Below are 57,671 nucleotides of genomic sequence, written 5' to 3' on the forward strand. Positions count from 1 at the left end.
AGCATTCCAAGACGAAGTGAAGTCTCGCGACATCATGGCAGTACCAAGCGTGTTTATTAACGGTGAGCTATTTGGTCAAGGCCGTATGTCACTGGCTGAAATCCTTAACAAAGTCGATTCAGGCGCAGCAGAAAAGAAAGCAGCAAACCTAAACCAACAAGCACCGTTTGATGTATTGGTTGTCGGTGGTGGCCCTGCGGGTTCTTCAGCCGCTATCTATGCGGCACGTAAAGGCATTCGTACCGGTGTGGTTGCCGACCGATTCGGTGGTCAAGTGATGGATACGATGGCGATTGAGAACTTTATCTCAGTGAAAGCGACAACTGGCCCTAAGTTAGTGGCAAGCCTTGAAGAGCACGTAAAAGAGTACGGTGTTGAAGTGATGACTGAGCAGCGCGCTGCAAACATCATTGCGGCAGAAAACGCTGAAGACGGTTACATCCACGTAGAGCTAGAGAGCGGCGCAACACTACGAGCTCGCACGGTTATCACAAGTACCGGTGCTCGCTGGCGTGAAATGAACGTTCCGGGTGAGCAAGAGTACCGCAATAAAGGTGTAGCTTACTGCCCACACTGTGACGGTCCTTTATTCAAAGGTAAGAAAACAGCGGTTATCGGTGGTGGTAACTCAGGCATCGAAGCGGCAATTGATTTAGCGGGTATCGTTGAACACGTAACCGTACTTGAATTTGCAGACACACTGCGTGCCGACCAAGTGCTTATCGACAAAGCGAACGCAACACCAAACATCGAAATCATCAAGATGGCGCAAACAACGCAAGTGATTGGTGATGGCAACCGCGTAACCGGTCTGGAATACAAAGACCGCAACACGGATGAACTTAAACAGATTGAACTAGCAGGTATCTTTGTTCAAATCGGCCTGATGCCAAACAGCGAATGGTTGAAGGGTTCGAAGGTAGAGCTTTCACCACGCGGTGAAATTGAAATTAACGCTCATGGCGCAACATCAATGAAAGGTGTATTCGCAGCGGGTGACGTAACAACCGTACCTTACAAACAGATCATCATTGCAATGGGTGAAGGTGCAAAAGCAAGCTTAGGTGCATTTGACCACCTAATCCGTAACTCAGCTCCAGTTAAAGAGGCTGAAACGGCTTAAGCTTCAAACTTAAAAGCTTCTAGGCTTAAAAGCTTTTAGCTCAAGTTCCTTAAATATTTGTTAACTTATTTCTTTACTGTTAACGACTTAGTCGACATTTAGACACCACTCCTATGGATTTAGGAGTGGTTTTTTTCTTTGTGATTTATGCCGGTTGATAAAGCATAAAGGCAACCACCATCGCTAAGCTTCCACCCAAGCAACGGTTCACAAACATCATCTGTTTTGGTGATTGCAGTAATTTTTTCAGCATGGTGCCGCAATACGCCCACACCAACATGCACGGCACACCGGTAATAACCATACCCGCGATAATAGTCACTACTTGGATCAAGTAATCTGCATTCGGGGTGATGAACTGCGAAAACACGGTTAATGAAGCAATCCAACCTTTAGGGTTCAACACCTGCACCAACACACCAGACATAAAACCTGAACGATTATCAGTCGTGCTTTCTTCGATTTGCATGTTCGCAATCGACCACGCCATAAACAGCAAGTAAGCCGCACCCGCGTATTTCAAAATGTTATAAAGATCTGGGTAAAGGGTAAATAGACTCACCAATCCGACACTGGATCCTGCCAGTACGATGATGATGCCAACAGCGTTCCCAGAGATAAAAGGTAAAGTCGCAGCAAATCCATAACGACTTGAAATCCCAAGTAATGCGATATTGCCTGCCCCAGGTGTAATTGCAATTGATGTTGAAAATAGCAAGAACGCCAGCATTAATTGAGAGCTCATTTCCTCTCACTCCTAATAAGTAAAGTATTTATACGGAGAGAGTTTACAGATTCGACTAGGAATTAAATTGCTATATAGGCTAATATTAATGCAAATTTGAGCAAGACTTTCCTAAAAACACCATGAAACAGAAAGAATCCACCAAAGAAGTGTTAGATGACACAGATATCGCCATCTTAGAACATATCCAACAAGACGGACGCATGAGCAACAGCAAGCTCGCAGAGAAAGTGAACCTCAGCGAAACCCCATGTTGGCGCCGTTGGAAACGCATGGAAGAGACGGGTTATATCGATGGTTACGCCGCGAAGCTAAACCGCAAAAAGCTTGGTTTTCATGTGGCTGGTTTTACTCTTGTGACCTTAGGTAACCATGAAGTAGAAAACACAGAACCGTTTGAAGAGTTTGTCGAAGTAACCGATTGGATTCCTATGTGTCACTGCATTGCAGGCGGCGCCGACTATATGATTCAAGTGCTAGCGAAAGATTTGGAAGAGTACTTTGAGCGTATTAGCTCGATCAGGCGAGTAAAAGGCGTGAGTGCGATTCAGTCGAATATCTCGGTTAAAGAGTTGAAAAACAGCTATAAGTTGCCTCTTGGGGATTAGCTTGAGGCTTCAAACGCTACTAGTATGATATTAACACTATTGATTATCTGATAGGCGTTCGTTGGACCAAGGAGCTCAACAAAAATTGGACTGCTCACTTTTAATCCGATTATCGTAACGTGTTAGAACCCTCGGCCAATCCAATGCCAACCCAACATTGGTCATTTGGATTTAATTTCAATTAAAACGTAAGCCTCGAATGATTCTTATCTCTGGTGATGACCTCCGTCGCCAGAGGTTTTTCTGCGTGAAACATGCACCGCCCTCCCTCATAGAAAACCCATTAAATCATAGACTAACTCTCGCACACCGCGCATTTGATCCATCTAAAAAATTGTAATTTTAGGTCATGGAAATACAGGCTTATGTTTTGAGATATTTAATCTTCATTTAATCTTACCACCGCCCATTCGAACAGTGTTTTTTATTTTGAAAATGCCGCTAAAATCCTCTCCCGAAATTTACAAACCAGAGTAAAAACAATGAAAAAATTAGTCTTAGCGGCTCTTACGATTGCCTCAGTTACGGGGATCGCATCAACTTCAGCTTTCGCATCAAACGAAATGTACACATTAGGTGGTGTAGGTATGGATAGCGGTGACGTTGGCGCTCAATTCACGTTAGGTAGCCAGATCGTTCAAAGCAATTGGTATATTGAATCGACGTTACTTGTTATCAGCACTGACGATAAGTCTACTAGCTATAATGGTGACAAGGTGCTTCAAACAGAGCAAGAGTTCGATTCTTTAATGCTTTCATTAACACCTATGTATAAGCACAGCTTCAGCGAAAACTTCGCTGTTTATGGTAAGGCGGGCGCGTTTTACGCACACTCAGATACCAAATTGGTGTTCCGATCTAGCGATAATAATGAAGTCCACAAAGGGTCCCATGGTGATTTTGGCTTAACTTACGGCATCGGCGCAGAATACAAGTCACTAAAACCAGTTTTCGGCCACTCCAAGTTTGTGACTCGAGCTGGATTTGATTGGTATGAGTTCGGCGGAAGTACTGGTTGGTATACCGCTGAGTCGGTACTGAGTATCCAAGCAGGCTTTACCTTTTAATTGAGTCGATAAAAAAGTAAGCCTCTTGTTGTGTGGGGCTTACTTTGTACATTTTTTGATTCAGACTACACACTCTTTCTTCATGATAGCAAGTCCTGTTTCCAAGGTATGTGCCCAAGCTTGTTCGATATTTTCATCATAAAGTGGATCGTATTTTTTAACCGTATTGAGCAAGGAATTAAACCACTCGTTGAGCTCTTGCTCAGAAATATCCATGCCTAAATCTTTATGTCGCTTCCCAAGCTTTCTCACCGAGTTTCGTACGCTCGGCAGACCTGCAGAGTTATAGATAAGGATGATTGAAGCTTTAAGCATCTTGGTTTGTTGCTCTAACCCTATGTTTTCAAATCGCTCTGAAAACCTAGGGTTGTGTTCGCAGAAGTCCGCCAAAAATGTTTCTAGAAATTCTTCATCGATCCTGCAACGCTCAAAGCTTTCATAAAACAGTTCATTAGGTGTCATTTTGTTGGTTCTTCGCATTCGCCAGCGATCCTTAACAGTCCATGTCATCTAAGTATAAGCCATTATGGTATAAGTATACGCCACTATGGCATAAAGTGAGTTGCACAGATCTTGTTTCCATCAGGATCTCGCAAATAAGCCATGTACAAGCGACGCTCGTCAGAACCTCTCGCTCCGGGGCCATTTTCAATACTGGTACCGCCATTTTCGACGCCAACACGATGCCACTCATCTACAACTTCTGGGGAGGATGCAAGAAAACCCACCGTCATACCGTTGCCGTGAGTCGCAGGCTGACCATCAATCGGCTTCGTTAAACCCAACACACCCGTTTGGCTAACGTAAACACAGCGCCCTTTGGGATCAACAGAACCTTCGCTATAACCAAGCACTTTCATGATTGGGTCATAAAAAGCCTTCGCGCGTTCAATATCTTTGGTACCGAGAAAAACATGGCTGAACATAACTAACCTCTTCTTTTATTGAAAGAACCACATAAACTAGACCTATAATTCGTGATTGTCTAGGCACGCTATTCGGCCACAACTGTTGCTTAACCCATTGAGTAAAAGCTAAAACTTAGCCCGTTGCTCCATGTCTTTCAGGAACTCAGTTAGTCTAATCAACAATGCGTTGTGCGCCCTGTCCTTGGTCATGCAGAATATCTTCAGGGTTCAACAATTGGCATTTCTGCATACTCAAACACCCGCAACCAATACAACCAGTTAGGTTTTCTTGTAGCGATTTAATCTGCGCCATTTTACTGTCGAGTTGCCCCTGCCACTTCTTAGCAACGCGCTCCCAATCTCGCTTAGTCGCGGTATGGTTCATCGGCAGTGTCGATAACTCTTCGGTGATCTCTTCTAGCGTGAAGCCTATCGACTGTGCGACTTGTATCAACGCAATTCGTCTCAACATCGCCGACTGATACCGGCGTTGATTTCCGTTAGTGCGAATCGAAGCAATCAACCCCTTGGTTTCGTAAAAACGTAAGGCCGAAGGAGCCACGCCACTGCGCTCTGCCAACTGGCCTATGGTGAGGTATACGATGTTTCTCATTGTTACACTATCCTTGAGATCATAAATATTTAAAGCTTACTTTAACTTTAGAATAACGACCTATTGTTACCTTAACCAGTTAATGTCCTTAAACTTTGACAACGGGCGCAATGAAAAGAAACCACGCAAATTGCTGCTTTGTTTTATTGTCGTGTTCTCGCTCTCTAAATCTGACTCATGATCGATTTCAAGTTCTCGGCCATCTCGGCATTGATGATCTCACCCGTTTCTACATTAAAGTTGTCGTAGAAACTTGGTACCGACATCGACCCCTTCACATCAGCATCAAAGTAAGGTGCCGAATTTACCGCAGACGACAACACAGAGCTTGCGCCACCGGGGCCTGGTGATGTGGAGAGCATCACAACAGGTTTGCCTTGGTACACTTTCATGTCGATTCGTGATGTCCAATCAAACACATTCTTAAAGGCTGCGGTGTATGAACCGTTATACTCTGCAAAAGAGATGACGATAGCATCTGCTTCGCCAATCTTGCTAAAAAAGCGCTGCGCGTGTTGATGAACGCCAGACTCTTTTTCTCTGTCTTCACTATAAATAGGCATCTCGAAATCATTAAGATCGAGCACCTCTACTTGTGCGCCCTCAACTAAGCTTGCGGTGTACGCTGCCAATTGTTGGTTAATCGATGCTTTACTGTTGGTCGCGCCAATCGCTAATACTTTCATTGTTGATCCTTGTTCATTTTTCTCACCTTTTTGCACTCATGACTTCAATTACGGAGCTCAAAGTTCATAACTGAAGATTCGTAACGTCTGTTTGATAACATCAAAACCTGCACTAGGCGACAAGGTGATAGATTGTGTTTTTGGATTGGAGAGGATGATAAAACCTCAAGTTAACTTGAGGTAAAGCGATATTTTCAAAAAATAGGAAATAATTTAAAAAATACTTATAAATCAGTTAATTACTAAAGGCTAACGTAGATTAGCATTACACAGACAAAAATAAGCACACCCAAAATACAGTGAGTGTGCTTTATCGAAATACTATTTACTTAAGTTGGTTTAATGGACTGACACCAGAGTAAGCGACTCCAGATAGCTCGGCCATTTCGCGATTCCATGTTGCTAGATCGTGAGGGTTAAACTGATTCAAATGGTCATGACCGCACGCTCTCGCCATCACTTGCATCAATTCAGTCGAGGCTTCGAAGAAGTTCTTCAATTGATTCGATGCCTTCTCGACATTTAACCGTTGGCGTAAATCGGCTTTTTGAGTCGCGATGCCCGCCGGGCAATTATTGGTATTACACATTCGGGCAGCAACACAACCTATCGACTGCATGGCACTGTTCGAGATAGCGACACCATCTGCACCAAGCGCCATCGCTTTTACGAAGTCCATCGGAACACGAAGCCCACCAGTAATGATTAAGGTGACTCTGTCACTTACGCCTTGTTTATCTAGATAGGCTCTGGCACGAGCAAGCGCTGGAATGGTTGGCACACTAATATGGTCACGGAACATTTCTGGCGCCGCCCCAGTACCACCGCCTCGACCATCCAAGATGATGTAATCGGCACTAGCATCAAGTGCGAACTGAATATCCTCTTCAATATGATTAGCACTCAATTTGAAGCCAATTGGGATCCCGCCAGTCACTTCTCGAACTCGGTCGGCGAACTTTTTGAAATCCTCGACGGTTTTTAGATCAACAAAGGTGGGTGGAGAAATCGCGGCTGTACCTGCTTCAATACCGCGCACCTCAGCTATCTTGCCAATGTTCTTCGCCCCAGGTAGGTGACCACCGGTTCCGGTTTTAGCCCCCTGCCCACCTTTAAAGTGAAAAGCTTGGACATTTTTGAGCTTAGATTCATCGTAACCAAATTGTGCGCTGGCTAATTCATAAAAGTAACGTGAGTTCGCGGCTTGCTCTTCGGGTAACATACCGCCCTCTCCAGAACAGATACCTGTCCCTGCGAGTTCCGCGCCTGTCGCCAACGAGACTTTTGCTTCTTCAGACAAAGAGCCAAAACTCATATCGGACACAAACAACGAGATATTCAATTTGAGCGGCTTTTTCGCTTTGGGCCCAATAATCAACTCAGTACCCACAGGCACATTTTCAAGCAGAGGTTTGGTCGCCATTTGAGCAACCATCACCTGAATGTCATCCCAATGAGGCAATAGATATCTTGGTACACCCATAGAGGTCATGGGCCCATGATGCCCAACCTTAGACAAGCCATCGCGCGCCAGTTGATGGATAAACTCGACGGTAGGTTCTTCTTTGGTTGCGCTCGCAGCAGGAGACAAGTCTGGCGCAGCCGCTTGGATGTGAACCTCTTGGCCTTCTTGCCCCACTTGTTCCGCCGTAAACTGTTTATGAGTGCCATCACAAAAAGGGAGGTTGTTTGAATATTTACAGCGGCATAGGTACGCGTCGCCGTTTTCTTCGGCCACAAAACTCTTAGGTTTAAAGCCAGTTCCGGCATGAGAACCATCACAAAACGGTTGGTTTTTCGATTTACCACAGGTACAGAAGTAATATTCTTCCCCTTCTGTTAGTTCCACTTTGATTGGCTTGTTATCCGCTATTACTGGATTATTCATAGTTCGTTCACCTTTTCTTTCTTATGATTTGATGACTGAAGCGATGACTTGCTCACAAGAGTAAAGTAAAGGTGAGATGCCTGGCGAATTCAATAAATGAGATAGATTGATAAGTTAGTGAACCGAATCAACACAAACAAAAATGGCCACCTAATCGGTAGCCATTGTGTTTTAAATATGAGTCTAAGCTAAACGTGAAAGGTTAATCGAATAACTCGATGACCAGCTTATTGTCTTTAATCACTAGATTGGGTTCCGATGATTTAATCAACGACTCTTGCACTTTATTGCTGTCGAGTTTGTAAACTGGCGACTGGGACAAAGCAAAACCAATCATAGAAACGGCAGGCTTAAGTAGTTTGGCAATCTCTGGCGAAAGCTGTTTATCTTTTTCTTCAAAGCGCTCTAAACGCAGTGATTTCAAATAAATCTCGCCGCTCTCTTTGTCGTATTCAGGAATCGCACTGAACTCGATATCCAAGTCCAACCCCATATTGGGCATGTTGAACACCTGAACTTTTGCATTGGTGTTCGCTAAAACAGACACACGCTCGATATCAGCTCTACCAATCTGCACCGCTAAATCATCAACAGCGACTTGCGCATACATAACGTTTTGCACACCGACTTCTTGTTCTAACATCACCGAATCTTGCAGGTAGTTCGTCATTTCTTGTTCAGTCACACTGTAGCTAACACAACCGCCGAGCATCAGCGCAGAAGCTGCTAAAATGAACTTTTTTGCTACGTTAATTATCATCAATATCAGCTCTTTATCGTTAGTGATTAGCGCGGGGTTTACTGTGTGTTCATCAGCAAACAAAAAGTAAAAACACGATATCCGTGAATATATTTACTAATAGCATGAATATCAGTAAGTAAAGCACCAGATTAACTTTCTCGCTTGAAAAAATGCCCACTTGTCAGCTAAACACCGTCAAATTTGTGTACTCGAATTAATTGAATTTACCTTCTAAGCTTATGGGATATTTAGGGGGCTTACTGAAGGTTTGACATGGAGTCGAAACATGAAGAGTGAGCACAATGCCATCAAAAATAGTATCACCTGAGCCTATAACTCGTTCCGTGATTTTGTTATGCAACACCGCGTGCCTGCACCATAGTCAGTGGGTAGAGGAACTGCGCCTCCATAACTGGGAAGCTCAAGTTGCAGAAACGACCAAACAGGCCATTCATCTACTCAACACCTGCAGTGACAGCTACGCACCCATTGTGGTTTCCTACCTAACATCCTCCTCAATCGACAAACAGTGTGAGCAAATTGCAACACTGAGGGAGCACTCTCCAAATTTAAAAGCGATCGCTATCTGCAACCAACCACCAAGCCGCAGCTTATCGCTCATTAAACAAACCTTTTGGGATTATTACCACCTCCCTATTGATACAGAATGGCTTTGTCGAAATTTAGGGCATGCATATGGCATGGTAGACACCAAGCAAAACAAACCTAAGCCTTCCTCGTGCCATGAATATCAATTGGTGGGGCAATCCAGCACCATCCAACAACTTAAAAAGAAGATAACTAAGATCGCTAACAACGATTTTCCAGTACTGATTCAAGGGGAAACAGGAACCGGGAAAAGCCTATGTGCGCGTTTAATACATGAAGCCTCAGCGCGTAGCCAGAAACCTTTTATCGCCGTAAATTGTGGCGCAATTCCACAATCCCTAATTCACTCCGAGTTATTTGGTTTTGAAAAAGGCTCATTCACGGGAGCAAACAAACGCTACGTCGGACATGTAGAAAGAGCGAATGGTGGCACACTATTTTTAGATGAGATCGGCGACCTTGAACTGTCGCTGCAAACTTATCTGCTCCACTTTCTTGAAAATAGCTCGATAGAGCGGCTCGGTAGTAACAGCCAATTACCCGTAGATTGCCGTGTAATTTTTGCCACCAACGTCAATATCGAACAAGCCGTTGCTGCGGGTAAATTTCGAAAGGATCTCTTTCATCGGATCAATGTACTTCCATTAGACCTAGTACCACTCAATGATCACAAAGAAGACATTGAAGATTTGGTTCGATTTGAACTGAAGCACAATTACGCATCCAAAATCAAACTGCCTAGTGACACCCTTGAGCAAATGAAACAGTACCACTGGCCGGGCAATGTCAGAGAGTTATTCAACTGCATAAAAAGAGCGATTGTTCTTTCTAATTCAAACGCTCTCTCTACTCGTCATATGGGGATTCAATTGAAAGACGCGTCTCCCGACACTGAGTGTGACACTCGACTTTCCTCAACAAATGTCCGGCGAGTAATTCAACAACACCACTACAATATTTCCCAATCCGCTAAAGCATTGTCTATTTCTCGGACAACCTTATATAAGCTCATTAAAAAACATCAGATAGCCATTTAAGTCGCCTAGTTAATTTATTACCTAATGAAAAAAGCAGCCTAACGAACTAGGCTGCTTTAGAAGTTAAGTGAGTACAATAAATGAAAGTACTTATGGCTCAGGTACAGTAAATGGGCAAACATCGCAGGTTGCAATATTCGATGTTTCCATAAATGCTTCTTGCAAGAACAGCGAGTCAAATGTTGCTGTCACTTGGTTCGATAGCATTCCGTCTACTCCAGAAGGCAACACATTTGGCGCATAAGTTTTGGTTACTTGTGTACACACTTGACCAATCGCATCACCAAAATTCGGTATCCACTCACCTTCACCCGTTTTACAAGCAAACAGTTCTGGATCAGCACTTAATGCACTACACATATTACCAACACCGCATGTAGTCACATCCTCAAGATCATCACACGGTAAAGCGAAGTCGAGGTAATAACTGCTGTTGACGACTTCGGTAGGTAAGTCAGAACGGCTCAAAGAGTCATCCTTAGAATCCACCAGCGATTCAATGGCCAGTGGAATATCACCGGTATTACATATTTCAACATCATAGGTTTTCTTAAGCACAACTTGACCGCTATCAACCTCTAAGAAGCTATTACATACCTTAGAAATATCAACCATCGGGCTCAAATCTATTGGTGGGCAATTGTAAGCCACAGGAGCTTGAGCATTCACGATAAGCCCGTCAAGATCCACTGAACCATCGATCACACCAACGGCACCATTATTTACAGACAGATAATTACCCATGAATGAGAATGACTCACCAACACTCCACACTTCATCGCCGTTACCAACCACTGGAAGCGCACCTAAGATTGGAGAATCCGATAAAAAGGCCACTTCGTAGTCACCATTGGTGCCTAACGAACCAGGACCAGTGTTGGTCACCGTCACGGTATAATCGATGTTGAACATGCCATCAACCGTAAAGCTGGTTGTATCACAGGTCGCCGCTATACTGATGCTACATAAACTGAATGAGCCGACAACGAAGTCAGCCAACGATGCATCAATCGAACGAGAAGCACGTGACTCCACTAGGAAGCTACTAAAACAAGGAATATCCTCAATACCAAACTCATCATTCAACAGCGCTGACAAATTCAATCGACCTTCCACAAAGCTCTCTGTTGGAATAGTGGTTGTTTCACCTGTTTTAGCTAAATAGTCCCAACCTTGTACATTGGGTAGATCAATTGCCCCGATAGAGTCATCATTTGAAATCGCACATATCTTCTCGACACCGACAGCACCACTGCCACATCTTGCACCAACGAAATCATTCGATTTGGGGTCACCGTCTGTTTGGAAAATTCTCGTCATATTGTTGGTGACATCACCATTATTTAAATCCCACTGCAACACTTCTATATAGGGATTTCCGCCACTCGCCTGAGGAAATGAAATCAGCACAAGGATATCGCCATTAACATGTTCCCCATCAAACGGGCCCTTAGTTGAACCTAAAGGAATGCCCACTTGGTCTTGTAAGAACCAGAAACCAATGTACATATCACCATTGTTGGCATATCGGTCTGCACCAAAGTAAATCAGCAAGTCACCTTCGCTTTCAAAAGCAGCGGCATACGCATTGGTAAAGTCATCTTTTGGTTGTGGTGACGCGGTACGAAATGCCCAATCTGTAATGTCGGAATCATCTTTTGATCCCCCCTTCCAAAAGATTTGGTCGATACCGTTACGGTCTTTTTGGAAAAATTCCGCAATCCCGACCATGCTGTTAGGGTCATTAACGTCGTCCCAATCAATACCACTATTATCACTGGTCGCGTTGCCATCGAGTTCCATCACATCAACGGTAGCCCACACCAACTGGGGGCTACTAAACAACAAAAGCACACTAAGTAAATAATTTATAACCTTCATGTTCTCTCTCCATTTGTCCATACTTATGCTTTTAAGGTTTTCTGCCATGCCCGAACTGGAGAAAACCTTTAGCAATTCGTAAGTTCGATAGAGCATATTCCAAGCCAAGTTCAACTAGCTGAATTGATTGATGTTTATATATTGAAGGCGCGCCTTTATTGGACGCTTTGTTATCATTTGTCCATAAACCAGAGATTTGACCAAACAATCAAGGACTTGGAAGGATGAACAAAGTGTCTAAGTCAGACACCTTTAGAGCTTTGATACGAGGAGAGTGATCTTTAAAAGGTACAATCACGTAGCCATTGCTAGATTATTGAATAACAAGCGATTGAATTGACGGGTGCCGACTTAACGGGTAACTGAAGGTTCAGGTCGTGAAATTATAGGTGAACAGACGATGACACAACTTACGATATTCTACGATGGGACATGCCCATTGTGCGCAAAGGAGATGGCGGCACTTGCAAAGCATGATGTCGAGAATAAGATTCAAACCATCGATATCTACAGTGAAGCCTTTTCAGACTACCCTCAAATTGATGCCGACGCAGCCAACACCGTTTTGCATGCACTGGATGAGAATGGAAAACTGCTGCTAGGTTTAGACGTGACCTACCAAGCGTGGCGCTTAGTAGGAAAAGGCTGGCTATACGCCCCATTGCGTTGGGCGATATTTAAGCCAATGGCAGACTGGTGTTATCTGCGGTTTGCCAAGAACCGATACAAAGTCTCTTTCTGGTTAACCGGAAAGTCGCGCTGCGATGGTAACAGCTGCTCAAAATAGTACTTGGCTAAGACATACCACTTGCGACTTTGTAATACACCACACCAAACAGCGCAGCAAAAACTAAAACGGTAACCGCGACTTTTAACCAAATAAACTTCATGTTTTGTCCTTTAAATTCTGTTTACTGTTTCGCGAGACAAGTTACCACAACAAAACATTCGGTTGGGTAATGATTTATAGAACTTTGTAGTGAGTCTTGATAACTAAGTGAGAACCTTTATGTCGGCAAAAGAAAGAAATCTACCTACCCATCGTATTTCAAGATTCAGTAAGTTCGCGTCTCTCGCCACTCGAGTAGCCGGAAGTGTCATCACTGAAGGCACGAAACAGCTCGCGCAGGGAAACAGACCCAAAGCAAAAGACTTGGTATTAACACCTCAAAACATTGCTCGGCTCACCGATCAACTGGCCCATTTACGCGGGGCGGCGATGAAGCTCGGTCAAATGCTATCAATGGATGCAGGCGATGTCTTAGAACCTGAATTAGCCGACATTCTTTCTCGCCTGCGTTCAGACGCTGACCCACTGCCAGCCAAACAGCTCAGCCAAGTGTTGGAAAATTCACTCGGAATCAACTGGAAGGCGGAGTTTATCTCCTTCAACTTTAAGCCCATCGCCAGTGCTTCCATCGGTCAGGTTCACCAAGCGTATAGCGACTCTGGAGACAAACTTGCCATAAAAGTCCAATACCCAGGCATTCGAAAAAGCATCGACAGTGATGTGGACAACGTTGGTACATTGCTCAATATTGTTGGGTTGATACCAAAGTCAGTCGATTACAAAGGCTTGTTAGAAGAGGCAAAAAAACAACTACATGATGAAGCCGACTATGCTCGCGAGGCTGACTATGCGACTCGTTATCACAATGCATTAAAAGAACATTCTCACTTCGTTGTACCTAAAATTCACCCTCAAATGTCTTCAGAATCAGTGCTCGCAATGGACTTCATTGAAGGCGTCTCGATAGAGCAAATAGAAGGTTACGATCAAAGCACTCGCGATTTTGTCATGCACAGCTTGCTCGAGCTTCTGTTCAGAGAGTTATTCGACTTCAAAATGGTGCAAACCGATCCCAACTTCGCCAACTATCTTTACGTTGAAAACACGCGACAGATTGGGCTGTTAGATTTTGGGGCAACCCGAGAATACAGCGGCCGCTTCAGTGATGGCTATCGTTTGGCCTTTACCTCTGTTGTTAATCACGATGAACAAGGACTCAACAAGGCGTTAGAGCAAATTGGATTCTTTAGCGAGACCATCCTCCCAGACCAGCGCCAAGCGATTCTCAACTTAGTGAAAATGGCCTGTGAACCTATGTTAGTCGACGAAGACTACGATTTTAAAGCCAGCGGACTCGCTCAACGACTTCGTGAAGCTGGTACCATCTTGAGCATGGAACAAGAGTATTGGCATACGCCACCAGCAGACGCTCTATTCCTCCACCGAAAGATTGGAGGCATGTACCTGCTGGCATCTCGCCTTGGAGCCAAGGTAAACATCAGGCGCTTGGTGGCGCCCTATTTGCTAAGCGACAATTGACACTTAAACGATAGCTGATACTTAAGCGATTCTGGTCTTTAAAGTGATCATTTCAAGTCGCTGAACAGTAATACAGTTATGCCAATTAAAATGAGTCAGACTTATGAAACATTCACTGCTGTGCTCCACCACCCTAATCGCGAGCCTAACAAGTTCATTCGCTTTTTCAGCAAGCTGCCCAGAGATACTCAAAGGCAAACAAAGAGTGTTAAATTCAAACGAAGAAATTGAGCTGTGTGAAGAGTTTCAAGGTAAGACTTTATTGATCGTAAATACGGCAAGCCAATGCGGTTTCACACCACAATTTAAACAACTAGAGCAATTGCATCAGACCTATAAAGATCAAGGTTTCACGGTTGTCGGCTTTCCAAGCAACGATTTTCGTCAAGACAGAGGAAGCGAGGAGCAATCCGCTAAAATCTGCTACCTAGATTATGGCGTCACCTTTCCAATGATGGCGCGCGCTTCACTCTCTGGGCCAGACGCAAACCCAGTCTTTGCCGAAATCCAACAACAAGCCGGTATCAAACCAAAATGGAATTTCTACAAGTTCTTGGTCAGCAAAGAAGGCAAAGTGATAGCAACCTTCCCGAGTTCTACATCGCCAACCAGTAGTACCCTCAAAAATGCGATTGAGCAACAGTTATGAGGTCGGGTTACATGGAGACAACTCAAACACGCAACACCATGGCCAAGCTCGGTTATATGGGTTTAATCCCCTTTTTATTCGGTCTACTATTATCACTCACCGACAGCCAAGTCTTTAGCTTGAGCGGAGAAACACTCTTCATCACCTACAGCGTGGTTATCTTGAGCTTTTTGTCGGGCATCTTGTGGGGCAATGGGATAGAGAACTTCGAAAGCCAATCCAGCAACAAGGCTCTGATTCTAAGCAATGTTATTGTGTTGGCAGCGTGGCTAGCCGTGCTGCTCGGTGAGCAACAAGAGTTCCTCACCACTCTGATTCTGATCTTAGGCTACATTGCGGTTTGGCGAGCGGAAAGGTCAATGAGAGAAGAAAACCAAAGTGAAGGCCCCGATGGCTATTTTGATATGCGAACCCGACTGACCTCTAGTGTCGTATTAATGCACGGTATCGTGATGTTGACCTAGGCGTACGTACGCCCATATTTAAACCGGCATCAAGAAGTGGGATCTAGATAGGCACTCTCTTCTTTAATGGCACCAAAACCATCGACAAATACAACTCACAAACCAGTCAATTTCTACTGACGGCTCACCAATAAATTCGCACCAGACAAGGCAAGAAACACAGAACATGCTTTGTTGAAACGCTTGGCCATCTGAGGTTTTGAAAACCAATGTCGTAGATATAAGCCAAAGGCGGCATAGATAGAAATTGCGAGCATTTCTAATACAAGAAACGTACTTCCCAAAACAAAGAATTGAGTATTTACGTTCGCAGAAACATCGACAAATTGAGGAAGGAATGCAGTGAAAATGAGTATCGCTTTTGGATTGCCCGCCGCGAGCGCGAACTCTTGTTTAACAAGACCAAACCAGTTCTTATTTCGCTCGATATCCGCGACCGGGCTGGCTTGAGATCGCCATAGGTTAAACGCGATCCACAACAGATACATCGCGCCAAATAGCTTAATAAGGAAAAACAAAGTTTCAGAGGTATAAAGCACGACAGCCAAGCCGGATGCAGCCAAAGCAATCATGCCAGAAAAAGCGAGGATTCGTCCTAGGCCTGCGACAAAGGCGGCCTGAAATCCGTAACAACGGGCGTTGTTCATTGATAACAAATTGTTTGGGCCCGGTGTCATGTTGAGCGCGAAACAAGCGGGGATGAATAGCATTAACTTCCAGATTTCCATTTTTCGTCCTTGTTAAAAACTTCGTAAATATTTAATCAATGAACGAACGCAGAAAGCTCTGTATTTCCGCTTCACATGCCGCCATTTTAATTAATCATTACTCGACAATATAATGCTCCTCGTCTGGTTCAATCAAATTGTCTGCAATACCAATTTCGCCCGCGATGAAAATCGCACTCGCTATCGTTTCTAATGTTTTATTCGGCTCTCGATCCGGTACTTCGCCCACTTCAGGAACGGGCTGCGATCGCGAGATTGAATTACAAACGACACTTTCACAAACGATATTGTTTTGTTCCTGTCGAGAAACCTCAGGCGGCTTGAAACCCGATGAATTGAAGTCGGGAGTATCAACACTCTCGGTTGCAAAATGAGAATCACTGTATGAGGCAGCTGAAAACAGAGAGAGGAGCAGCATCCACTTATTCATATATCTTTCCATAGTTAGCATTCACTAGATTTATAAATACTATCTAATTAAAATAATTATGAACAGTGTTTTATTATCATTAATTCATATTTCCCTAGACGCTTATCAGAATATCCGCGCTCTGGGTGAAATCGGTTCAACTTACGTGGGAATGTTTGCCTAACGTGAGCTTATCGAGCAACGCTTGTGGAACAGGAATAACAGAGTATCGAACAAAGACGACTAACGTCACTATTGCCACAAAACTGCCTAAAACAAAGTCATGAACATCGACCAGCACCCAACCAAGAAGCCGGTCACTGGTAATCGCAAGTATGGCGATACTCACCGCAGCCATCCATTTACGATGATCGTAAGGCAAGTACTCCATTTTTTGGCTCACAATATAAAGCAGTGACAGCCTCACGGCATAAGTACCACAAAGCACCACTACCACGGCCCACACGCCATAAATCGGTGTCACAACAAAATAGCCAATGGTTGCTAAGATCGCACAACCACCCTGTATCCACATTTGCGACTGACTTGAGTCACCGCTAAAACAACCGAGGTTAAGGTAATCTCCTGCATTCTTAATCACGCCAATGGCCAAGAGTGCTACAACAATCGTGCCTGCATATTGATAACTGCTTGGCAAAATCAAAGTAATAAAACCAGGTACAGTAAGGATCATCAAACAACCCAATACAATGGCCAGATTAACACCGACTAGCGCTCTGTCCGCACACTCTTTCTTACCATCAGGTTGTTGCAACATGGCCACTCGGTTTGGAAACCACCACAGAGCATAAGGCTGCAGTAGCAAACCAAGAAGCAACGCAAATTTGCCACTGACCGCATAAATCGCAAGTTCTTCAACACCAACAAAGCTTGCCATCACCCAGCGGTCTAGCCCTGTAATCATATATATTGAAGCGCCACCAACTAACGTGGGCAATCCAAATTTTAGGATCTTAGCGGAGTATTTGAGGCTGCCAAATGAGCCCATCTCCTGCCATTGATAACGCAGTAAACACAGCAACAACAACACACTCGAAACAGCGGAAGATATGAGTACACCATCAATACCATAACCCGCTTCAAGCAGTACAAACGTCATAACAGCTTGCACACTCGCCTTCATTACGTTGAGCATGCAAAAGCGCTTAGCCATCGCATTCATTCGCATCAGTGTTAGCGGGATAGAAATCGCACCATCTAACATGGTCGGTATTAACAGAAGTAGGATCTGATAGGGCTGGAACTCGACAGGAAGCATCAGTAAGAGTAGTGGCATACTAAGAGCAATTACGCTTCCCCCGAGCACACACACTAAAACACTCAGCGTGAAACAGTTCGAGACCAGCTTTCTCTTTTCTTCAGCCTCAGCGACACCCACATATCGATACATAGCTTCAACAATGCCGAAGCTAAACAGAATTGTACCGATGTCAGCCAACAAGACGATGGCTTCTAAAGAACCGTATTCAACCAACGTCATCTTATGGGTGATATAGGGGATCATCACGAGCGAGATCCCTTTCATCATCACGATGCCGATGGCGTAATAGGCCGACTGTTTTAATGAACCCATAGAAGTCACCTATTCCTTACAATGCAGGCATTAGGAAACTTTTACAGTCCCCAAGAAGATGTCGTAAGGTTCTTTTTTGAGGAGCCAACGCTAACGAGCGAATGCTATAAGAGATGGCTCGTCGGTTCTGTTGTAAGCCTCTGTAATAGTCGGCGTAACCTTCTAGTATTCTTGCCTTTGCAATTTTGAAACTGGACGTCGGTAGGTTCCATCGTTGATTGTCATTTTGGTAACGCAGGAGAATGGTCTCTATAGACTGCAAATTTCTCAATTTAAGACTTTCAGTTTGGGTAACAGAGCTCGCTCTCATCAAGTAACCAACCTGCACGGAATTCAACACACCAATCTGATGATTTTCACTCATTCGAAGCCACAGTTCCCAATCTTCTGCATATTTTATATCAGGATTAAAGCTGTCTGTTTGAGAAAACACATCCGCTTTCACCATCACCGTTGATGTTCCAATGACATTGTTTTCAATGATGAACTCTAATGGGTTTTCTATATTGATAAACGCTTCATCTTGGTCTTGAAACTGCGACCAATAACTAAAGCAATCGACTATCACTTGGTAATCTTCAGTAAGGTGCTCGTAGTTAGTAAAGCTCATCGCGAGATCTGGGTATCGTTGATGAAATTCGAGTTGGCGCTCGATTTTTTCTGGAAACCAGAAGTCGTCTGCGTCTAGAAAAGCGATGTATTCACCGGTCGCCTTTTCAATCCCTAGGTTTCTCGCTTGAGGCGCACCCACACCCAAAGTAGATAAGGTAATAATGCGTTCATCTTCTATCGAAGCGAGATACGTCGACGTTCCATCGTTGCTGTTATCGTCAATGACAATGAGCTCAACATCTTGATGAGTCTGCTTCAGTACGCTGCCAATTGCCTTCGGCAGGTAATCCAAACAATTGTAGGTAGGAATAACAACACTTACTTTAGCCATAATGACGCCCTCAGATTTATACGTTATATGGCTGACGTTGCATGTTCTATGCCGAGAGTGCCTTGCTATGAAATCACTTTTAGATCAGTCGCCTACACGCCTATTCTCAAAATGACGACCAAACACTGCCAGTCGAAAAACCTACTACTCCAATTTGATTATCAATTTGAGAAAACGAGCGACTTCTTAAGGGATAACCTTCGGAAAACCATCGAAAAGCCCTCCAAAGCTACGATTTTATCTTGGTTCGTATCTTGCTTTATTGGTTATTAACTTGGCTTGATAGCTTTAGTCATATGGATTTGAGGAGTAAGGAATGAAGAAAGTAGCATTTGTGGCACCAACCTACCCTGTACTCAGTGAGACCTTCATTCAAACAGAAGTCGACTCTGTGAAAGCGTGTGGGCACGATGTTTGTGTAATGACGTTCGAAATTGAAAACAGCGAAAAACAGTTCGACTACGACATTGTCGAAATAGGCAATAATGTTCGGATGGGTAAAGTCGCCAGCATTAATTGGATAGGTTTCATCAAGGCTATCTCATTTATTTCCAAGCAAACCAGTATGCCCAAAAAATCACTGTTCGCTTATGGATTCAAACTGGCGCTGCAACTCGCCGAGAACGACGTCGAACACGTTCATGCGCATTTCTGTCAGCACACTACAGCTCACGCCATCGTCGCGGCAAAGCTTCTGAACATAACCTGCTCGTTCGTTGCTCACGGTCATGATGTTTACGAGTTCGCTTATGATATTGAACAGAAGATTTCGTCGAGTGATTTTGTGGTCGCAGTGTGCAAAGACATGCTCACCGACTTCAATACCATGGCTAAAGGCAACATTAAACTCTTGCACTGTGGGGTAAATACCAAACAATTTCAACTACACCCAAAAACCGAAGCTAAGCAACTTCGTCTCGTTTTTCTTGGCCGATTAGTGGAGCAAAAAGGCATCCACCATCTTATTGATGCATTGGCACCGATTGCCGAACCTCTCGACATTCATCTCGATATCATCGGTACTGGCGATTTAGAGCAACAATTAAAATTGCAGGTCAAAGAAAAAGGACTTGCTCGAAACGTGACCTTTCTTGGCGCGAAACCTCACGAGTGGGTGAAAGAGAAACTATCGAACTATGACAGCCTAATCGCGCCCTTCTGTTTTTCCGAAACCGGGTGTGTGGATACAGGGCCACTGGTTTTAAAAGAAGCGATGGCCGTGGGAACACCCGTCATTACCACCAACATCATGGGATGCAAAGAGATCGTCTCACCAGAGACAGGTTTTGTGGTTAGCGAAAAAAACGTGGAAGAATTAAGAGAAGCGATTGAGCGTTTCGCGCAGCTGAGCAGTAACGATAAAACATCGATGGGTTTAAAGGCACGTGAGAGAGTGAAAGACAGTTTTAATTCGATCAAACAAGCTCAGCAATTATCTCGTTGGATAGAGAACCCAGCTCAATAAGGAATAGCTCAGACGGCTGAGCATCGCAAGAACGGCTAAGCACCATACGAGCTACTAAGCACATCAAAACAACTGAGCACCACAAAAACAGAAGAGCGCTACATTGATTTGAAATGTAACGCTCAACTTAGCACAGCCTAATGATGGCAACTTATGCTTTCAGTAACTTTTATTAGCTTTTCATTAAGAAGCCTAGCTAGCCGGCTCGAAGTGCCAAAATAGACTCAAGATCTTCGATGTCACCATATAGAGCTAGCTCCTGCTCTTTCGATGAAATAGCCACAATCGACATTCTATCGGCCAATTCGTTACCTTCAATACCAACGTGACCGTTCACATGGTAGATGGTGATTTTTGAAGCCAGTTCTTGGTAGAGAGCATACGCAGGCTTAATAATATCGAGGTTTTTGATCTCGCCGCCCGACTTGGTCCAGCCCTTTTTCTCCCAACCCGTTGCCCACTTAGTAATACAATCTATCGAGTACTTAGAGTCACAATAAATCGCAACAGAGAGGCCTGCGTTTAACTTCTCTTTCGCGAGAACAAACGCTTGCTTAAGCCCATGTAACTCGGCGGTATTGTTGGTACCAACAGGCTGATACAAGCCATACCACAATTCTGTTAACTGGTTGTTTTGGTAGACCGCTAACCCCGTCCCTGCTTCACCAGGATTTGGTTCACAAGCACCATCGGTAAAGATCTTGATATCAAAAGGCATATCTGTGATTTGCTGCTCCGAAAGAGGCGGCACCTTAGCTTTCGTCGCCTTCCCCGCAGAGCTTGGCTTTGTAGCCGAAGAACTTGACACAGACGACGTTTTACCACCGAAAGCAGACTCGGCCTCGCCTAGTGTTGGAAACGATTTATATCTCGCACCAGCAAAACCATCAACTTGCGACTTACACTCATTCCAAGTAGTAAAAATACCCGGTGTACGACCTTTCCAAACCACATAATACTTCTTAGCCAAACTAACTCCTTACCATAACCTAAACACACAAATAGTGAATCAGTACATTAGATGCCACCAAGCTATACGTTGCAAGGTCTATCACTCTAAAACAGGTCTAAAAAAGCTGCGTTCATAACTCACGATGCAATCAACTTCGTCTGCAAATTCAAACGCTTTAATGCACTCAGCATCGCTCAGCGACTTAACCCGATATTCTTCGTAGGCAGTCAAACTTTCAAAGGTAAACAACGCCAATGCAATATTGTTCGCCCCTTCCGACGGTAAGAAATAACCGTTGTGTTGACCTCCGAATTTAGCGACCAGAGGAATCCACATTTTTGCGTATGCCTCAAACTCACTTACCTTTTTAGGATCAATTACATATCGAACATAACAAGTAATCATAGTTATTCAGCCCTTAAATAATAGGAGAAACACAAAGCCGAAGTTGACGTTGAAGCTCAAGAAAAAAGGTAATCAACCGCAACGAGGTTATAGAACAAAAACACGCCCATACTGACGCCAATCGTTAGCAGCACATTGCCTGTTTTCCAAATCAACAGACCTGTGACCACCGCGCCTATCAAGTATGGGTTTTCAAGGCTTGGCCAAAATGTTTGTTCTGGTGCAAATACAATTGGCCCCCAAATCGCAGTCAGTACCGCAGGGCTTGAATAACGCAATAGGCGCCTTGCGGTTTGATTGAGTCGAAGCGGGATTGCAGGCTCAAGAAACAAATACCGACTAAAGAAAACAATCGCCGTCATAAGTAATATCGTTAACCAAATCATCTCTATTTCCCCTCCACGATTGTCTTGTTACCATTGTTTCGCTCTTGGAACGATTCGCTGAAAAAGCCCGCTAACATACCAGCGATCGCTGCAATCATTAGCCCGCCCTCAATATTGTTAACCGACATGGCAACCGAAGTGACCAGTGAAACCACCACACACACAACGACGGGTAGAGTTCGGATTAATGGGAACACCAAGGCGATAAAGGTTGCTGCGACCGCAAAGTCGAGCCCAATTTCATTAAGCGAAGGAATTTGGCTTCCCGCGACAATGCCAGCAAAGCTCGCAATATTCCAAACGAGATAAAAACCGCCGCCTACACCCGCAGCATACCAGCGATTAAATTCTTTCTGAGACTGCCCACTACAAATCGCAAACAACTCGTCGGTGAGCCAAAATCCGAGTAATAGACGCCAACGCGTAGGAAGATGGCTGATTTTGTCACGCATCGATACGCTATACAGAAAGTGTCTAGACGTGATGAATAAGGTAGTCAACAACATGGTGCCTAGACCAATACCCGCTTTAAACATACCCGCAGCGACAAGTTGTGCTGAGCCAGCAAATAGAATAGCCGACATCGCTTGCGCTTGAAGCTGACTCAATCCAGCATCTATCGCATATGAGCCCGCTAGAATTCCCCAAGGGATTACCGCAATGCTCAAGGGCATTCCCGCTAAAACGCCCTTCCATAACTGTGTTCGTCTATCCATTGTTTCACTATCCATATAGTTCTTTTCTCTCTTCACATTGGCTATTCAATGTAAGAAGAGTGGAGTCGGTTCGATTGTACAAACTTGCTCGATTTCATGCCCCTCTGTTTGCCGCACTTAACCGTACTTAACCGCACTTAACACAAGTTAGCCATGCCTTAGCCATGCAAGTTTAGAGCATTTTGATGTATTGCCCCGGCGTGTAGCCATTGGCCTTTTTGAAGTGTCGATGAAAATGGCTTTGATCATGAAAGCCACACTCTTGCGCGGTATCTGAAATCGTATGCCCTTGCTTCAATAACTTACGCGAAAGCCTTAACCGAGATTGGATTTGATACGCATGCGGCGGAAGACCAAATTCTTTCTGAAAAGAACGCACTAAGTGAAACGGGCTCAATGCCGCTAACTTAGATAGTTCGTCTAGCGACACATCGGCTTGTGGGAAATCATCTAAAAACTCTTTCACCAACACAAGCTGGCGCTGAGTTTTCCCATCGAGTTGAGGGTTAAGCGGCGATTTCCCGTGTCGGCTAATCAGCTTAACCAACATCCCGTACATCAAGGTTTCTCTTAACAAACGATTGTCGGATTCATCAATCGTGTTGAAGACCAACCTCAATTGATTGGCGAGTTCAGGGTCTTCAACAACCGCTCTTGGGAAGTAAGGCGCACCGTAGTTCGGTAGGTTAAGCTCTTGAGTGATCTTGGCAAGTTGCTCTGGGAGAGGATACATGGCTCGATATGCCCAACCACCTTCAGTGGCAGAGTGACCGCTATGAACTTCGTCGGCATTGACCAGGATAATCGCATCTTGTGGTGCAATATGATGCCCGCCCGTTCGATAGAAACGCTGAGCGCCCTGCTCAATAACCCCAAGCGTGTAACCCTCATGGCTATGGCGTGAGAAGTTCTGCTTTTCGTATTCAGCATCAAGGATTTCAAGGCCACCGAGCTCTTCCGTTATCTTATATTCGGCCTTTTCTTTAGAGCGCTTCTTGTTCTCCATAACAATTCCCAAGCCTGTTAATTATCGAGCGACTTATCAGTCTACTCTATAGGCTCTTTCAGCTTTTGTACAAAATTGCGCTTTTGTTTGTTAATTCCGTTTTTGTCGTTGCCTTAATAACGCTTTCTAACTGGGAGGAAAGTCTTGGTCTATAACTAGTTGGCGAAAAATTGACAAATTAGTGAGGACATCATGGCAATACTGTCTTCAAATCATCGGCAACAGATCTGATACACCATGAAAAATACGCTAATCCTTTTCTTTTTCCTGAGCCTAACAGGGTGCACTCATAACCAATCCAAAGCACTAAGCATGAACTCATCGTCAGTCAATACGTATCCTCAATCCATGTCGAACCTCCAACTGTGCGACACCTTGTATTACGGGCGATCAAGCAACCAGACACTCGCAGCAATTGGCAGTGAGTTTAATCGAAGAGGATTATCAAAACATTGGTGTGATACCGAAACCAATAAGCTTTATCTAACAAAGACGATTGATTGGGTTGCTGACCAAGTAGAAGACAAAGAAGATTCGGAGGAAGAAGCGTCTGCCGTGGTGTTGCCTGCGAACTGAGAAAGATGAAACATTCTTGAGTAAGAAAAAGACAAACTGCAGATAGCAAAAAGCCGCTCATTATGGGGTCACTTCATTTCTTAAGATGACCCATTTTAAGACTCCATAATTCTGAGCCCCACCCAAGATAACCACCACATAGCGATACTTGATGGTATAGCGACCAAAGAAGGTGAAATAAACCAGCCAAGAAGGAATGTTGTAACCAAAGCTCCACCTAAACGATACCGGTAGAGCATGTTGTTTTTTACTAGGTAAATTATATGTTTTTGGAATAAGCCAGAGGCCAATAACAGCGAAATTAGTAACAGATAAACTTCCAATCGTTCAATGTACAAAATCAAAAAAGAAATAGATAAAATACTCATCGTTTGAAAAGTGACTTTTTGATACCTAGCTTTTATTTTAACTTCTGTCATTTTGACTCCCCATAATTCTCTGCTGCCTCTGAAAATAGAAACCCGCTAACCTTGCCATAAGCATCAAAAATGATAAGTGTGGGTAATTCATATTGGACAGGTAAAGCCTCTATTGCATATTTTGGTAAAATCGCACCTGAAATAGCATTATTTGAGAAACCAGCGCCATCAGCCAGGTTAGCTTCATTTAGCTCAATATCCATCAATAAGACCGTTCCTGAAGCCGCTAAAGAGGTAGAACCAAAATTTACCCATTCAAAAAGTGAAAAAATATCCGCCTTCTTAGAAGGCGGTTTTGCTTTATAACCCCCTAGAAGAGGGCGTCCACGCTATCAATTCTTCAATAACTGCAGTTGTTGTTCATACTCAATGTCCTGTTTATCTTGGTGTCGGACATATCGTCGAATGACTTCTTCATTCACTCCCATTATATGAACAAAATACCCTCTAGCACAAAAGTGATTTCCCCATAGTTTCTTACGTATATGTGGGAATTTATTGAAAAATCTAATTGCTGTCCGGCCCTTTAAAACTCCTAATAAACTCGAGTTCGACAACTTGGGAGGAATAATGACAACAAGATGAACATGATCTGGTTGAACATTTAATTCTAAAACCTCGCAGTCTTTCATATTGCACAAGATATAGATTGAACGATAAAGATCCTTTCCAACCTTATCTTTCAAAATCTTATATCTGTACTTTGGAGTCCAAACTATATGGTATTTGCAACGCCAATAAACATGTGATGAACTTCTGTAATCGCCCATGTGGTTGTTCCCTCTTACTTGTGGTGAATAAGAGGTTACTTCTAACATGGGCACTTCTTCAGGCTATAGCCTCAAGGAACAATCACCACCGCCCTAAGCGGTGGTTTTGAGGAGCCAATAAACGCCAACACTAACTTTTGAAACTCAGTCACGGTTCGCAATCCGGAGTAACGATGTAACAGCTTAAAGTTATCTAAAGTTGCTCCCATTCTAATTTGCTTTTCAGTAACCAAAACTAAGCGTCTGTTAAACTCATTCAACGCAACTCTTTGTTTCTCTTCAAATCTATTCCTGAAATCAGGTTTGAGAATCTGACTAGAGTGTTTTACTTCGAAGAGGGTTGACTGCTCGTTGTGATCTGTTACTAAAAAGTCTGGGGTATATCGGCACTTACGATTATTGAATTGATAGTGGAAGCCGAAAGGTTGAGAGGTAAAACTTTTAATGTTTGCGTTATATTCGAGGTGAAAGCAGAAATCGAACTCCAAAATGGAGAGAGTGCGAACAACAGCATCATTCTTCAAGATCATGAACTTACAGATGTTGTGTACGTGAGATGATTTCTTGGTTTGGTCGAACATAGCAAATCACTTTTGTTGTAAACCTACAACAAAAAATAGACTATGAGACTTATGATGCAGAAATGAAGAAAGCCTGCAATTTATGCGAACATATATTGCAGGCTTCATAATGTGATGCTTGCAACATAAGTCCGCATAATTCGAACCAAGTATCAAAGAGTTAAAGTACTATTTGCAACATAAGTTCTCATAACATTGCATCGAAAGTCTGCATATTTACAGAACTACTAAAATTCAACGTAGTAAAATTACCACACTCCGATCAACCCTTCGAAAGACATAGTGTACATGTATGGGTAAGAATTCAGTCTCTGAAGGTTTTGGACATAACTGAGTTGTAGAGACTACTAAATTAGCGTCTAACGAATTACTTTGGGTACAGCAAAGCCTCTAGTGTAGTGGCCAATTTCACTTACCCACTACACAAGCTAGGAACAAATGAGCTAAATGATCCCGCTATTGATTAACTAAAATTTCATAAGTGAAAGTTACATACTCGGGTACATACTGTTCAGTATTAATTTCACATTGAACTTCTTCGATAGTCAATACACAGAGAGCACCCTCACTATTCAAGAGCACGGCTTTTTGTCCGACAGTAGGTGTGATTGTTCGACCGGGGGTTAGAAAAGAATCAACTGTTGAGGGGGTGAAGTTTGAAGTTGTTATTAGCCCCACAGCTTTAAGGCCACCGTCAGTGTATACATAGACACTATTTCCTGAACACCCACTGAATTGAATTTTGAACTGGTACTCACCATTTCCAACGGTATAACCTGAATGCTCTCGATAGCGGAAAGTTACACGTCCATTTAGAGCTGGGTTTGCATAATTACCAGAATCTTTCAGAACATCAATCCGCTCAAGTCGCGCTGCTCGTTTATGAACGACCGAGATAGGTATCGCATGTTGTTTGTCTGCGGGAAGCCCTTCAATCCATCGCCATACTGCGTCTATCTGGGTTGATCCTGGATATCTCTTTGCATCAGGGTTTGAGTTAAAATCAAACCCTTTAGGACTTTTAGCTTTTAGCCAACGAGGCAATCTATAGTTAGGGTTTCTAACAAAAATAACGGACAGCCATGTGTTTGGTTTACTCTCAAAAACACTGCTGATCCATTCTGTCTCAATACCTACTCCTGATGCTGGGGCGTTGTCTGCACGTTCGACATAATTTTCATCAACAACTAAAAGTACATGAGAAGCATCGGTTACTTCTTGCATGAAGCCACTTAAACTCGAACCATAGTCGACTGCTTCGTCAATTTTCACCGTGTAACCCATTAAATGAAGTTGGCTTGCGAGTAGATGAACCCACTCTTTATGCTCATTTGACGTCCAAGCGTATGAAATAAATAAATCCGTTTTCATTTGAATGTGTTTTCCTTATGTTCGTGACATATTGTTTAAATGCAATAGTAAACAAAAAGATAATTTTAAAGCTACTCAGACTAGTGACAATAAGCACAAATTCATCAAACTGCTTCTCATCTTCGGATTACGATTTGTTAGTTTGAATATGTACCAGGGCAGCCCAAACAATGACACTCCCTAGCTCGAAAAGGGGCAAAACCTTGTTAGCGCTTTTGCTAGATTCGCCAGCTCCTTGGTTTGTGGTGGTACATTGACTACTCATGATTTATCCTATTAGACGTAAATACAATAACCGTGGCTGAGTTTAGATTGGATAAGAATAAAGAAAGCTACCTACCGGAGAATCACATAACTCCCGAACTTTTTGTGCAACACGCTTGGGATATGGACTTTAGAATTTCTATCGCTGACTCGGCGGTACTTCACTCTGATTTCATCAAACAAGCCTCCATACTCGCCGATAAAAAAGACATAAGTGTTCACTATTTAGACTTTTCTGAGTACGACACGGCAGCGGCGGCATTATCCGCAAAAGAAAATTCAGGTTTTCTTGAAGCGCTCGAAGATGGAAGCAAAAAATCTTTACTGTGGTTTGTTCATTGCGACTCACTCGCACCTTTGGATGTCGCTGTGACATACTCTCTCCGTACAGCATTAACGACGAGGCCAGGAAACAACACACAGTCAGTATTCATCGCAACTAAAGCATCATTGTTAATGATGTTTGCTAATCGTGAAGCTCCTTTTTATCAAAGCCATTATAATTTAACTGGCTATAGTCGCTAACTTTATAGCTCTTCCAATCACCTTAAGGGCAAGCATTGTGTCTAATTATTCAATTTGGCGAATCTGATTAGCGAATGAGCTCTAATGAATATATCTCGAACAATGGATTTGTAACGAGATAACATTCTAACCCAACAAAAAACCATCAAGCCTAAACATGATGGTTTTGATTATTAACTGCTTGTTCAGCAGGAAGGTTGCTTTCTTCCTGGCCTATTCTTAGCTGCCTATTCGGCAGGACACACTGCCCATGGAAACGATCATCAAAGGCTGGTATTCTTAGCTGCCTATTCGGTAGGACACTGTAGAATATAGTATCTAACCATCTGATTCTGCATGCTTAAAGTCACAATTCATCAAAATACCCTTTTTCTTCTTACTTCTGTAAGTCCTTGTTTTTATTTCTCTAAAAAGAGCTTTAGAAAATGGGTTTAAAAACGTAACTCAGGTACCGTGCCTTTTCTTTCTTGATTGGTGGCTAAACCATAGCTATTAAAGTTTGCTGTACCGCGCTCACCGACAAACTCCTTTTGTACAAACAACATATAATCTTCTCCAGATGAACCGCTGGAGATTGGTATTCGATGAAAACTATCGATGACACGCTCTTCATTAGTGGCTGGTAACGATGGTTCAACGCCAGATAGTTCGGCTCTCGCCATGCTACGTTTGATCCGACGTTTCTTGGAACCCAGAAAACTTTTCCCGATCGTTTGGTTACGGACAAACCGCACCTCAGCCGCAGTGTCTGGCACCTCACATACACTGGAGATCTCAAATAAACCTTCATTTACCATCACAGAGAAATAGGGCTGAAAAGAGAGCCCAATCATCGCCTCTTTATCTTCAGCAACAAAGGCAATGGTTTGGCCAACTGTAGATTCGTTCCAATCAGGGAAGCTCACACCAACCCTATTCATCGCTTGTCGGTTATTCACCATAAACAAGTGCATTTGGGATATACACCGTCCTGCCAATAATTCATGGTCTGCTTGTGCAGGTATGTAACGTATTAAGAAGTAGTAACGCTTCGTCATAGTCATCCTTACTTCGCTTTGGAACAATTGAAGAGACCACCCTTGATCAAGACCGACATAATAAAGTGCACGTCATTTGGGATGGTCTGAGAAGCTGTCATTGTCTCAATCCAATTCTCTGTATTTCTGACTAATTGGTAAAAATCATTTCCATGGGACACGTGTCGCCTTGCTATCACGTATTCTCGGTCTGCCCCGTATTCATTCACTCTTAATGGCTTATCTGCGTCTTCATGCCACCAATCGTCAATCGATTGCAACGCTGCACCAATTTTTTGACCATGAAAAGCAACTGTTTCCTTTCCGTTTAATAGTTCGACAGTAGCTAACTGCTTAGTAGGAACACCATCTTCTCGGCTCTCTAAAAACTCTTGGCTTGGGTAGACCTCATCTCCCCAACCAACTCCAATTTTAGCTTTTACATCCATGTAGAAATATTCGGTTGGTTCGGAAAGGGCTCTCATCAAATAGGCTGTGAGTTTTTCTAGGCACGCAGTTGAAGCCTCATCCCAATGACCATACCAAGAAAGCCTTGTTGCGTTTTCTATAATCAAGGTTTGCGAATCACTGGTGGTCACTTCTATCGACAATTGTCGACACTCTCTATTTCTCCAAAGCCAACTGCCAAGTAGTATATTCTTCGCGTATCGATGAGCGAGCTCCTGATAGCCATTGAGCTCTTTATAAGTATTAGCCAGTAACGAAAGTTTACTGCGCACTTCATCGTCACTACAGATATCTGGGGTTAGAGAATTTGCCCGAATTCGAAGGGGGAATGCACAGTAGATATCATCTACACCCGGCTTTACGTAACACTCTTCGATGAACTGAGGATTGGAGTAAGATAAGTATTGTGGAGCAACATTCTTTTTTACGAACTTGCCCCCTTTATATGCTTCTGCATAACCACCTTTTGGTGCGCGCAACCTAGTTCTATCAATTTCAAGGGGACACATCTCACCACTTTTCGAAAGGTGGTAGAAATATGCTTTGCCAGCAGAAAGAGAGCGAACGTAGTTCAGCTGTGTGCAAAGTTCCATAAACGATTAATCCCTATAGTTTTTTATAAGAATAGTTTCGCTACTGCATTCTATCGACCAAAAGGCGTGCTTTAAAAAGTGATCTCTTCCACTAAAACGTACTTCTATCGGGTTTACTCGCTGAGCAAGCCCTATCGCATTCTCTGCATAAGCGTGACAACTGGTGATTGAGTTGCCCCGTTTAGTTGGTTGTTCTAACAAATGGTAGCCAATAGAAACTGGCAAATTATCAGCGTCTTTAGTAGTAAAACGCTCTAGCTCATCAAAATCACTCGGCTGGTTTTCACTTGGATATAACCATCGCCCGTATGCTGGTAACCCTTTTATGACATGGAAAAGCTCACTCCTGCTGGTAAATGTCCTTAGCCACTCAATCTGCGTCGATAGCTGTGGTTGGTATAATGCCCCTCCGGAAAAAACTACGGGAAGAGCTGTTTTAAGCGCGGACTTAAAATCTGAAATTCGGCTGTCACTATGGACTCTAATAACTAAGTCTATTTCTAGGTCTGCCAATCGTTCACTACGAATAGTTGGTCGCTTCGCGTTAGAAACCGTTCGTGCTTTGGCGACTGAGTTGGGTTCGGTAAGCTTCGCTGTCGGTTGAATATTTTCACTTCGAACATAAAAAGAGAAACTCGAAAACTCAAACGGGGAATCACAATTAACTAGCTTATTAAACTCTCTTTGGTAATGGTGCATGAACCCCCAAATAGCCGCCAAAGAAGGAGCACCACACAGATATGGGCTACTCATTGCGACCGCATCTTGCACTCTCATTGATGACAAATAGATATACTGCTCACCCGTTACCTTATCTTCATTGCCATTTGGTTTACTGAGCTGTTCAAGTATCCATACGATTTGGGCTTTGACGACCTGCATTAGCTTAGGATGATAGGCAAACTTGGCGGCATACTTGTTATTCTGAAGCGCGAGATGTAAGCAACGGTTAAACTCACTAGCTAAAGAGCCCAAATCCGATTCTGGTTGGGTCAAAAAGGCTTGAGCCAAAGTGTCATCATGTTCCAATTGCTGTTGATTAGGGTCAGCATCAACGATATCTCTTAACTCAATTAATGGAAGCATCCACAGGGCTATCTGCTTTCGCAATATCTTACTTCTAACCTTACGAGCGCTCTCCCTTTGCTTCTGTGTTTTTGATGGCTCTGAACCAATTAGATGATTTAACACCTGACAGATTTTAGCGTTAGTTACCTGATAGTCATCAAAGTAGTGGCCACTCTTTTTGCGACTTTCAGTTAACGTCCCACCCTGTGCTGGTTTGACGTCTAGCGGGTAGTTAAGGACTTTCATATGCCCACCTAAACTGCCACACAGATTCCCGATACTTGCCGAGTTTGGCAGCGATGAAGACACAAAGCTGAGCTTGCTTTCTCGACTTCGCGATCTCACTTCTAGCTCACTTTGGATGGCATGACTGACCACTGGGGTCACCGAAACATAATCATCCCCCCATGGAAACCGTAGTTGCTTGCTGTAAGTACTGACACTGTCAGGGAAGCTATTTTCAGGTAGCTGTTCTGCCATTGTGTTTTGTAAGCGAGCAAGTGAATTAGCACCTAAACCAAATTCTTTGAGCAGCTCAACCCAAACAGGGCTTTCTTGCTGTATAAGACAAAGAATACATACTGGCTGTGATTGCCAACGAAAAGGGTTCAATAACCACAATGTGTGACGATACACCGCTGAGTTATGCGCCCACCCCAAGCGTTGCCCTAATACTGCGCTTGAAATAAACACCTCGGTTGTAGCAAGAGGTTGTGCAATTATCCGCTGATCTTTAACTCGGCAATCTGGAAACTTGAGATTATGAGTATGGAACCATTTGATTTCATCAAGGGACGCCTCTAGGTTCTCAGCCGCTTTTAAATGCCTTTTAGCACGGGCAACATCCAACCAATCCGAGCATCTATCCGCTTGATGGCTTGAACTGAGATTAAGCAAGATCGTTAACGCTTCTTTTTCATACCCTTCAACACAGACATCTTCCGTATAGGGCATGAACATCTTCTTTAAAGCAACCTGCTTTACTGCTTCGTCTTCAATTGTTAATAAGTCACTTAATTTCGTCATAATTACCACTCAGGTAGATACACGCTTAAACCATCACTTTCAGAGCTCATTCGCGTCAACTTTGTTTCAATGATACTTCTCAGAGTAAACGCCGATTCGTGACTTGCAATTTTGGTATGCATTCTCGGCCTAATAGCGGCTTTGATCTCACCAAACTCATACAGCCGATACACTTCATCTGTTGTACAGGAAAGCAATGTAGAAGCTTCTAAGGGGCTGAGCAGTACATCACCGATATTTCCTTTCGCGCTTGAAGGCACTGTTGCCATAAGTTGTGTAAAGTAAGCTAACACCTGTGCAAGCACGATATTGTGACTCAACTGCCGACTGGGTAACTGACGGCAATCTTTAAGCAGAGCATCAAAGGCTTCATTGAAAAACATCTTCTTCCAATCTTTTACTCGCACAAGTTCTGCCTTCTCTTTCAAGGCATCTAGGTCTTGCCACAATGACGTTGGCCAAGTTCCACAATATTCAATGAATGACTCAAAACAGAGATCATCATCAAACTCACCATAGTGATTTACATACCAAAGTAAAAAACCATAGCGCTCAGATAACGTCATTTCTGTTTTCAGTAATCCCAAGAGTTTTGAATCATTTCCCGATAACCATCTAGCGACCAAAAGCTCAGCCTCTGGCGCATCTTCTACTGGCGAGTTTCGGAGTTCATAACCGCATTCACATTGGCCAATACTCTCGGTACTTTGGTATTCAAGTCTCGATTTACACTCAGGGCAGTGATGAACCAGTTTACAGCCATGGTGTTCACAAGCTTGATGAGAGATAAATTGCCACTGCTGGCGAATGTAGGGTGCTTCGTTAACACACAGAGGGCAAATAGGCGTGAAGCGCTTACGAAGAAAAGCATAAGGATAGTCAACACCAAATCTATGAACAGCTTTGTATCGCGGAGAGAATTGAGCTTTTGAATGTGATAACGCTAGACGCAGTACACCAAAGTTGTTGAGCTTTAATTGGTTCTCAAGGTGGATAAGCACTCGCACTCGCATTTGGCTTGTGGTTTGAGCGTGGTAGATATTGACTCGTTCGAGATCTAAGGGGAAAGCACCAGCAATCGCCTCATGCTGATCCATGGTGTCGAACCAGATATCTTCGGCGAAATGAGAAAATCGCTCGTAACCTTGTTCTTGCGATAAGCGCAACAAGAAGCTTTCGAGCGATTCGTCAGGGTAAAGTTGAATGTCCGTTTTCACATGTCACCACTAAAACTTAGAGTTTCTAAGTTTTAGTATTGCCGAAAATCTCATTAGGTCAATTGAATCAGCGAAAAATTATCATTTGATTTGTTCAAAACATGAACATTACTCAACAAATGGCAAAAGCAAAGCTGTCAGCGTAAACGTAGGCTTTTCATAAGGTAAACTCATTGAAGCAAGTTGTTGTTCTAAATACGAATCATAACGGGGTATTTCCTCGTCAGCATCGAACACATAACTTGTATCCCAGCAGATCTCTCTCGTTGTTTTCGGCATATGGTCATACAACCCGATAAGCTGCAACATTAGAGCTTCATCTGAAAGAACCCTCAGGTCTTCGGTTCCAGTAACAGCTATCGCCGTAAATGACTGGTTACCATCATCACCAGTAATCAAGTCTTTTACCGTATAGACAAGCACTGGATTTTCAATCCCTTTAGCTACCGCAACACTTCCCTCAAACTCTTCTGCTTCGGCAATTGCTTTATTAAAGATCATGTGACCAATACCAAGAACATCAACATTCTTATCTTTGATTGAACGATCAAATGTCAGGCTCTCATAGCGTCTCTTTATACCATACTGGCTTCTCCAAGCACTCGGTGTTTTAAAGCTCATCAAACCGTCTTTATTTTCCAACAAATGCCCATTAAGCTTTAACATGCTCTCGAAAAATTGCTGCATATTGATTAGATCTAATTTTGGCACTTCGTCTAGGTTTTGGTATTCAAACTTATCAGCATTACCAACCAAATCTTTGACAACTTTAACAGCAGATTCCCCTCCAAACGTCCCAGACCTAGCATCGAACCATTCTCTCAACTGCCCAGAGCCTTGAGCAACACCTTCGGCAAACAGTTGATTGAAGAAACCTTTGTCTGTCATCCCCAGAATCAGTTGCAGAAGATCTTCAGGCTCATCCATAGCTGACCCTAATGAACGCATAACACTTTCGATCTTCGAGTTAAGCAAACTCCAAATTCGCGACTCTACAGTTTCAGGATTTCTAAGCGTATAAACTTCAACACCATGTTGTTGCCCATAACGATTCAAACGACCCACTCGTTGATGCAAGCGCATTGGATTCCATGGAAGATCAACATGTACCATCGAAAAACAATTATCTTGCAAATCAATACCTTCGCCACCCGCTTCAGTACAGACGATGAATCTGACTTTCCCTTCTTTAAACTGACTTGCAGCCTCATACCTATCAAGTGACCAAGTGTAGGTATCTCCTTGTTCACTCAAAACATTGTCTAAACGACCGTCTCCGTTAATAAAGCTACTGCAACCAAATCCAAATTTACTATTCAAGGTGTTGATAATGAGTGCTTGCGTAGATTTATATTCGGTAAAGAACACAACTGTTCTATCTTTAAACTCATCATCCAACAGTTCGATTAAAGTGCTGATCTTTGTCTCGGATTGAACCTTGCCAGACAACTCTTGCAACTCTTCTAGCATTGGGAGTTCATTTTCCATCAAAGAGACTTTAACTGATGTGCTAACGTACTCAGCTTCTAGCTCCACGTATCTATCATCAAGCTCAGGGGCTTCTAGATCTTCACCTAGATTAATCAGTTCCTGACCGATAACCTCTAAGAGCCGTTTGCTATCTCCAAGTCTATTAATACGCCTACTTATTGCAGAATGGATAGCAGATACGGAGCTCGCGGCCAATTTTTGCATCGCAATTAAAACAAGCTGCACAGCTCGCTGATCGACTTTTGCTAAAGATGACGCATAGGCTTGCCCAGTTAAAATAAAGTTTGTTAATTTGTCATAGAATGCTTGTTCTTCAGAAGAGTAGAAATAAGTCTTAGAGCTAACATTAACTGGCTTAAAAAGCGTATTACCATCCATGTCTGTCACAGACTGCTTATTATTTCTAATCACCACATCCTTAACGTATTGCTGTTGTAGATGAGCCTTTTTCTTCGGATCAAAACAATCTGGGCGCAGCAACTTTAATAGTGCAAAGAAACCATAATCTTTTCCTCGGTGAGGCGTCGCGGTAAAAAATAACTTTGACTGAAACTTGTTATGCTCGATTAGTGACTGAACGAAACGATAACCGAGTGTCGCACCAGAATCTTCTTGTGCATTGAGATGATGCGCTTCATCAACAATTAGCAAATCCCAATCTTCCGCCTTAAGCATCCTTTCATGCCTACCGTTAATATCCTTTCGCAGAGTTGGCAAAGAAGCTACGACAAAATCATGCGTATTCCAGTAATCTGAGCGCTCTGTATCCAGTTCTCCAGAGTACATCGTCAAACGAATATCAAACATGATTCGTAAACGCTCTTGCCACTGAGGAGCAAGAGAGGCCGGTGTTAATATCAGAATACGGCGCACTCGCTTCTTAGCAATTAACGGCCATAGAATCAGCCCAGCTTCAACGGTTTTACCCAAACCAACATCATCTGCGATAAGTTTATTAACCGGCCACTTTCTAAGTGTCTTATGGCAAACCCAAAGTTGGTGTGGTAGGAGGTTTATTCGGGATGTAGAAAATACTCCCCAGCTATCATTGATCGATCGAATTGCTAATGCCTGGCAACGGGCAACGACTTCTCTGAGATTATCCTTCTCCCCTTCAGACACGACATCAAGTGCTGTTTTCACTAGCTCTAGCTCTGTAATTGGCCGCTCTTCAAAGCCACTTTCAAATCGCACTAAAGCAGTATCGCCTCGTACCAGTTGTACTTCACCAATACCAAAGCGTTGGTGACGAACTGTGCTGCCATCTTTTAACTCAATATTTGATTCAATCATTTCAGTTCCACACACCAATTTCTAAGATGTTTTCAAGTAGCTTATCATCCCTCGCAAGCAAGCGAAGCGGTATATCGAACCCTCCATCGAAAGTGGCAAATTCTTCTCCCATGTGTAAACACAAGTAGCTATAAATCTTCTCTGAACTGTCCGCAGATGCCTTATCGAGATCTAAAGGATCATGTAATTTTTTACTCAAGATATCTCTCACACCTTGAGATGCAACAAAGCAATGTTTCTCAACCGATTCATCTGAATAGACACCATAGCGATATAGTTCTCGCAGTATAAAGTTAGCACCTATCCCCAATGTGGCTTTTAACTCTGGTGGAGCAAAACTACTACCGGCACCAGAGAGTTCAGCACTTGATGCTGGTTGTATTAGTGCTTTGATATTCGGCATTCCCTGTTCAGCCATCCAAAACAGTTCTATGTAATCCTCTAAGTGACTCGAGAATCGGTATAGAGGCAATATCTGAAGCCATGTTCTATACGTATCTGATGTAACGGCTTGTTCGAGATACTGATCCATAACATCAAACCATTTAGAGGGATCGTTCACATCTGAGAATACAGACCACCAACCTTTGTCCTCGAAGTGCTTAAGAGCTGCGCTATGTTGCTGTTCTGTAGTACGCCCAATCGTCTGACATGAACCCAAAAAGAATAATTTTAGCCATGCCGGCTTGTAAACATCTGGCTGCTCATCTAACTTAATCGACTCCCAATCAAAAACACCCGATGGGTAAAGTCGATTCTGGTAGTTGGTAAGTTCTACATCCCGGTTAGACACCCACCAATTATAGATCTTCATCAAGGCTTCTTTTGTCGATAAGCTCGATTGCCCCTCGGATTTCAACTGCTGGCTAACTCGACGTTCGACCTCTTTGTCTGAAACCAAACGTACGTTCCTAAACATATCTATTTGCTTTTTATTCCAACCCCATTTTTCGAGGTGCTTCACATCTATATCCCAGATCCAATTCGGTTTGGCGTGTGTCTTTATAAGCTCAGCGAGTTTGCCAGATAAATCTCCGCTTACAATGTACTCACAAAGCGCTCGTACCTTATTTGGGTTTTCCTTGAGATCATTACGACAGGCCCAGTCATGCAACATATCAACGTTGTATGGCGTGGTATCTCTACGACAGAATTCAAGCAGCTTCTTAGAGTTGGTGTATGACTCTGCTGCAATATATTCATCCGGAGTAAATTTGATTACTTTCTCCTCATCTGAATTTGCAGCTTGTTTATCAGTAAGTAATGTATGCTTTATCCCTCGATAAGAGCCATTGCGGGTTTGAATTTTTAACTCACCAAGCTTTTTACGGAAATCGTCCACCTGCTCATGTGTCGCCTTGTTATTTTTAAGAGCCTTTTCAAATTCAGGGTTAAAAACAGGCTGCAACTGCTCTGCTAAAGCTGGCGTAAGTTCACCATTATCAAGTGTCATGTCGAGCACCTGACTCAAATCGAGAGTGGCTAGTTCTAAACCAAGCTTATTTAGTTGTTTACCGTAGTTGTTACAAACTAATTTGTTTGATTCTAGTAATCGAGAAACGCTAGGAATGCGTTCCAAATGAGCTAAAAGTTGTTCGAGTAGATCACTCGTTTGATACGTGAAAGATTTAAGTGTCGTAAGTTTGGTGCTGCCCGACTTTAGTCCCGTCGGAAAAACAGGGAAAGAGTAATAAAAGTCCACGATCCCCCCCTCGCCTTGGAAAAGGCGATAAGTATGATCAACGGTTTTCTCTCCATCGACTGGTAGTTTCGGCCCACCGCCCCACATTGCTTTCCACAAACTACCCCAGAAATCGATAATGCTTAGGTCTTCATCCAACTGGAGCTCAGTTCTGACTGCTTGCCAGTTTAGTTTGGTTTCTTGGTATATCGCTTCTAATCTTGATTTTAATTCACGCCCCAGCTTTTCAAACAAAGGGTCATTGCTTGTTGAGGATACATGAAGATGGTTGCGTCCCTTGTCGACTTGAAAATCTGCATTAATAGCGATTCCGATACCAAAATCCCCCATCAATGGTGCTAAACTCCAGAGCTTCGGAATCTTTTTACCTAAGGGGGTAAAGCCTTTCCCGCTAAGCCCAAAAATAAATCGCCCTGAGTCAGTCTCAATTTGTAGAATTTTAGTTAGTTGGTAGCCCTTCTTGGACGGAAGTTGAATATTGCCGACTTTCAAGCCTTTCATTGACGACAGTAAGGTCGGCTCCCAGGTAAATAACTCGCCATTAAGTTCAATAGTATGAATTTTCTTGGCAAAAACAGAAACTAAACCCGCTCGTATCTTAAAGCTTTCGAGCACTCTGTTCGCATTAACGCCCTTATTCAAAGGAAGTGAAATGATAGTCGGTCGAATCGGCTTGTTTAGAGGCTCATTCCTGGCTTGCTCAAACAGTTCCTCGTGCTTAGGGCTCAATACAGGTAGCAGTCCGCCTTCAATTTGCACAGCCAAGCGACCAGAAATAATATTAGGCGTATCAGAAATCAATAGGCAGCTCTTAAAACCTAAACCAAATTTACCCGTCGCTGAGCCTTCTTTATCAGATTGATTTCTTACAAGCATCTTTTGCAAGTCCATTTTGAAGGTACTGCTTTTGGGCGATGAGGAAATGTGTGAAGAGCTATGTTGGTTAACCTCTCTCCCCCAATGCATAAAAGATAAAACTTCATCATTTACAGAAACCTTGAATACACCACGTCGATGTATTTCTTCCTTAGGATAACCAAGGTCTTCAAGCTCCAATACGGCATCATCGGCATTTTGGAATAGTTCAAATGGAACACTTGCTGGCTCGTACTGATCACCCAGTACCTTTTCTTTGATTGCTGTCAACAGCTCTGCTTTTGTACTCTCTTGTTCGATTTCCTCACCGATCTCAACTAAGACCCTATGTTTAGCATCTTGATCGTATAAGCAGTTGCTTTCTGCACTTGCAACCAATAAGTCATTGTTTTCGGATAACAGGCTTCTAATTTTAGGAGCTTCTAAACGCAATTCTTTAAGCTGTTGCACAATCCCATCTAAAACAATCAACTTCGCAGCATGGATATCTAACTGCTCCGCACCGGAGAACTTATCCCAAATATGATCGAGAGTGATTCTTTGGAGGTAAATTTTCTCAAGAAATAGCTCCGCACTTCGTTTTAAGATTTTAAGTAGCTTTTCCTCGCTCATTTCATAAATGGGCAATTTTCTCAATTGCACAGTTATCGGAGCAGAGTAAAACACTCGTGTTGCGCTCCAAACGAAGATTGAGTCAGCTTCTTCACTCAAGTTAACCTCAATGCGCTCTCCGAGAATAGAGTCTTCCTCTATGGTCGACCCACTATCTGGTCGAATATCAAAATCGACCTTCGATACAAAGTTAGCTAGATTGTCGGGTGTCCCTGACTTTGGTCTCCAATTTTCACCAATGGAACCAATAAACTGCTCAATGTTTCTAGATCCTATGTAACCCTCACACAGAGCTCTGATACCTGGGTTTCCAGACATAAGAGCGAGAACCGAACCAATGGCAGTTGTATTAGTGATAAAGGGGGCCCAGTCAACGAAGTATCGCTTTATTTGCTCGTAGGAAGAAGTTTGGTGACTAGTTTGATTTCTTGGCGCATTGAAATGCTGCTCCAACTCCTCCCCACTGATACTAGACGGTTCAACGATCTTAAGTACATGCTTGATGGCAGAGTAATCTTGTTCGTGTAGCAGCGACGAATGAGTTATACCTTCCACACCAAAACACAACATTCGGCTTTCGATAAACTCATTGCTTTTTGAACGCAATGTGAGATTAGCAATAGATTTCAAAGGCTCAGGCTGACGACAGATCATCGCTAATATAACCGCACGCAATTCCTGTACTGAATCAGGGCTTGAGATTGCCTTAACCAATGCCTCATGCAGAGCGACCAATTTATTCGTATCGTCGGCTGAGCTACTCAATTGACTTAACTCATCATCACTCAAAATCCCCTCTGGTGCGTTGTTAAAGCACTCAACAAGTAGTTCCCAGCCTTTGTAGTCAAGCTGCCTAAATATTTGTGGATACTTACAAGCTTGTTGAAGCACACCAGTAGTGACTGGTGCCTGGCCTATCGCGTAGCCTTGTGAGCGACTGGCTGCCTTAATTGCTAGCTTTGCAATATCAGCGTCACTCACTACCAACATATTTCGGATACTATCAAAGCATGTTGAGCCATAAGTATCGAGTTCATCAACAAAACAAAACTCACTATTTACTTTGCTTAGTTCTGATATCGCTGGCCAATCGGTTTGCTTTGAATCTAAAACCATATTCGGCGAAAGTACTTTGTTACCGCCAGTTAGCCAATTGGTGGTAACAAGTAACTCAAACACAGGAGCGTCTGAGGCTAGCTTGCCAACCAAGGTCAATATGTAGTCTTGAAATTGTGAAGGGTTTTCGTGTTTCAAAACCAACTCGATGATCTTTGAGTGATCAAGCTTCTTAATATTATCTTTTTGTTGTCTCTGCACAGCTTGCGAGCGTGCAGAAACTATCCAGGTGATCTGATTTCTGATTTCGTCAGGAAGCTCAATATTTGTTTCTAGGAAGCAATTGTCATTGACTGAGTGATATTTTCCTTCCACGCAGCGATGAAGAGATAGTTTTCGCCATAACTCAGCATCTTCTATCTTCTCGAGGACAATTTCTGCATCACGCTCATTGAGGCTTAGCTCATCAAATTCAAGATATTGAATATCTTCACCCAACTCAGCAAGAACAGATTGCGCATTTACTTCCTCTAGATTAACTACTTTTTTCTCCTGCGGAGTGAGCTTTAAAGTAGCTGCCAACTCGTGTGAAATAAGAGTCCAGCTTTGCTCTATACTGAGACAATTTTTGTGAAGTCGAGACCAGACCTCATGATCTCCACCGATTGACCAAAGTTGCTCTGACAGGCTGTAATCATTCTTGTGACCATGTATGAGGTACCGTACTGCGAGCTTTTGTTCTGAGCTGAAGCTTTCCGAAATTTCCAGTTTTGAAATTAGATTCGAACGGTCTTTGGGGGCCTTCAATTCTGGCTTTGTGGCAAGCAATTTTAGTACAGGAACCGTGTTACAAAGCTCAACTCTCCCGTCGAATAGTTGTTGGTTTACTTTGCTATTGATAAAAACAATTTTGTTGTGTTCTAAGGCTTCACCGAGCACTTCGCCAAGTATGAATCTTTCACCTGACGATATCGAAAATAAACGTTTTTGTTGGAATAGGCTCATTAAGTTTGCGAGAGACTCTCGGTACGCACTTTGACTTCCAGCCACATAAGCAAGAAACAGTTTCAATGAATCGTGATGCTTAAGAAGACGTTGCTTTTCTTTACCTTTGAAGTGATCCAGAATCGTGTCTGTTACTTTACCTAACTGCTTGTCGTTTAGCTCTTGCATCCCTAGCTGTGAAAGTACGCCGTCTGCATCATCAAAGCTAAGTGCTCCCGAACTTCTTCTAATCTCACCATCTAAGAATGCGGGTACAAACAACTTACTAGATTTGACCGATGCAAATACATTCCAAAGTGGCTGCTCTTCTTTGTCTAATTTCACAGCCCATCGTGACGAGCTTCGTATATATCCGACAAACCTTCGAATTGCAGCGCCATTTAGTGACAACTTTGTGAGCGGTATTGATTTGAATGCGGATTGTGCTAACTGAATCAACACAGATTGACAGCGATCTGAGTATATGGATTCGTGGTTTAATGAATGTAGAAAGTCAACCAGGTAGCCCAATAACTTTTGAGACTCAAATATTTCACTTTTCACTGACTCGAAAAGTCTAACGAGCTCATGCTGTTGCCAGCAAGCATTATTGCTCGAGATAATGTTTGGCTTTTCGTTTTCGATATATACGAATTCGTCAGCGCTTTCCATCAAGGCTGGTAAGGTTTGCCAAATACGCTCATACTCGTCAGAATTCGGTTTGGGTAGTATTCGTACAGGGCGTGATATATCAACTAAATCCCAAGATTTTGAACTACTCTGTAAACGGTAAACCCATTGGTTTTTACTCGTTATCGGTTCGTGACAGGGACTTCCCATACGATGTTTTAAAAATTGTTGGATCCCCCAGGCTAGGCTGTCAACTTGTTGTGTATTTAAGCTCCACTTTGAGGCAGCTAGTGCGACAGATGCAAGTAACGACGGTAGGGTACCCTCATTCGCAAGAAGGCGGTTCCACTCTTGAGTTGCGGTATCTTCAGAGTCAATATCTAAAGCTTCTCGATAACCTATCGATTTTCGCCCGTGAATACCTACACGACCGGCATCAATAAAGAAGTATCCATGCAGCAAAATATCAAAGCTCGTGTTCCCTGCGATAGCTACTTCAAATACTTGCTTCTCTTCTGAGGTGTCTTGCTCACCAAGTGGTAAAAACACGGCCCAACGGACTGTCAACTTTGCTTGTGCCGCAGAGGGGGTAGCTAACAATATAGTTGCTGAATGCGGTTGTGCCTTATCCTGTACTTTTTGTTCTTTACCTAAAGCGTCACGAGCGTAACTAATCGGCCAGAACTTGTTTTCTTTTAGCTGATTGAGTTGTTCGGAAACAAGAATGGATTCATTACCTACGTAATTGATACTCTTAGCTTGCTCAGCCGAGTAGCTATTTACACGTATAGAGCCAGACCATTCCTCCTCCCCGTTGATAGTAGGGAAATGTATACGGTCAATAGGCTGCTCTATCTCTGTAGAGAACAGTTCTCTGGGATCCGATTCGTTTGCAGCAAATGAGCAACCTTGGATTGTTCTGAGGTGTTTTAGCATTGGGAATAATTGACCCAATTGAGAAGCTAGGTTTGAATCAGTTAAGAAGTTTGGCACTTCTAGGCCATAATCTTCACTGTTGTAGATGTAGTTGTTACCATCCTCACCTCTCGCTTGTGCGATAGATACAGACCTTAACGGAATCCAAACAATGAAGACATACGCATCGTCATTAAATGCGTTGGTGACTGGTGAGAGAGCTTGCTGAATTGCTTTTTTGTCTAAGTCAGAAAAAGAGTTCCACTCTTTCCTCAACTCATCCCAAGGGTTTAGTACATCGGCTTTAGGATACTTACCCTGGTACTCTTGCCAATCGCTACCAATAAAAAAGTAAAGTTCCCCTAAATGAAATAAGCTTTTCATGCCTAAGCCAAATTTACCAACGGCATTGGTATCATCGGCTTTAGACCCCAAGCCTAAAGTTCGTATTCCTTTAACGTCTGCTTCAGTAAGTGGCGCATCATTGACAAAGAAAAAACCAGGGTCTTTTAGTAAAGGGTGGTCAACATCTTTGAGCCCAGGGTGCCAACCGATAATTAGATTTTGTGCCTTAGCGTCATCAGCATTCTGGACAATTTCTTTCAGGATGGGAAAGCCACTTTTGTAGCGGTCTCTCAAATTATTAGCAATCGATTGAACATCACTAATTGGGTTGTGTAAAAAAGACATGTCGTCCTCATTTATAATTCTAAGTTAAAAGTGAGTACAACAGTCTTTCATCCTGAAGGTCGTTATTATCACTTGTTGTTTAATGCGGTCTAAGCACTCTTACTCTCTTCAACCACTGCATTCGCATTCACCTTGCGAATCACTCCAAACAGCTCCACCACGGTCCCTTCATCGAAGAAGCCGTAGGCGCTTTCGCCGTGGTTATCAGTAAATGGTGGCTCGAAGAGTTGCGACATATCTAAGATGCCGTTATTAACGAGGTAGTCGATCACTTGATCGACGAATTGAATCTGTTCAGCGTTGTAAGACTCTTCATCAAGGAAACTGCTGAATGCTTCTTTGGCTGCATTCATGTCTAAACCGATGAGTTCACGGATAAACGTGCCTAGCGGCTTCTCTTGTAAGATCTTCTCACGGTAAGCTTCCATGTCACTCATACCGCTTGCATCCAGTAGTAAGCCTTCTAGGACGTCTAAATCGGCTTGAGTGATGGATTTATTGCGCTTGAGCTTTTGAATCGTTAGCTGATCTTGGTGGTCTTGAATATAGAGCTCAATTTTCTTGCGATACTGGGCTAAATCAACACTTGGGTTCTTGTATACGTTTGTCACGTCATGGACACCTTGAACTTCGTCTTCAAAGTTGGTGTACACCATCTCTTTTTTATCTTTGTCCAACGCAAACATTAGATTTCGTAACTTACGACGTAGCTCTTCAAGCGTCACTAAATGGATATCTTGCCAAAACTCTTGGGTCTGAATATCTTGGATAAGTTGCAGCTGCGCTTGTACTGCTGGAATCGTCGATTTCGCTTCAAGCTGCTCAGCAAACTCAACCACTCGTCCGCGGCTTGTTTCCGACAACATACCTTTCTCTAACAGGTCCAATTGCATGGTTAACACCAAACTATCGAAGCGGTGTGATAAGTGATTAAGTTGCTCATCAGAATTAAACGCTTCAGCTTCAGTTGGTAGCGCAGAGATTTGGCTCTCTAGCTCAGTAAACTTGGTATCGTCAATATTGTCCCAATGCTCTCTTTCTAAGAAAGGTTCTACTGCTTGGCGCTTTGGTCTTACGATAAAGTTATCGAGATTCATACCACTCACAAGGTGGTGCAACATGTCTAGTTGATAGCGGTTTAGCTCCGTATAGCGCTGACAATCTTCAGGGTTTTGTTCGCGAAACTCTTCATTGTTTAGCTGGTCATTAAGCAATGTACTAAGTAGAACGCGCTTCTCGAATACCTGTTGAGTCACGGGTTTTGCTACACCCACAGCTATGCCTTCGGGGTTAGCATCGAAATACTCAAAGTTCTGACAGTAATCGAAGACCTTGAACGTCTTTTTGTCGTCATTTGGACCAAAGAGGTCTTTACACAAACGTGTGCCACGGCCAATCATCTGCGTAAATTTCACTTTAGAACGGATGACTTTGAAGAACACAAGGTTCACCACTTCCGGTACATCAATACCGGTATCCAACATATCTACAGAAATTGCGATACGGCAGGTTGGGTTCTTCGGGTCGAACTCATCAATTTTGTTTTCATCGCCACCGAACTCATCGATTAGGCTTTGTGCGTAGGTTTCTTTGAAGGTAATGACACGAGCGAGCTTGCCTGCCCATTTCGGATAGTTCTTATTGAACATCTTCTCAAGAAAAACGGCATGATCATTATTGGCTGCAAAGACGATGGTTTTACCGATGACATCGCCACCTTCAACATGGATACCACCGCGATCATCTTTACTCATTAACTGGGCAAACATTTTTTCTGCAGTATCTTCGTTAAACAAAAACTTATTCACTTCTGACGGCAATACTTCGTCGCGATCTTCGAGTTCAGCTTTATTTTCCCACTCTTCCTGCTCTTCGTCTGACAGGTCTTTATACTTCACGCCCTCACGTAAAAACTTAGTCGCAACAGAGATTTTGGTCGGTGGTACAAGGTAGCCTTGGTCATACGCTTTATCGTCTTCATAAGCGTAGGTTGGCATCCCTTTTTGTAGTTCGAAAATGCCATAAGTATCTTTTTCTACTTCATCTTTTGGTGTCGCGGTTAAGCCCACTAAGAAGCCGTCAAAATACTCAAAAATTTGGCGATACTTGGAATAGACTGAGCGGTGCGCTTCATCAACAATAATCAAATCAAAATGACCGACACCAAACGGGCGTTCATCCGCACCACGATCCAATAGATTCTTCATGGTTGGGTAAGTAGAGAAATACAAACGGCTGTCGATGTTATTCTTGCTCTGCCCTGAATCCAAAATAGAACAACTTACACGAGGCAGTAGCTTAACGAAGTTCTTCTTGGCTTGGGTAAGCAATGCGTTACGGTCAGCTAGGAACAGAACGTTCTTAACCCAATCGTTTTTCACCAACAAATCAACAAGACTGATCACGGTACGCGTTTTACCCGTACCCGTTGCCATTACAAATAACCCTTTGCGCTCATGCTCTAGCTCAAAGTCCTGCAATAGTTTAGTAATGGCTGATTTCTGATAGTGACGGTTGGTGATCTCGTTATTAATAACAAGATTGTTGTTAGGCATACCATTTTCAAAGAAAGGTTTACGATCGGTACGACGCTTCACCATAAGCTCAAGTTCGGCTTTGGTGTAAAAACCCTGAACTTGACGCGGCGGGTAGAAATGATCATCCCACAGATGGGTATCATAGCCATTAGTGTAGAAGATAACTGGGCGCACACCACACTGTTTTTCTAAACAGTCAGCATAGAGCTTTGCTTGTTGTTGTCCGTCTTCTGCACGGCGATGAGTGCGTTTTGCTTCAACAACCGCTAACGCTGTACCGTCGTCACCCCATAGAACGTAGTCAACAAACCCATTCCCATTAGGGTTAGCTTGCGAAATTGGCATACCTGATACAGGGTATTCACGGTCTCGCTTATGTTCGAGCTTCCAGCCAGCTTCGTGTAGAAGTACATCGATAAGATAAGTTCGAGTTTCTTCCTCGTTATAGTCGTGCGCATCCGTGACTTTTTCAGCACTTTGTTTAGCTTGCTCTATCTGCTCAAGTAATGCTTGGTTTGCCGCTTTTAACGTTTCGTTCTCTTTTAATTGCTGTAAGTAGGCTTCACGCTCAACTTTGTCGTCTTGCTCTAGCTGCTTCTCTAGCTCTTTAACCCGTTTAATGCTGCTGAGGGCTTTGGTCGCAACTGTGGCATCAATTGAGACTTGTTGTGGAATACGCGCTTCATCAAACGGTTGAACTACAAATTGTTTACGGTCTAGGTTGGGTGTATAGGTTCGAATAAACCAATACAGCACATGGTGCAGCTCTTTCACCGTTTGTAGGGCATCACGCTGTGGTAGCGTGGTTTTACTGTGTACCGCTTCGTTACCCACTTGGATCACCAGCTTGAGCTTGGGAAACAAGTGAGTTTCTAAATTTTGCTTAAAGTCCTTATCATGAATAAGCGACATTAAAGTCGCATCATGACGTGGACGAGTAAGCCAATTATCAATGTCAAATATGGTTTCAACCATTAACTCCAATGCATTTCGGGCATAAAAGCCTGCAATACGAGGATCAGTTTTGATGTTGCTTTCCGCATTTTTGGCACGAGTTTGAATCTCGGCGCAACGCGTGGTGTACACATCGTTGCCACCGTTAAGGGCAACATCCATAAAGCCGAAGTTGCTCGTTGAACCGTTAACCGTATCTGACATTGAGTTTCCTTTTTACATCATTGTTCTTTTAATATTCGTTATAGGTCTAGCTCGCCTTTGAAGGCTTTTTGCATGAGGGCGTTAAATAATCCATCCAGCTCTTTAATATGCTCTTTTTGTTCTTGTCGCTGCTTACACAATACATCCAAAGCAAGGGCGTAATTTTTTTGCACTGCTGTTGTAGGAATTGGAACTTGAATTGAATGCAAAATCTTTTTATTCAAATTCGGCATTGTAGCTCCTAGGGACTGTTCTTCTAGCCAAGTTTTCATCGAGCTACAAGACATAACAGAATTTAAGAATGCGGGCTGAACTAACTGAGAAGTTATACGAATATACAAACTACCAGTACCACAAAACCAACCTTGGGAGTATTCATCAATCAATGCCGTTCTTCCCATCTCACCGCGACGCCCCATAATAATGTCACCAGTCTCAAGGTGATAGTTGGGTAAGGTTTCAAACTTTTCTGGTGTTAATGTTAAATTCATATCAGGCACGATCTGACCTTTAACAATATGAGTAGGATTGATTAGTGGAATTCCGTCCGCAATATAATCTTCTTTATGAAGTTGCGAGCCAAATGGACCTATTTGAACTTTAGCAATAGTATCAAGAGATTCAGTTTCCCAGCCCTTCGGATTCGTCACCGGATCACCAAACATATCGATAAATACTGACTGAGCGAGGCCGTTTAACTCTCGCTCCATTTGCTGACAGTCTTTACGCAGTTGGTCGGCTTTTTCTAGCACAGCTGCGATTTGTTTTTGGGTTTCTAAAGGGGGAAGTGGGATTTGTAGGTTCTTCAATACATCAACGGTAATACCTTTAACGGTAGCACCTTTCCCTTGACGAATGATCTCTTCCGATTTCGATTGAATGCATCTGAATAGATACTCAATATCAACCATAGACTCATCTTTAATAATGAGCGCTTTAAGGTCTTGGTTTATGGCTATATCAACACTGTTAACCGCTACTTTTCCCAATGCCATTCGAGTGGGTACGATCAAATTACCGCAAGGAATAAGAGAAGTAGCTGAGTTATCTATGCCTTCTTGAGTGATGTAGTCACTGGCCCCATTAAGATCTGTACTTTTAAAATCTTTTACAGACACCCAAGGGATTGAACCATTCCAATACTCTGATTTAGCTTTACTCGGGGTTCCTCCCCCCTTGATATTAACGAGTGACGATAAAGCTACATTGGACCAACTCACAGCAGCTTCTCCAAATCAGATACACCCTGTGCCATCCTTTCCTGCAAGATTTTAATACGTTTCAGAATGTCTTGCGGCGCATCGTATTGAACTTCTTCGTACACCACTTCTTTGTAGCGGTTAAGGCTTAGGTCAAAGTCGTTACTGCTAATCGCATCCACCGGCACCATAAAGCTCTGCTCGGTCTTTTTGCGTGAGTATTCAGGGCTACTGCTGTTTGATGTGTTGTCTTCATTGGTTAGCGTGTTAAAGCGTTCAATGATATCGGCAATGTTACTTTGCTCGTGCGTAGCTGCTTCACCGTCTTTGAAAAGCTGAGTACGCTTATCATCGAGTGAGTAACCATCAGCCTGCATGTCGTAGAACCAAACGTTATCTGTACCGCCACTGTTGGTTTTAGTGAAGATAAGAATGGCAGTACTTACCCCAGCGTAGGGCTTGAATACACCAGAAGGCAGTGAAATGACCGCTTCGAGTTTTTGTTTAGAAACGATTTGCTCACGAATCGCTTTATGCGCTTTGGTTGAACCAAATAACACACCATCAGGGATAATAACCGCTGCACGACCACCCACTTTGAGCATGCGTAAAATTAGGGCTAAGAACAGCAACTCTGATTTTTCAGTCGGCTTTTTCTTTTTCACCTCAACCTGAATTTCATTGCCGTCTTCATCAGTTTCAGTTTTGTAGGTTGGCTTAGTTTTCTTAACAATAGGGTTTTTACCCAATGCACGCATCAAGTCTGGCGATACGATGTCAATATCAACTGAACCTTTAAATGGCGGGTTTGCAAGAATGAGGTTATAGGCTTCTGAGATGTTCTCGTCACCTTGGTCTTGCAAGCTGTCACGGTAATGCACACTAGGGTTCTCAATCCCGTGCAGCTGCATATTCATCGCGCCAATGCGCAACATATGTTTATCAAAGTCAAAGCCAGTAAACATTTCATTGTTGAAGTGCTTGCGGTTATCAGGCTTGTTCACTTCTTTAGCGTGATGCTCTTCAACATACTCTACTGCCGCCATTAAGAAACCACATGTCCCTGATGATGGGTCACAAATGGTGTCACCCACTTTTGGCTGCATTAGCTCGACCATCATTTGGATGATGTTACGCGGGGTACGGAACTGACCGTTCACGCCCGACTGTTGCAATTTGCTTAGCAGGTACTCGTACAGATCGCCTTTGGTGTCTTTGTCGTTCATGTCGATGGCGTTAAGTAGCTGCACCACTTGGTCTAACAGCTTTGGCGATGGGATCATGAAAATCGCATCTTTCATGTGCTCGGCGAAGCTGCCTTCGTTTTGTAGCGCTTTGATTTTTGGAAAGACTTGATCACGAACGATTTCCATCATCACGTCTGGATCTTTGTCTTTGAAGTTGCTCCAACGAAGGGCTTGCTCATCAGGCGAAAAGGTTGGGTTGTTTAACGGCAGGCCTGTCGCTTGGCTACGACGCTCAGCCGTCTTTTGCAACTCATCTAATCGACGAATGAACAGCAGGTAGGAGATCTGCTCGATAACTGAGATTGGGTTAGCGACGCCGCCTGTCCAAAACATTTCCCAAACTTGGTCGATCTGATTGCGAATTTTGCCTGTTAGCATGGTGATTCTCTTTGGTAAATTGTTACCTTCTTAACAAGAAGAAAACAACTTAGTGATGTGTAGGTCTATCGCGCGATTTTATCATACATAGGCAGCTATACGTTAATGTGCATCACATTGAATTGATCATAAATAAAAGTGCTATTTTTTATTCAGTTAGATAGTATCTAGCGCATCGATTGTTGTTAAAAGTGAGTGATGATGACTAGAGGAACGCAACTCAAAATATACTTGGCGAACGGCTCTGTGACAGGTATTCGACATGCTGAAATTGTGAACTGGACAGGTCAGGCTATTGCGGTTCCTAGAGTACACATCAAAGAACTCTCTGAATGGGAAGAAACTCAGCGGCCCGGAGTTTACTTTTTATTTGGTTACAACGCAGAGAGTGGCAATAGCCTTGTTTACGTTGGAGAAGCTGAACATATTCAAAAACGCTTATCACAACATTTAGCAGGCAAAGAGTTCTGGAATGAAGCCATTTGCTTTACGAACAAAGATGAAAACTTAACGAAAGCACACGTTAAGTATCTTGAAGCTCGTTTAATCGAAATTATCTTAGAGTCAAAACGATACGACCTCGATAATGACAAGCAACCACCGACATATTCATTACCCAGAGGTGAAAGAGATGCCATGGAGACTTTTATTGACAACATTCGCACTGTTATCGGTTCTTTAGGGCACAAACTATTGGAATCGAAGGTGTCTCAAACGAATGCTCCCTTACCAAGCGAACCAGAAAGTATGGTACTGCAGCTCAAGGTAAAAAAAGTCAATGCTAAGGCAATGCTTACGGATGAAGGCATTGTTGTTTTGAAAGGGTCTCAGGCACTAACAATAGCTCAGCCTAGTTTATCTAAAGGCTATACGAAGCTGCGTAGTAACCTAGAAGATAAAGGGATTTTAGCGTCATCAGGAGACCGCCTAGTAGCAGCCGAAGACATTCTATTTACTAGCGCCTCTCAAGCCGCCGCAGTGCTGCTTGGCTACCCTTGCAGCGGGCCCGATTACTGGAGAAGTGCTTCAGGTAAAACACTGAAAGAGATTGAAGCGGAATCTATTTAGATAAATGCGGCGATAACTCTCTGTTTAAACTGGCCTAACCTCAGCTCATCAAATGCCAACGTGAACCCTGCATTATTTGAATTAATCATATCTGAAGGTTCCCCCCAACTGAGTAAGCTTGGTTGGGATCGATTAGATTGAACGCTTTCCGATACCGTGCTTGACGGCAGGCGTATTTCATCAACACCACTCGGTACGTTGTTATCTTGTTTAATGTACATGCAGCTATCAGGAATATCCTGCTCAATTCTTTCAGCAAACCCAATCAGACTTTCTTCAGCAAAGGTATACAACCACGCTTCTTGGTTGGGTGAGTCACTGATTCTTAAAATTCGCCCGAGTACTTGCCTAAAGTAAAGCTCCGTTTTTACCGAACTCATATGACAGCAAACCTGCAGCCTTGGAATATCCGTTCCTTCACTTATCATCCCAACACTGACTATCCACTGAACCTTTGAGTGACGAAAAGACTCAATTTCATGTAACGGATTATCGTGATGATAAGTCACGATGCATGCTGATTGATTAAAGTGCTCAACAAGTCGCTTTTGAATGTCTTTAGCGTGCTTAATAGAAGATGCGACCACCAAGCCTCCAGCACTTGGGGAATCTTGCCTTATCTGCGCTAGCTTTTGGCAACCACTATTTAATATGTAATTCATAGCGTCTTCGTTGTGAATTACGCTTTGATAAGAGACATCGGATTGTTTAAGGCAATCAAGAATAGAGGCGAAATGTTGATTGTCACTGCCAGCCTTAACACTCAGGTGTTCATTATCGATTAAAACGATTTTAGGGCGGCGGCATACCTTATCTTCAACGGCTTGTTGCAAGCCGTATTGGTAATCGCAAACAACCTTGCCATCAGGATCAGAATACTCGGCCATAACAATTGGTAGTCGATCAGAACGCCAAGGAGTGCCCGACAGCGCCAAAGTATAATGAGCAAAGCCTTGGATCTTCGAGACAATTTCTAGCCCCCATGAGTTTGACCGCCCCTCGTCATCAAACGAACAATGGTGGATCTCATCAAATACCACTAGTACTCGATATTTACTGACGGTGTTCCAGAAGTTTTCATCCAAAAAACGGATGGATTGGTAGGTGTAAGAGCCCCCAAGGGAACCCAAACCTCCATTAAAGGAACATTCGAGCTTCCATGAAAAGGTCTTTTGCATCCCTTCTGCAACAGTCAGAGAGGGAGAGAAACACAGCACTAGGTCAATCATACCTTGTTCAAATAACCGACTCGCGACCTCGGCGGCCATAACGGTTTTACCAGCTCCAGGAGTCGCTTGGCAGAAGAAATGTGAATGCTTGTTTAAAGTGAATTTCTCGATAGCTTGAGCTGCACACTCGGCTTGCCATGCTCTTAACATTGAGGGACCTTGCTTTGCGCGACTTGCATCCAGTTGGTTAGTGCATTAATTCTGCCTAATAGCTTGGCTGAGCGTTCTCTTGCTGCATTAAATAGCGGCTGCATATCTTGCTTGTTGTTTGGGAAACGCGTTAACAACGATTGGTATTCCTCAATCTCGCCCAAAGCAATCGCCAGTTCGCCTTCATGCTGCTTCTTCTCTTGCTCTAGTGCATTTAGAGAGCACTCTGGAGTTTGAACAGCCATTGAATCGACCTTAGCTTTCTTATTTCGCCCCGATCTAGGCTCAATTGTGAGCGCTTTGAATTCGCTAGTTTGATGGTAGCGCTTGTCTCTGCGAGTCCCAATAACAGAAAGCCAACCTTTCTCCTCAAATGATAGAAGTTGCTTATAAACATACTTCCGCGCATCATCCTTGCTCGGGAAGGCTGAAGCACTGTTTAGCAAAGCATCTCTAGCTTCTGTGACGGAGAAATTATCCATCCCTTTTTCAATCAATAGTTTAAACATGTGAGGGTTAATTCTGGTTACTTTCTTCATGTGACTCTTACAGGCAATAAAAACTTAGGATTGCTAAGTATACAAAAATCAGTAAAACTTAGACAATCTAAGTTATCTAAAGGTTGAAAAGAAATGTGTAAGTGCAAAAAGACAACCCTATCCCAGCGAGGCTCAAAGCTGCGCGTAAAAAAGCCAAGATCACCCAAAAAGATTTAGGGGTGAAAATTGGTATGGAGCAAAGTTCTGCTAGCGGTCGTATGAATCATTACGAGAAAGGCAGGCATGTACCTGATATTGGTACACTTGAGCGCATGGCTGAAGAGTTAGATGTGCCGCTAAACTACTTTTTCTGTAGGAGCGAATTGAGCGCTGAGTTAGCGTGCGCAATTGATAAGATGAGTGATGAAGAGAAGGCGGTGTTGTTGGAGAATCTGAATAAATAACAATGTGCGTATCACTGAGCTTTTAAAGGTGTCTTACTCAGCAACATATGAACTGGTAATAAATCAGTAAATGACCGACCTATTAATCGGTCTTCTTTAAATTGAGCACCTTTGTTGTAAGAAGTTTCTGTTTTCAGTTCTACTAGCTTGAGTTCTGTTAACTTACACTCGAAAGGATTCTGTTTCGCATAAGGGTATTTAGTATCAAAACAAGCCGATAATAATGGCTTATCAATCGTATCCTTTGAAGATTGCAATGCGTTGAGTAACGCATCCGCAAGAAAGTGCTTCAGCACACGGCATTCTCCGCGACAGACTGAAAATAAAGGCAATAGAATTTCATCCCCAGTTAAGTTAGGGCGTTTTTCAAACCCCATCCGGCCTGCAAGTCCGGTAACAAAGCTTGCAAAATGCCGTTTCCCTTCTGCATCAGGTATATAACCTTTGTTATCGGCTTCGCTCAGCTTAGAAAGGTGAAAATAACTTAAGTGTCGCTTCCAGCCTAAACGAGAATTCCATTGGTCTTCTTCAGCGAGCATAGTCGCATAGGGCATACCCACCAAGACAAATGAAACTTGAGCTTCCTCACTTATCATCTTAAAAGTATTCGCTATTGTTTGTCGTTCATTAGCATCTTTGAATTCCATCAGCTCCTGAACCTCATTAACGATCACAAGCTTCACTTTTTTTTCAACTAAACTTTTGATGACTCCTTGTTCTAACGCTCCTTCTTTGTAAGGTCTCCTGCGGCGGCTAGAGGCTCGACTATCTAAATCAATTAATAATCTTTCTAACGTATTTTGCTCACGAACTTTACTTGGGATGCGAGTTTTTAATACTGGCATTTCAGCCCAGCGGCTACCCTTAGCAGCGAACCTTGCAACATAATTATCTATCATCGCCGTCTTGCCAACACCTGTATCTCCCGTTAGCAATAGTGACTCTTGTTCCCCTCCAAGACAGCTGTTCAATACCATTCGATCAAAGACGTTATAAATTTCCGTCAGCTGAGGGTATTCTAAGAAACACTCTCTAAAAGATGTATATTGCTCTATTTGAAGCTCACTAAGTATGTTCACTAATACCCCTCTATATCGCTGAGGTCATCACTAGCAGTACCAATATCTATTACTTCTTTTGGTACTTCACTGATAGGTTTAGGTGACGTAATGACAATGGTGCTAGGCCCTTCGCTACCAACACCTCTTTGCTTTGCTATTTTTGAAGCATGAGTTGTTTTAGGAAGCGCCGATTTTTTGGACTTAGAACGACTCATACGTTCTATTGCTTCATCCATAGCTCTGTCCAAATACAATGACGCATCGGCTAGTGATTCGTCTTGCTCTCCCAAACGAACTTTCAACCTTCTTAAACTGTTAATCCGTTGATGTTCATATAAAGATCGGCCTTTTGTATAACCCGTATGATCGACTGCTGGGACTTTGATGTATTTTTTCTCTTCCTCAAGATAAACGTAAATCGAGCTGATATCGTTTGGGTCTGTCTTGGTTTTCACATAAGCGCTTTTTCTTGCACGACTAGAATACTGCTTACCGTACTCTTCCAACTCATCAGATTGGTATTTAAGAGAATGCAATTCAATAGCGCCTCTTCTTATAGTCCGATGGTTTACAACTCCAAGCTCAATCTTTAATTGCTCTGCTTCAGGGCCTTCACAAAAGATTATCTTTCCTTGCGACTCTGTCCATTTCTGGTAGGGAACTCTCTTGTACCTCGTGTCAGCTTTTTTATGATAAACGTCAATAAGCCACTTATGTAACAGCTCGAGAAAATCAGACACATTAATGACAGCGTCTCGCTTCGGGTTGTAGTCTTTTAACTGAGTAGGGTTCGTGAAGGTTTTTCCTGGGAAACGACTAAATAGTTTCTTATAGAAGGTATCAAAAGACTTTTCAACACCCGCTTTTCGCCACGGTTTACCACGTTGATTATATTGAATATCTGTTACTAATGGCTTTAATGCTGACTCTAGGCTATCACTCCAAAACTCCGCACCGTTATCCACTATCAAATTTGTAATATTTCCGTAGCAAGGCCATTCAGATTTAATGCTTGGGTACTTTTCTTTAACCCAATCCTTCTTGAGAACTGAATTGAGGAAAGCTGCTCGTACTGTCTCGTAACTAGGATCTCTATAATTGACAGAAAGACCAACAATGCAAGTAGAGTATCTATCATAAAGGATTGTTAAGTGTGGTCTGCCAAGAGGAAGATCCAAATCATCATCAAGCAAAATAACAGGAGCTGTAGTGTGATCTATTTCTACACATTCCATTGGACGCGTTGCCGGAATGATTGACCCAACAGTCTTAAACTTATTATCAGCATATCGTTTACCATAACGAGCCAAAGCAACTTCATAGGGAGGTAGTGCATTTACACGATTGTAAAATGTCCGTTGTGAAATTGTCGCTATTTTAATTTGCGTTAATTGTCGGTTCTCTTCAATAACTCGATATTTGTAGTACTCATAGGCGGTGTTGACTGATACTCGCTCTTTGGTCAGAAACTTGGTTTGAATCGCTTCTGTTACTAAATCAGATGAATCATTCTTTAGTATTCTGTTTCCTTTTTTGCTATGCCCAGGAACAAGAGACGCTACATCTTTACCTGACTCGTAATAGAGCTTTTTCCAATCAGCAACCGTTCTGGATGACGGGACCGAAGTTTTCTTCAATAAAGCATACTCTTCCAAGAGCTTATCTAGGTTTTTGGGCGTCCAACCTCCTTGTACGTGCCTTTCCAAATAACGAATTAAGTCCAACCGATACAATGCAGTCTCTTTGTGTGGTAGATCACCAAATGCCAATTCAAGATTTTCGTCTTCTGCTAAAAATTCTGTTGGAAGCGTTTTATCATCTGCTACATCATTGTCGAAACTACTAGATTCATCACGAAAACCAAAGAGAGCATCATTACTCATTGGCTAGCACCAAACAGAACTTTCTAAATCAAATTTTTTCTGATTAAAATCTGTTTGTATTTCACCTGAAGATAGCCAGCACAAAGCTGCTGTTAATGTTTCATCTGGAGAGATTTTAAGTTGGTGTGAAAGATAATGAAGGGTAACGCTTCTATTAGCTTGAACAAACTGAAGCACATGTTTTTGAATATCAGTGATTGTACGAATCCCTGAATAGCCGTGGAGTAATTTAAGGTTACTAAGTAGAAAACCAGTTCGAATCTGCTTCTCGGTCACTAAGATGAGTTTTTTTCCATACTCAGCTTGAGCGACAAGCTGCTTTTCTTTAAACCTTGCTCGAAAATCTGGTTTAAGGATCTGACTTGAATGCTTTACTTCAATCAGAGAAGGCGTATCTATGTTATCGAAAAGCTGAAAGTCTGGTGTGTAGCGGCAATAGCGCCCATTGAAGTAGTACTCAAACCCATGTGGCTGAGATTCATATCTAACTATTTGAGGATTGTATTCAGCATGAAAACAAAAATCATACTCAAGCATGGACATTGTTCGAACAACTGAGTCATTTTTCAAACTCATGAATTTACAAATGTTGTGAACAGCTGATGATTTTTTGGTTTGGTCGTACATAGCAAAAGCACTTTTGTTGTAAACCTACAACAAAAAATAGACCATGAAGACTTAGGGTGCAAATAAGAAAAGAAGCCTGCAATTTATGCGAACAT

General features: G+C 43.0%; 48 protein-coding genes and 1 pseudogene (1 of these 49 cut by a window edge). 13 read left to right on the top strand and 36 right to left on the bottom strand.

The window, feature by feature from the left end:
* Positions 1-1,123, top strand: partial view of an alkyl hydroperoxide reductase subunit F gene (gene ahpF / locus ACED42_RS00780; RefSeq protein WP_371700976.1) — the 3' portion only. Its footprint begins 470 nt before the window's first position; the window shows 1,123 of its 1,593 coding nt (coding positions 471-1,593); its start codon lies beyond the left edge, outside the window; it ends in the stop codon at positions 1,121-1,123.
* A 145-nt stretch (positions 1,124-1,268) separates the two neighbouring features.
* Here the strand turns inward: ahpF and ACED42_RS00785 are convergent, their stop codons facing one another.
* Positions 1,269-1,868 carry a LysE family translocator gene (locus ACED42_RS00785; RefSeq protein ID WP_012604451.1) on the bottom strand — a complete coding sequence of 200 codons (600 nt, stop codon included), beginning with the start codon at positions 1,866-1,868 and terminating at the stop codon, positions 1,269-1,271.
* 122 nt (positions 1,869-1,990) lie between these two features.
* Between ACED42_RS00785 and ACED42_RS00790 the strand changes: the two genes are divergently transcribed.
* Positions 1,991-2,476 carry an Lrp/AsnC family transcriptional regulator gene (locus tag ACED42_RS00790; RefSeq protein WP_004736367.1) on the top strand — a complete coding sequence of 162 codons (486 nt, stop codon included), beginning with the start codon at positions 1,991-1,993 and terminating at the stop codon, positions 2,474-2,476.
* A gap of 482 nt (positions 2,477-2,958) precedes the next feature.
* Positions 2,959-3,543 (top strand): hypothetical protein, encoded by a 585-nt coding sequence (locus tag ACED42_RS00795; RefSeq protein WP_017098731.1) that lies wholly within the window; start codon positions 2,959-2,961, stop codon positions 3,541-3,543.
* A 60-nt stretch (positions 3,544-3,603) separates the two neighbouring features.
* On the opposite strand, the gene ACED42_RS00800 is transcribed toward ACED42_RS00795, so the two are convergent.
* The 6 genes from ACED42_RS00800 to ACED42_RS00825 all read right to left on the bottom strand — a co-directional run bounded on the left by ACED42_RS00800 (position 3,604) and on the right by ACED42_RS00825 (position 8,398).
* A complete protein-coding gene (locus ACED42_RS00800; RefSeq protein ID WP_029224030.1) occupies positions 3,604-4,005 on the bottom strand; it encodes a globin in 402 nt (133 codons plus the stop codon).
* 83 nt (positions 4,006-4,088) lie between these two features.
* Positions 4,089-4,469 (bottom strand): VOC family protein, encoded by a 381-nt coding sequence (locus ACED42_RS00805; protein ID WP_009847216.1) that lies wholly within the window; start codon positions 4,467-4,469, stop codon positions 4,089-4,091.
* Between the two features lie 154 nt (positions 4,470-4,623).
* Positions 4,624-5,064 carry a redox-sensitive transcriptional activator SoxR gene (gene soxR / locus ACED42_RS00810; RefSeq protein ID WP_009847217.1) on the bottom strand — a complete coding sequence of 147 codons (441 nt, stop codon included), beginning with the start codon at positions 5,062-5,064 and terminating at the stop codon, positions 4,624-4,626.
* Positions 5,065-5,228: 164 nt separating this feature from the next.
* On the bottom strand, positions 5,229-5,750 hold the full coding sequence (locus ACED42_RS00815) for an NADPH-dependent FMN reductase (protein ID WP_371700977.1): 522 nt from the start codon (positions 5,748-5,750) through the stop codon (positions 5,229-5,231).
* 325 nt (positions 5,751-6,075) lie between these two features.
* Positions 6,076-7,638, bottom strand: a complete 1,563-nt coding sequence (locus ACED42_RS00820) for a glutamate synthase-related protein (protein ID WP_371700979.1) — start codon at positions 7,636-7,638, stop codon at positions 6,076-6,078.
* Between the two features lie 202 nt (positions 7,639-7,840).
* The gene (locus tag ACED42_RS00825; protein WP_269336082.1) at positions 7,841-8,398 is read right to left on the bottom strand and encodes a DUF1439 domain-containing protein; all 558 of its coding nucleotides are present in this window, start codon (positions 8,396-8,398) and stop codon (positions 7,841-7,843) included.
* 284 nt (positions 8,399-8,682) lie between these two features.
* On the opposite strand from ACED42_RS00825, the gene ACED42_RS00830 reads away from it, so the two are divergent.
* Positions 8,683-10,026, top strand: a complete 1,344-nt coding sequence (locus tag ACED42_RS00830) for a sigma-54-dependent Fis family transcriptional regulator (RefSeq protein ID WP_269336084.1) — start codon at positions 8,683-8,685, stop codon at positions 10,024-10,026.
* Positions 10,027-10,116: 90 nt separating this feature from the next.
* Here the strand turns inward: ACED42_RS00830 and ACED42_RS00835 are convergent, their stop codons facing one another.
* The gene (locus tag ACED42_RS00835; RefSeq protein WP_269336086.1) at positions 10,117-11,907 is read right to left on the bottom strand and encodes a hypothetical protein; all 1,791 of its coding nucleotides are present in this window, start codon (positions 11,905-11,907) and stop codon (positions 10,117-10,119) included.
* 400 nt (positions 11,908-12,307) lie between these two features.
* Here ACED42_RS00835 and ACED42_RS00840 point away from each other — a divergent pair, with 400 nt between their 5' ends.
* From ACED42_RS00840 to ACED42_RS00855, 4 genes are all read left to right on the top strand, one after another.
* The gene (locus ACED42_RS00840) at positions 12,308-12,694 is read left to right on the top strand and encodes a thiol-disulfide oxidoreductase DCC family protein (protein ID WP_269336088.1); all 387 of its coding nucleotides are present in this window, start codon (positions 12,308-12,310) and stop codon (positions 12,692-12,694) included.
* Positions 12,695-12,916: 222 nt separating this feature from the next.
* Entirely contained in the window at positions 12,917-14,236 is a 1,320-nt protein-coding gene (locus tag ACED42_RS00845; RefSeq protein ID WP_371700982.1) for an ABC1 kinase family protein, read from the top strand.
* A gap of 103 nt (positions 14,237-14,339) precedes the next feature.
* Positions 14,340-14,885, top strand: coding sequence for a glutathione peroxidase (locus ACED42_RS00850; RefSeq protein WP_371700984.1), 546 nt, complete (start codon positions 14,340-14,342; stop codon positions 14,883-14,885).
* Positions 14,882-15,349, top strand: coding sequence for a DUF3429 domain-containing protein (locus tag ACED42_RS00855; RefSeq protein ID WP_012604467.1), 468 nt, complete (start codon positions 14,882-14,884; stop codon positions 15,347-15,349). The genes ACED42_RS00850 and ACED42_RS00855 overlap by 4 nt, the downstream gene beginning before the upstream one ends.
* Before the next feature lie 113 nt (positions 15,350-15,462).
* Here the strand turns inward: ACED42_RS00855 and ACED42_RS00860 are convergent, their stop codons facing one another.
* The 4 genes from ACED42_RS00860 to ACED42_RS00875 form a co-directional block, all read right to left on the bottom strand.
* Positions 15,463-16,077 carry a LysE family translocator gene (locus ACED42_RS00860; RefSeq protein ID WP_012604468.1) on the bottom strand — a complete coding sequence of 205 codons (615 nt, stop codon included), beginning with the start codon at positions 16,075-16,077 and terminating at the stop codon, positions 15,463-15,465.
* Positions 16,078-16,174: 97 nt separating this feature from the next.
* A complete protein-coding gene (locus ACED42_RS00865; protein ID WP_009847226.1) occupies positions 16,175-16,507 on the bottom strand; it encodes a hypothetical protein in 333 nt (110 codons plus the stop codon).
* Between the two features lie 136 nt (positions 16,508-16,643).
* Positions 16,644-18,080, bottom strand: a complete 1,437-nt coding sequence (locus tag ACED42_RS00870) for a lipopolysaccharide biosynthesis protein (protein WP_371700986.1) — start codon at positions 18,078-18,080, stop codon at positions 16,644-16,646.
* A gap of 16 nt (positions 18,081-18,096) precedes the next feature.
* Positions 18,097-19,023, bottom strand: coding sequence for a glycosyltransferase family 2 protein (locus tag ACED42_RS00875; RefSeq protein WP_371700987.1), 927 nt, complete (start codon positions 19,021-19,023; stop codon positions 18,097-18,099).
* Positions 19,024-19,339: 316 nt separating this feature from the next.
* On the opposite strand from ACED42_RS00875, the gene ACED42_RS00880 reads away from it, so the two are divergent.
* Entirely contained in the window at positions 19,340-20,488 is a 1,149-nt protein-coding gene (locus ACED42_RS00880; RefSeq protein WP_371700989.1) for a glycosyltransferase family 4 protein, read from the top strand.
* A gap of 196 nt (positions 20,489-20,684) precedes the next feature.
* Here the strand turns inward: ACED42_RS00880 and ACED42_RS00885 are convergent, their stop codons facing one another.
* The 5 genes from ACED42_RS00885 to ACED42_RS00905 all read right to left on the bottom strand — a co-directional run bounded on the left by ACED42_RS00885 (position 20,685) and on the right by ACED42_RS00905 (position 23,953).
* Entirely contained in the window at positions 20,685-21,458 is a 774-nt protein-coding gene (locus tag ACED42_RS00885) for a viroplasmin family protein (protein WP_371700991.1), read from the bottom strand.
* Between the two features lie 81 nt (positions 21,459-21,539).
* On the bottom strand, positions 21,540-21,845 hold the full coding sequence (locus tag ACED42_RS00890; RefSeq protein WP_102249511.1) for an NIPSNAP family protein: 306 nt from the start codon (positions 21,843-21,845) through the stop codon (positions 21,540-21,542).
* A 56-nt stretch (positions 21,846-21,901) separates the two neighbouring features.
* Positions 21,902-22,231, bottom strand: a complete 330-nt coding sequence (locus ACED42_RS00895) for an AzlD domain-containing protein (protein WP_009847233.1) — start codon at positions 22,229-22,231, stop codon at positions 21,902-21,904.
* A gap of 2 nt (positions 22,232-22,233) precedes the next feature.
* The gene (locus ACED42_RS00900; protein WP_371700993.1) at positions 22,234-22,962 is read right to left on the bottom strand and encodes an AzlC family ABC transporter permease; all 729 of its coding nucleotides are present in this window, start codon (positions 22,960-22,962) and stop codon (positions 22,234-22,236) included.
* A 157-nt stretch (positions 22,963-23,119) separates the two neighbouring features.
* On the bottom strand, positions 23,120-23,953 hold the full coding sequence (locus ACED42_RS00905) for an AraC family transcriptional regulator (protein WP_135384730.1): 834 nt from the start codon (positions 23,951-23,953) through the stop codon (positions 23,120-23,122).
* A gap of 237 nt (positions 23,954-24,190) precedes the next feature.
* Here ACED42_RS00905 and ACED42_RS00910 point away from each other — a divergent pair, with 237 nt between their 5' ends.
* Positions 24,191-24,529, top strand: coding sequence for a hypothetical protein (locus ACED42_RS00910; protein WP_017087188.1), 339 nt, complete (start codon positions 24,191-24,193; stop codon positions 24,527-24,529).
* Positions 24,530-24,624: 95 nt separating this feature from the next.
* On the opposite strand, the gene ACED42_RS00915 is transcribed toward ACED42_RS00910, so the two are convergent.
* The 5 genes and pseudogenes from ACED42_RS00915 to ACED42_RS00935 form a co-directional block, all read right to left on the bottom strand.
* The gene (locus tag ACED42_RS00915) at positions 24,625-24,948 is read right to left on the bottom strand and encodes a hypothetical protein (protein WP_371700995.1); all 324 of its coding nucleotides are present in this window, start codon (positions 24,946-24,948) and stop codon (positions 24,625-24,627) included.
* Positions 24,945-25,151 carry a hypothetical protein gene (locus ACED42_RS00920; RefSeq protein WP_371700996.1) on the bottom strand — a complete coding sequence of 69 codons (207 nt, stop codon included), beginning with the start codon at positions 25,149-25,151 and terminating at the stop codon, positions 24,945-24,947. Before ACED42_RS00920 ends, ACED42_RS00915 begins: the two co-directional genes overlap by 4 nt.
* Positions 25,152-25,280: 129 nt before the next feature.
* Positions 25,281-25,718, bottom strand: a complete 438-nt coding sequence (gene tnpA, locus ACED42_RS00925; protein WP_371701032.1) for an IS200/IS605 family transposase — start codon at positions 25,716-25,718, stop codon at positions 25,281-25,283.
* Positions 25,719-25,834: 116 nt separating this feature from the next.
* Positions 25,835-26,299, bottom strand: a pseudogene (locus ACED42_RS00930) (Tn7 transposase TnsA N-terminal domain-containing protein); the annotation flags it as partial.
* 456 nt (positions 26,300-26,755) lie between these two features.
* Positions 26,756-27,670 (bottom strand): toll/interleukin-1 receptor domain-containing protein, encoded by a 915-nt coding sequence (locus ACED42_RS00935; RefSeq protein ID WP_371700997.1) that lies wholly within the window; start codon positions 27,668-27,670, stop codon positions 26,756-26,758.
* Between the two features lie 312 nt (positions 27,671-27,982).
* Between ACED42_RS00935 and ACED42_RS00940 the strand changes: the two genes are divergently transcribed.
* The gene (locus ACED42_RS00940; protein WP_240797187.1) at positions 27,983-28,459 is read left to right on the top strand and encodes a hypothetical protein; all 477 of its coding nucleotides are present in this window, start codon (positions 27,983-27,985) and stop codon (positions 28,457-28,459) included.
* A gap of 431 nt (positions 28,460-28,890) precedes the next feature.
* Here ACED42_RS00940 and cas6f read toward each other — a convergent pair whose 3' ends face one another.
* The 9 genes from cas6f to ACED42_RS00985 all read right to left on the bottom strand — a co-directional run bounded on the left by cas6f (position 28,891) and on the right by ACED42_RS00985 (position 50,615).
* The gene (gene cas6f / locus ACED42_RS00945) at positions 28,891-29,496 is read right to left on the bottom strand and encodes a type I-F CRISPR-associated endoribonuclease Cas6/Csy4 (protein ID WP_135382522.1); all 606 of its coding nucleotides are present in this window, start codon (positions 29,494-29,496) and stop codon (positions 28,891-28,893) included.
* An 8-nt stretch (positions 29,497-29,504) separates the two neighbouring features.
* A complete protein-coding gene (gene csy3, locus ACED42_RS00950; RefSeq protein WP_135382521.1) occupies positions 29,505-30,536 on the bottom strand; it encodes a type I-F CRISPR-associated protein Csy3 in 1,032 nt (343 codons plus the stop codon).
* 6 nt (positions 30,537-30,542) lie between these two features.
* Entirely contained in the window at positions 30,543-32,630 is a 2,088-nt protein-coding gene (locus ACED42_RS00955; RefSeq protein WP_371701001.1) for a type I-F CRISPR-associated protein Csy2, read from the bottom strand.
* A 2-nt stretch (positions 32,631-32,632) separates the two neighbouring features.
* Entirely contained in the window at positions 32,633-33,847 is a 1,215-nt protein-coding gene (locus ACED42_RS00960) for a TniQ family protein (protein WP_371701002.1), read from the bottom strand.
* Between the two features lie 108 nt (positions 33,848-33,955).
* A complete protein-coding gene (locus ACED42_RS00965) occupies positions 33,956-36,631 on the bottom strand; it encodes a DEAD/DEAH box helicase (protein ID WP_371701003.1) in 2,676 nt (891 codons plus the stop codon).
* Position 36,632: 1 nt separating this feature from the next.
* Positions 36,633-44,096: a sacsin N-terminal ATP-binding-like domain-containing protein gene (locus tag ACED42_RS00970; RefSeq protein ID WP_371701005.1), complete on the bottom strand. Its 7,464-nt coding sequence runs from the start codon at positions 44,094-44,096 to the stop codon at positions 36,633-36,635.
* Positions 44,097-44,185: 89 nt separating this feature from the next.
* On the bottom strand, positions 44,186-47,791 hold the full coding sequence (locus ACED42_RS00975; protein ID WP_371701007.1) for a DEAD/DEAH box helicase family protein: 3,606 nt from the start codon (positions 47,789-47,791) through the stop codon (positions 44,186-44,188).
* 38 nt (positions 47,792-47,829) lie between these two features.
* A complete protein-coding gene (locus tag ACED42_RS00980; RefSeq protein ID WP_371701009.1) occupies positions 47,830-49,011 on the bottom strand; it encodes a restriction endonuclease subunit S in 1,182 nt (393 codons plus the stop codon).
* On the bottom strand, positions 49,008-50,615 hold the full coding sequence (locus ACED42_RS00985; protein ID WP_371701010.1) for an N-6 DNA methylase: 1,608 nt from the start codon (positions 50,613-50,615) through the stop codon (positions 49,008-49,010). Before ACED42_RS00985 ends, ACED42_RS00980 begins: the two co-directional genes overlap by 4 nt.
* Positions 50,616-50,816: 201 nt before the next feature.
* Between ACED42_RS00985 and ACED42_RS00990 the strand changes: the two genes are divergently transcribed.
* Positions 50,817-51,683, top strand: coding sequence for a GIY-YIG nuclease family protein (locus tag ACED42_RS00990; RefSeq protein ID WP_371701012.1), 867 nt, complete (start codon positions 50,817-50,819; stop codon positions 51,681-51,683).
* Here the strand turns inward: ACED42_RS00990 and ACED42_RS00995 are convergent.
* Complete coding sequence (locus tag ACED42_RS00995) at positions 51,680-53,062, bottom strand: DEAD/DEAH box helicase (RefSeq protein ID WP_371701014.1); 1,383 nt, start codon at positions 53,060-53,062, stop codon at positions 51,680-51,682. The two genes, ACED42_RS00990 and ACED42_RS00995, sit on opposite strands and share 4 nt — an antisense overlap.
* A complete protein-coding gene (locus tag ACED42_RS01000) occupies positions 53,056-53,601 on the bottom strand; it encodes a hypothetical protein (RefSeq protein WP_371701016.1) in 546 nt (181 codons plus the stop codon). The genes ACED42_RS00995 and ACED42_RS01000 overlap by 7 nt, the downstream gene beginning before the upstream one ends.
* A gap of 101 nt (positions 53,602-53,702) precedes the next feature.
* Here ACED42_RS01000 and ACED42_RS01005 point away from each other — a divergent pair, with 101 nt between their 5' ends.
* Positions 53,703-54,005, top strand: coding sequence for a helix-turn-helix domain-containing protein (locus ACED42_RS01005; protein WP_008220694.1), 303 nt, complete (start codon positions 53,703-53,705; stop codon positions 54,003-54,005).
* An 11-nt stretch (positions 54,006-54,016) separates the two neighbouring features.
* Here the strand turns inward: ACED42_RS01005 and ACED42_RS01010 are convergent, their stop codons facing one another.
* From ACED42_RS01010 to ACED42_RS01020, 3 genes are read right to left on the bottom strand one after another with little or no spacing between them, the layout of a single operon-like run.
* Positions 54,017-55,084, bottom strand: a complete 1,068-nt coding sequence (locus ACED42_RS01010) for a TniB family NTP-binding protein (protein WP_371701018.1) — start codon at positions 55,082-55,084, stop codon at positions 54,017-54,019.
* The gene (locus tag ACED42_RS01015) at positions 55,084-56,949 is read right to left on the bottom strand and encodes a Mu transposase C-terminal domain-containing protein (protein WP_054541713.1); all 1,866 of its coding nucleotides are present in this window, start codon (positions 56,947-56,949) and stop codon (positions 55,084-55,086) included. The genes ACED42_RS01010 and ACED42_RS01015 overlap by 1 nt, the downstream gene beginning before the upstream one ends.
* 3 nt (positions 56,950-56,952) lie before the next feature.
* Complete coding sequence (locus ACED42_RS01020; protein WP_371701021.1) at positions 56,953-57,576, bottom strand: TnsA endonuclease N-terminal domain-containing protein; 624 nt, start codon at positions 57,574-57,576, stop codon at positions 56,953-56,955.
* Between the last annotated feature and the right edge of the window lie 95 nt (positions 57,577-57,671).

This window comes from Vibrio sp. FF145, from assembly GCF_041439075.1.
In the GTDB taxonomy this organism is placed as follows: domain Bacteria; phylum Pseudomonadota; class Gammaproteobacteria; order Enterobacterales; family Vibrionaceae; genus Vibrio; species Vibrio tasmaniensis_A.

Bases quoted from the DNA above. Each gene is read 5' to 3' on its own strand.
- ACED42_RS00785 (WP_012604451.1), bottom strand. From the start codon at position 1,868: ATGAGCTCTCAATTAATGCTGGCGTTCTTGCTATTTTCAACATCAATT.
- ACED42_RS00790 (WP_004736367.1), top strand. From the start codon at position 1,991: ATGAAACAGAAAGAATCCACCAAAGAAGTGTTAGATGACACAGATATC.
- ACED42_RS00795 (WP_017098731.1), top strand. From the start codon at position 2,959: ATGAAAAAATTAGTCTTAGCGGCTCTTACGATTGCCTCAGTTACGGGG.
- ACED42_RS00800 (WP_029224030.1), bottom strand. From the start codon at position 4,005: ATGACACCTAATGAACTGTTTTATGAAAGCTTTGAGCGTTGCAGGATC.
- ACED42_RS00805 (WP_009847216.1), bottom strand. From the start codon at position 4,469: ATGTTCAGCCATGTTTTTCTCGGTACCAAAGATATTGAACGCGCGAAG.
- soxR (WP_009847217.1), bottom strand. From the start codon at position 5,064: ATGAGAAACATCGTATACCTCACCATAGGCCAGTTGGCAGAGCGCAGT.
- ACED42_RS00815 (WP_371700977.1), bottom strand. From the start codon at position 5,750: ATGAAAGTATTAGCGATTGGCGCGACCAACAGTAAAGCATCGATTAAC.
- ACED42_RS00820 (WP_371700979.1), bottom strand. From the start codon at position 7,638: ATGAATAATCCAGTAATAGCGGATAACAAGCCAATCAAAGTGGAACTA.
- ACED42_RS00825 (WP_269336082.1), bottom strand. From the start codon at position 8,398: ATGATAATTAACGTAGCAAAAAAGTTCATTTTAGCAGCTTCTGCGCTG.
- ACED42_RS00830 (WP_269336084.1), top strand. From the start codon at position 8,683: ATGCCATCAAAAATAGTATCACCTGAGCCTATAACTCGTTCCGTGATT.
- ACED42_RS00835 (WP_269336086.1), bottom strand. From the start codon at position 11,907: ATGAAGGTTATAAATTATTTACTTAGTGTGCTTTTGTTGTTTAGTAGC.
- ACED42_RS00840 (WP_269336088.1), top strand. From the start codon at position 12,308: ATGACACAACTTACGATATTCTACGATGGGACATGCCCATTGTGCGCA.
- ACED42_RS00845 (WP_371700982.1), top strand. From the start codon at position 12,917: ATGTCGGCAAAAGAAAGAAATCTACCTACCCATCGTATTTCAAGATTC.
- ACED42_RS00850 (WP_371700984.1), top strand. From the start codon at position 14,340: ATGAAACATTCACTGCTGTGCTCCACCACCCTAATCGCGAGCCTAACA.
- ACED42_RS00855 (WP_012604467.1), top strand. From the start codon at position 14,882: ATGAGGTCGGGTTACATGGAGACAACTCAAACACGCAACACCATGGCC.
- ACED42_RS00860 (WP_012604468.1), bottom strand. From the start codon at position 16,077: ATGGAAATCTGGAAGTTAATGCTATTCATCCCCGCTTGTTTCGCGCTC.
- ACED42_RS00865 (WP_009847226.1), bottom strand. From the start codon at position 16,507: ATGAATAAGTGGATGCTGCTCCTCTCTCTGTTTTCAGCTGCCTCATAC.
- ACED42_RS00870 (WP_371700986.1), bottom strand. From the start codon at position 18,080: ATGGGTTCATTAAAACAGTCGGCCTATTACGCCATCGGCATCGTGATG.
- ACED42_RS00875 (WP_371700987.1), bottom strand. From the start codon at position 19,023: ATGGCTAAAGTAAGTGTTGTTATTCCTACCTACAATTGTTTGGATTAC.
- ACED42_RS00880 (WP_371700989.1), top strand. From the start codon at position 19,340: ATGAAGAAAGTAGCATTTGTGGCACCAACCTACCCTGTACTCAGTGAG.
- ACED42_RS00890 (WP_102249511.1), bottom strand. From the start codon at position 21,845: ATGATTACTTGTTATGTTCGATATGTAATTGATCCTAAAAAGGTAAGT.
- ACED42_RS00895 (WP_009847233.1), bottom strand. From the start codon at position 22,231: ATGATTTGGTTAACGATATTACTTATGACGGCGATTGTTTTCTTTAGT.
- ACED42_RS00900 (WP_371700993.1), bottom strand. From the start codon at position 22,962: ATGGATAGTGAAACAATGGATAGACGAACACAGTTATGGAAGGGCGTT.
- ACED42_RS00905 (WP_135384730.1), bottom strand. From the start codon at position 23,953: ATGGAGAACAAGAAGCGCTCTAAAGAAAAGGCCGAATATAAGATAACG.
- ACED42_RS00910 (WP_017087188.1), top strand. From the start codon at position 24,191: ATGAAAAATACGCTAATCCTTTTCTTTTTCCTGAGCCTAACAGGGTGC.
- ACED42_RS00915 (WP_371700995.1), bottom strand. From the start codon at position 24,948: ATGACAGAAGTTAAAATAAAAGCTAGGTATCAAAAAGTCACTTTTCAA.
- ACED42_RS00920 (WP_371700996.1), bottom strand. From the start codon at position 25,151: ATGGATATTGAGCTAAATGAAGCTAACCTGGCTGATGGCGCTGGTTTC.
- tnpA (WP_371701032.1), bottom strand. From the start codon at position 25,718: ATGGGCGATTACAGAAGTTCATCACATGTTTATTGGCGTTGCAAATAC.
- ACED42_RS00935 (WP_371700997.1), bottom strand. From the start codon at position 27,670: ATGAAAACGGATTTATTTATTTCATACGCTTGGACGTCAAATGAGCAT.
- cas6f (WP_135382522.1), bottom strand. From the start codon at position 29,496: ATGACGAAGCGTTACTACTTCTTAATACGTTACATACCTGCACAAGCA.
- csy3 (WP_135382521.1), bottom strand. From the start codon at position 30,536: ATGGAACTTTGCACACAGCTGAACTACGTTCGCTCTCTTTCTGCTGGC.
- ACED42_RS00955 (WP_371701001.1), bottom strand. From the start codon at position 32,630: ATGACGAAATTAAGTGACTTATTAACAATTGAAGACGAAGCAGTAAAG.
- ACED42_RS00965 (WP_371701003.1), bottom strand. From the start codon at position 36,631: ATGATTGAATCAAATATTGAGTTAAAAGATGGCAGCACAGTTCGTCAC.
- ACED42_RS00970 (WP_371701005.1), bottom strand. From the start codon at position 44,096: ATGTCTTTTTTACACAACCCAATTAGTGATGTTCAATCGATTGCTAAT.
- ACED42_RS00975 (WP_371701007.1), bottom strand. From the start codon at position 47,791: ATGTCAGATACGGTTAACGGTTCAACGAGCAACTTCGGCTTTATGGAT.
- ACED42_RS00985 (WP_371701010.1), bottom strand. From the start codon at position 50,615: ATGCTAACAGGCAAAATTCGCAATCAGATCGACCAAGTTTGGGAAATG.
- ACED42_RS00990 (WP_371701012.1), top strand. From the start codon at position 50,817: ATGACTAGAGGAACGCAACTCAAAATATACTTGGCGAACGGCTCTGTG.
- ACED42_RS00995 (WP_371701014.1), bottom strand. From the start codon at position 53,062: ATGTTAAGAGCATGGCAAGCCGAGTGTGCAGCTCAAGCTATCGAGAAA.
- ACED42_RS01000 (WP_371701016.1), bottom strand. From the start codon at position 53,601: ATGAAGAAAGTAACCAGAATTAACCCTCACATGTTTAAACTATTGATT.
- ACED42_RS01015 (WP_054541713.1), bottom strand. From the start codon at position 56,949: ATGAGTAATGATGCTCTCTTTGGTTTTCGTGATGAATCTAGTAGTTTC.
- ACED42_RS01020 (WP_371701021.1), bottom strand. From the start codon at position 57,576: ATGTACGACCAAACCAAAAAATCATCAGCTGTTCACAACATTTGTAAA.